The organism is Nocardia sp. NPDC004582, from assembly GCF_053602115.1.
The window spans coordinates 1-50,600 of the sequence record NZ_JBSGCY010000035.1; the positions used below are offsets into that span (position 1 = coordinate 1).

The 50,600-nt window shown below is 68.0% G+C and carries 57 protein-coding genes; 29 read left to right on the forward strand and 28 right to left on the reverse strand.

Annotated features, from left to right (window positions below; genetic code table 11):
* The first annotated feature begins 269 nt into the window (after positions 1-269).
* From ACWELJ_RS12920 to ACWELJ_RS12935, 4 genes are read left to right on the forward strand one after another with little or no spacing between them, the layout of a single operon-like run.
* Positions 270-479: a hypothetical protein gene (locus tag ACWELJ_RS12920; RefSeq protein ID WP_452366346.1), complete on the forward strand. Its 210-nt coding sequence runs from the start codon at positions 270-272 to the stop codon at positions 477-479.
* The gene (locus ACWELJ_RS12925; protein ID WP_040857697.1) at positions 457-882 is read left to right on the forward strand and encodes a roadblock/LC7 domain-containing protein; all 426 of its coding nucleotides are present in this window, start codon (positions 457-459) and stop codon (positions 880-882) included. Before ACWELJ_RS12920 ends, ACWELJ_RS12925 begins: the two co-directional genes overlap by 23 nt.
* Positions 879-1,256 carry a DUF742 domain-containing protein gene (locus ACWELJ_RS12930; RefSeq protein WP_357081734.1) on the forward strand — a complete coding sequence of 126 codons (378 nt, stop codon included), beginning with the start codon at positions 879-881 and terminating at the stop codon, positions 1,254-1,256. Before ACWELJ_RS12925 ends, ACWELJ_RS12930 begins: the two co-directional genes overlap by 4 nt.
* Entirely contained in the window at positions 1,237-1,827 is a 591-nt protein-coding gene (locus ACWELJ_RS12935) for a GTP-binding protein (protein WP_357081736.1), read from the forward strand. The genes ACWELJ_RS12930 and ACWELJ_RS12935 overlap by 20 nt, the downstream gene beginning before the upstream one ends.
* Before the next feature lie 87 nt (positions 1,828-1,914).
* Here the strand turns inward: ACWELJ_RS12935 and mtnC are convergent, their stop codons facing one another.
* From mtnC to mtnA, 3 genes are read right to left on the reverse strand one after another with little or no spacing between them, the layout of a single operon-like run.
* The gene (gene mtnC / locus ACWELJ_RS12940) at positions 1,915-2,598 is read right to left on the reverse strand and encodes an acireductone synthase (RefSeq protein ID WP_452366347.1); all 684 of its coding nucleotides are present in this window, start codon (positions 2,596-2,598) and stop codon (positions 1,915-1,917) included.
* Positions 2,595-3,173: a 1,2-dihydroxy-3-keto-5-methylthiopentene dioxygenase gene (locus tag ACWELJ_RS12945; protein WP_452366348.1), complete on the reverse strand. Its 579-nt coding sequence runs from the start codon at positions 3,171-3,173 to the stop codon at positions 2,595-2,597. Before ACWELJ_RS12945 ends, mtnC begins: the two co-directional genes overlap by 4 nt.
* A gap of 33 nt (positions 3,174-3,206) precedes the next feature.
* On the reverse strand, positions 3,207-4,874 hold the full coding sequence (mtnA, locus tag ACWELJ_RS12950) for an S-methyl-5-thioribose-1-phosphate isomerase (protein WP_452366349.1): 1,668 nt from the start codon (positions 4,872-4,874) through the stop codon (positions 3,207-3,209).
* A gap of 212 nt (positions 4,875-5,086) precedes the next feature.
* Between mtnA and ACWELJ_RS12955 the strand changes: the two genes are divergently transcribed.
* Both ACWELJ_RS12955 and ACWELJ_RS12960 read left to right on the forward strand, forming a co-directional pair.
* Positions 5,087-5,371 (forward strand): ribbon-helix-helix domain-containing protein, encoded by a 285-nt coding sequence (locus tag ACWELJ_RS12955; RefSeq protein ID WP_357276426.1) that lies wholly within the window; start codon positions 5,087-5,089, stop codon positions 5,369-5,371.
* Entirely contained in the window at positions 5,368-5,781 is a 414-nt protein-coding gene (locus ACWELJ_RS12960) for a hypothetical protein (protein ID WP_357081746.1), read from the forward strand. The genes ACWELJ_RS12955 and ACWELJ_RS12960 overlap by 4 nt, the downstream gene beginning before the upstream one ends.
* Positions 5,782-5,817: 36 nt before the next feature.
* On the opposite strand, the gene ACWELJ_RS12965 is transcribed toward ACWELJ_RS12960, so the two are convergent.
* Positions 5,818-7,062, reverse strand: a complete 1,245-nt coding sequence (locus ACWELJ_RS12965) for a KasA/KasB family beta-ketoacyl-ACP synthase (protein WP_452366350.1) — start codon at positions 7,060-7,062, stop codon at positions 5,818-5,820.
* 39 nt (positions 7,063-7,101) lie between these two features.
* On the opposite strand from ACWELJ_RS12965, the gene ACWELJ_RS12970 reads away from it, so the two are divergent.
* The 3 genes from ACWELJ_RS12970 to ACWELJ_RS12980 all read left to right on the forward strand — a co-directional run bounded on the left by ACWELJ_RS12970 (position 7,102) and on the right by ACWELJ_RS12980 (position 9,398).
* The gene (locus tag ACWELJ_RS12970) at positions 7,102-7,671 is read left to right on the forward strand and encodes a TetR/AcrR family transcriptional regulator (RefSeq protein WP_452366351.1); all 570 of its coding nucleotides are present in this window, start codon (positions 7,102-7,104) and stop codon (positions 7,669-7,671) included.
* Positions 7,672-7,936: 265 nt separating this feature from the next.
* On the forward strand, positions 7,937-8,176 hold the full coding sequence (locus tag ACWELJ_RS12975; protein ID WP_452366352.1) for a hypothetical protein: 240 nt from the start codon (positions 7,937-7,939) through the stop codon (positions 8,174-8,176).
* Positions 8,177-8,180: 4 nt separating this feature from the next.
* Positions 8,181-9,398, forward strand: a complete 1,218-nt coding sequence (locus tag ACWELJ_RS12980; RefSeq protein ID WP_452366353.1) for an RNA-guided endonuclease InsQ/TnpB family protein — start codon at positions 8,181-8,183, stop codon at positions 9,396-9,398.
* A gap of 128 nt (positions 9,399-9,526) precedes the next feature.
* On the opposite strand, the gene ACWELJ_RS12985 is transcribed toward ACWELJ_RS12980, so the two are convergent.
* Positions 9,527-10,066 (reverse strand): NUDIX hydrolase, encoded by a 540-nt coding sequence (locus tag ACWELJ_RS12985; protein ID WP_452366354.1) that lies wholly within the window; start codon positions 10,064-10,066, stop codon positions 9,527-9,529.
* Positions 10,063-11,190 carry a DUF418 domain-containing protein gene (locus ACWELJ_RS12990; RefSeq protein ID WP_452366355.1) on the reverse strand — a complete coding sequence of 376 codons (1,128 nt, stop codon included), beginning with the start codon at positions 11,188-11,190 and terminating at the stop codon, positions 10,063-10,065. The genes ACWELJ_RS12985 and ACWELJ_RS12990 overlap by 4 nt, the downstream gene beginning before the upstream one ends.
* A gap of 118 nt (positions 11,191-11,308) precedes the next feature.
* On the opposite strand from ACWELJ_RS12990, the gene ACWELJ_RS12995 reads away from it, so the two are divergent.
* Complete coding sequence (locus ACWELJ_RS12995) at positions 11,309-11,758, forward strand: SRPBCC family protein (protein ID WP_452366356.1); 450 nt, start codon at positions 11,309-11,311, stop codon at positions 11,756-11,758.
* Between the two features lie 3 nt (positions 11,759-11,761).
* On the opposite strand, the gene ACWELJ_RS13000 is transcribed toward ACWELJ_RS12995, so the two are convergent.
* The 4 genes from ACWELJ_RS13000 to ACWELJ_RS13015 form a co-directional block, all read right to left on the reverse strand.
* The gene (locus ACWELJ_RS13000) at positions 11,762-11,986 is read right to left on the reverse strand and encodes a hypothetical protein (RefSeq protein WP_452366357.1); all 225 of its coding nucleotides are present in this window, start codon (positions 11,984-11,986) and stop codon (positions 11,762-11,764) included.
* A 35-nt stretch (positions 11,987-12,021) separates the two neighbouring features.
* Complete coding sequence (locus ACWELJ_RS13005) at positions 12,022-12,846, reverse strand: HNH endonuclease family protein (RefSeq protein ID WP_452366358.1); 825 nt, start codon at positions 12,844-12,846, stop codon at positions 12,022-12,024.
* Positions 12,847-13,090: 244 nt separating this feature from the next.
* Positions 13,091-14,212, reverse strand: a complete 1,122-nt coding sequence (locus ACWELJ_RS13010; RefSeq protein ID WP_357081768.1) for an NAD(P)H-dependent flavin oxidoreductase — start codon at positions 14,210-14,212, stop codon at positions 13,091-13,093.
* Positions 14,213-14,351: 139 nt separating this feature from the next.
* Entirely contained in the window at positions 14,352-14,762 is a 411-nt protein-coding gene (locus ACWELJ_RS13015) for an NUDIX hydrolase (RefSeq protein WP_452366359.1), read from the reverse strand.
* 67 nt (positions 14,763-14,829) lie between these two features.
* Here ACWELJ_RS13015 and ACWELJ_RS13020 point away from each other — a divergent pair, with 67 nt between their 5' ends.
* Both ACWELJ_RS13020 and ACWELJ_RS13025 read left to right on the forward strand, forming a co-directional pair.
* The gene (locus ACWELJ_RS13020) at positions 14,830-15,444 is read left to right on the forward strand and encodes a Uma2 family endonuclease (protein WP_452366360.1); all 615 of its coding nucleotides are present in this window, start codon (positions 14,830-14,832) and stop codon (positions 15,442-15,444) included.
* Positions 15,445-15,769: 325 nt separating this feature from the next.
* Positions 15,770-17,023: an MFS transporter gene (locus ACWELJ_RS13025; protein WP_452366361.1), complete on the forward strand. Its 1,254-nt coding sequence runs from the start codon at positions 15,770-15,772 to the stop codon at positions 17,021-17,023.
* On the opposite strand, the gene ACWELJ_RS13030 is transcribed toward ACWELJ_RS13025, so the two are convergent.
* Positions 17,020-18,423 carry an MFS transporter gene (locus tag ACWELJ_RS13030; RefSeq protein WP_452366362.1) on the reverse strand — a complete coding sequence of 468 codons (1,404 nt, stop codon included), beginning with the start codon at positions 18,421-18,423 and terminating at the stop codon, positions 17,020-17,022. The genes ACWELJ_RS13025 and ACWELJ_RS13030 overlap by 4 nt on opposite strands.
* A 101-nt stretch (positions 18,424-18,524) precedes the next feature.
* Between ACWELJ_RS13030 and ACWELJ_RS13035 the strand changes: the two genes are divergently transcribed.
* Together ACWELJ_RS13035 and ACWELJ_RS13040 are read left to right on the forward strand one after the other, a co-directional pair.
* On the forward strand, positions 18,525-19,001 hold the full coding sequence (locus ACWELJ_RS13035; protein WP_452366363.1) for a winged helix-turn-helix transcriptional regulator: 477 nt from the start codon (positions 18,525-18,527) through the stop codon (positions 18,999-19,001).
* A 92-nt stretch (positions 19,002-19,093) separates the two neighbouring features.
* Complete coding sequence (locus ACWELJ_RS13040) at positions 19,094-19,513, forward strand: hypothetical protein (RefSeq protein WP_452366364.1); 420 nt, start codon at positions 19,094-19,096, stop codon at positions 19,511-19,513.
* 18 nt (positions 19,514-19,531) lie between these two features.
* Here the strand turns inward: ACWELJ_RS13040 and ACWELJ_RS13045 are convergent, their stop codons facing one another.
* Both ACWELJ_RS13045 and ACWELJ_RS13050 read right to left on the reverse strand, forming a co-directional pair.
* Positions 19,532-20,641, reverse strand: coding sequence for a DNA glycosylase AlkZ-like family protein (locus ACWELJ_RS13045; protein ID WP_452366365.1), 1,110 nt, complete (start codon positions 20,639-20,641; stop codon positions 19,532-19,534).
* A 70-nt stretch (positions 20,642-20,711) separates the two neighbouring features.
* Positions 20,712-21,878, reverse strand: a complete 1,167-nt coding sequence (locus ACWELJ_RS13050) for a thiolase family protein (protein WP_452366366.1) — start codon at positions 21,876-21,878, stop codon at positions 20,712-20,714.
* A 187-nt stretch (positions 21,879-22,065) separates the two neighbouring features.
* Here ACWELJ_RS13050 and ACWELJ_RS13055 point away from each other — a divergent pair, with 187 nt between their 5' ends.
* Both ACWELJ_RS13055 and ACWELJ_RS13060 read left to right on the forward strand, forming a co-directional pair.
* Positions 22,066-22,737, forward strand: a complete 672-nt coding sequence (locus ACWELJ_RS13055) for a YoaK family protein (protein ID WP_452366395.1) — start codon at positions 22,066-22,068, stop codon at positions 22,735-22,737.
* A 95-nt stretch (positions 22,738-22,832) separates the two neighbouring features.
* Positions 22,833-23,420, forward strand: coding sequence for an HdeD family acid-resistance protein (locus ACWELJ_RS13060; RefSeq protein WP_452366367.1), 588 nt, complete (start codon positions 22,833-22,835; stop codon positions 23,418-23,420).
* Positions 23,421-23,492: 72 nt separating this feature from the next.
* Here the strand turns inward: ACWELJ_RS13060 and ACWELJ_RS13065 are convergent, their stop codons facing one another.
* From ACWELJ_RS13065 to ACWELJ_RS13085, 5 genes are read right to left on the reverse strand one after another with little or no spacing between them, the layout of a single operon-like run.
* Positions 23,493-24,371, reverse strand: a complete 879-nt coding sequence (locus tag ACWELJ_RS13065) for a phosphoribulokinase (protein ID WP_452366368.1) — start codon at positions 24,369-24,371, stop codon at positions 23,493-23,495.
* Positions 24,372-24,417: 46 nt separating this feature from the next.
* Positions 24,418-25,494, reverse strand: coding sequence for a class 1 fructose-bisphosphatase (locus ACWELJ_RS13070; RefSeq protein WP_452366369.1), 1,077 nt, complete (start codon positions 25,492-25,494; stop codon positions 24,418-24,420).
* A 16-nt stretch (positions 25,495-25,510) separates the two neighbouring features.
* Complete coding sequence (locus tag ACWELJ_RS13075) at positions 25,511-26,584, reverse strand: AAA family ATPase (RefSeq protein WP_452366370.1); 1,074 nt, start codon at positions 26,582-26,584, stop codon at positions 25,511-25,513.
* Positions 26,585-26,609: 25 nt separating this feature from the next.
* On the reverse strand, positions 26,610-27,032 hold the full coding sequence (locus tag ACWELJ_RS13080) for a ribulose bisphosphate carboxylase small subunit (protein ID WP_452366371.1): 423 nt from the start codon (positions 27,030-27,032) through the stop codon (positions 26,610-26,612).
* 13 nt (positions 27,033-27,045) lie between these two features.
* Positions 27,046-28,494, reverse strand: a complete 1,449-nt coding sequence (locus ACWELJ_RS13085; RefSeq protein WP_452366372.1) for a form I ribulose bisphosphate carboxylase large subunit — start codon at positions 28,492-28,494, stop codon at positions 27,046-27,048.
* A 123-nt stretch (positions 28,495-28,617) separates the two neighbouring features.
* Between ACWELJ_RS13085 and ACWELJ_RS13090 the strand changes: the two genes are divergently transcribed.
* Entirely contained in the window at positions 28,618-29,493 is an 876-nt protein-coding gene (locus ACWELJ_RS13090) for a LysR family transcriptional regulator (RefSeq protein ID WP_452366373.1), read from the forward strand.
* An 11-nt stretch (positions 29,494-29,504) separates the two neighbouring features.
* Here the strand turns inward: ACWELJ_RS13090 and ACWELJ_RS13095 are convergent, their stop codons facing one another.
* Positions 29,505-30,230 carry an MspA family porin gene (locus tag ACWELJ_RS13095; protein WP_452366374.1) on the reverse strand — a complete coding sequence of 242 codons (726 nt, stop codon included), beginning with the start codon at positions 30,228-30,230 and terminating at the stop codon, positions 29,505-29,507.
* 320 nt (positions 30,231-30,550) lie between these two features.
* Here ACWELJ_RS13095 and ACWELJ_RS13100 point away from each other — a divergent pair, with 320 nt between their 5' ends.
* On the forward strand, positions 30,551-31,372 hold the full coding sequence (locus ACWELJ_RS13100; protein ID WP_452366375.1) for a hypothetical protein: 822 nt from the start codon (positions 30,551-30,553) through the stop codon (positions 31,370-31,372).
* 43 nt (positions 31,373-31,415) lie between these two features.
* On the opposite strand, the gene ACWELJ_RS13105 is transcribed toward ACWELJ_RS13100, so the two are convergent.
* Complete coding sequence (locus tag ACWELJ_RS13105; RefSeq protein WP_452366376.1) at positions 31,416-32,036, reverse strand: hypothetical protein; 621 nt, start codon at positions 32,034-32,036, stop codon at positions 31,416-31,418.
* 211 nt (positions 32,037-32,247) lie between these two features.
* Here ACWELJ_RS13105 and ACWELJ_RS13110 point away from each other — a divergent pair, with 211 nt between their 5' ends.
* Positions 32,248-34,014 carry an MFS transporter gene (locus ACWELJ_RS13110; protein WP_452366377.1) on the forward strand — a complete coding sequence of 589 codons (1,767 nt, stop codon included), beginning with the start codon at positions 32,248-32,250 and terminating at the stop codon, positions 34,012-34,014.
* A 98-nt stretch (positions 34,015-34,112) separates the two neighbouring features.
* Entirely contained in the window at positions 34,113-34,475 is a 363-nt protein-coding gene (locus tag ACWELJ_RS13115; protein WP_452366378.1) for a MarR family winged helix-turn-helix transcriptional regulator, read from the forward strand.
* Between the two features lie 28 nt (positions 34,476-34,503).
* On the opposite strand, the gene ACWELJ_RS13120 is transcribed toward ACWELJ_RS13115, so the two are convergent.
* The 3 genes from ACWELJ_RS13120 to ACWELJ_RS13130 all read right to left on the reverse strand — a co-directional run bounded on the left by ACWELJ_RS13120 (position 34,504) and on the right by ACWELJ_RS13130 (position 37,798).
* The gene (locus ACWELJ_RS13120; RefSeq protein WP_452366379.1) at positions 34,504-36,009 is read right to left on the reverse strand and encodes an FAD-binding oxidoreductase; all 1,506 of its coding nucleotides are present in this window, start codon (positions 36,007-36,009) and stop codon (positions 34,504-34,506) included.
* A 168-nt stretch (positions 36,010-36,177) separates the two neighbouring features.
* The gene (locus tag ACWELJ_RS13125) at positions 36,178-36,399 is read right to left on the reverse strand and encodes a hypothetical protein (RefSeq protein WP_452366380.1); all 222 of its coding nucleotides are present in this window, start codon (positions 36,397-36,399) and stop codon (positions 36,178-36,180) included.
* 238 nt (positions 36,400-36,637) lie between these two features.
* On the reverse strand, positions 36,638-37,798 hold the full coding sequence (locus ACWELJ_RS13130; RefSeq protein ID WP_452366381.1) for a helix-turn-helix domain-containing protein: 1,161 nt from the start codon (positions 37,796-37,798) through the stop codon (positions 36,638-36,640).
* Between the two features lie 183 nt (positions 37,799-37,981).
* On the opposite strand from ACWELJ_RS13130, the gene ACWELJ_RS13135 reads away from it, so the two are divergent.
* Positions 37,982-38,230, forward strand: coding sequence for a hypothetical protein (locus ACWELJ_RS13135; protein ID WP_452366382.1), 249 nt, complete (start codon positions 37,982-37,984; stop codon positions 38,228-38,230).
* Between the two features lie 131 nt (positions 38,231-38,361).
* Here the strand turns inward: ACWELJ_RS13135 and ACWELJ_RS13140 are convergent, their stop codons facing one another.
* From ACWELJ_RS13140 to ACWELJ_RS13160, 5 genes are all read right to left on the reverse strand, one after another.
* Complete coding sequence (locus ACWELJ_RS13140) at positions 38,362-39,273, reverse strand: LLM class flavin-dependent oxidoreductase (RefSeq protein ID WP_452366383.1); 912 nt, start codon at positions 39,271-39,273, stop codon at positions 38,362-38,364.
* A 99-nt stretch (positions 39,274-39,372) separates the two neighbouring features.
* Positions 39,373-39,801: a CBS domain-containing protein gene (locus ACWELJ_RS13145; RefSeq protein ID WP_452366384.1), complete on the reverse strand. Its 429-nt coding sequence runs from the start codon at positions 39,799-39,801 to the stop codon at positions 39,373-39,375.
* 222 nt (positions 39,802-40,023) lie between these two features.
* On the reverse strand, positions 40,024-41,133 hold the full coding sequence (locus tag ACWELJ_RS13150; RefSeq protein WP_452366385.1) for an FHA domain-containing protein: 1,110 nt from the start codon (positions 41,131-41,133) through the stop codon (positions 40,024-40,026).
* Positions 41,130-41,573, reverse strand: coding sequence for a hypothetical protein (locus ACWELJ_RS13155; RefSeq protein ID WP_452366386.1), 444 nt, complete (start codon positions 41,571-41,573; stop codon positions 41,130-41,132). The genes ACWELJ_RS13150 and ACWELJ_RS13155 overlap by 4 nt, the downstream gene beginning before the upstream one ends.
* Positions 41,570-43,117, reverse strand: a complete 1,548-nt coding sequence (locus ACWELJ_RS13160; protein WP_452366387.1) for a hypothetical protein — start codon at positions 43,115-43,117, stop codon at positions 41,570-41,572. Before ACWELJ_RS13160 ends, ACWELJ_RS13155 begins: the two co-directional genes overlap by 4 nt.
* 127 nt (positions 43,118-43,244) lie before the next feature.
* On the opposite strand from ACWELJ_RS13160, the gene ACWELJ_RS13165 reads away from it, so the two are divergent.
* The 8 genes from ACWELJ_RS13165 to ACWELJ_RS13200 all read left to right on the forward strand — a co-directional run.
* Positions 43,245-43,664, forward strand: coding sequence for an Rv3143 family two-component system response regulator (locus ACWELJ_RS13165; protein WP_452366388.1), 420 nt, complete (start codon positions 43,245-43,247; stop codon positions 43,662-43,664).
* 261 nt (positions 43,665-43,925) lie between these two features.
* Positions 43,926-44,306: an NADH-quinone oxidoreductase subunit A gene (locus tag ACWELJ_RS13170; RefSeq protein ID WP_033090134.1), complete on the forward strand. Its 381-nt coding sequence runs from the start codon at positions 43,926-43,928 to the stop codon at positions 44,304-44,306.
* Positions 44,307-44,380: 74 nt separating this feature from the next.
* On the forward strand, positions 44,381-44,935 hold the full coding sequence (locus tag ACWELJ_RS13175; RefSeq protein WP_452366389.1) for a NuoB/complex I 20 kDa subunit family protein: 555 nt from the start codon (positions 44,381-44,383) through the stop codon (positions 44,933-44,935).
* Entirely contained in the window at positions 44,932-45,711 is a 780-nt protein-coding gene (locus ACWELJ_RS13180) for an NADH-quinone oxidoreductase subunit C (RefSeq protein ID WP_452366390.1), read from the forward strand. The genes ACWELJ_RS13175 and ACWELJ_RS13180 overlap by 4 nt, the downstream gene beginning before the upstream one ends.
* Entirely contained in the window at positions 45,711-47,042 is a 1,332-nt protein-coding gene (nuoD, locus tag ACWELJ_RS13185; protein WP_452366391.1) for an NADH dehydrogenase (quinone) subunit D, read from the forward strand. The genes ACWELJ_RS13180 and nuoD overlap by 1 nt, the downstream gene beginning before the upstream one ends.
* Positions 47,039-47,734, forward strand: coding sequence for an NADH-quinone oxidoreductase subunit NuoE (gene nuoE, locus ACWELJ_RS13190; RefSeq protein WP_452366392.1), 696 nt, complete (start codon positions 47,039-47,041; stop codon positions 47,732-47,734). Before nuoD ends, nuoE begins: the two co-directional genes overlap by 4 nt.
* Positions 47,731-49,053, forward strand: a complete 1,323-nt coding sequence (gene nuoF, locus ACWELJ_RS13195; RefSeq protein WP_452366393.1) for an NADH-quinone oxidoreductase subunit NuoF — start codon at positions 47,731-47,733, stop codon at positions 49,051-49,053. Before nuoE ends, nuoF begins: the two co-directional genes overlap by 4 nt.
* The coding region (locus tag ACWELJ_RS13200; RefSeq protein ID WP_452366394.1) for an NADH-quinone oxidoreductase subunit G at positions 49,050-50,600 on the forward strand (1,551 nt) is incomplete at its 3' end. The genes nuoF and ACWELJ_RS13200, both read left to right, overlap by 4 nt.

The window sequence follows — 50,600 nt, forward strand, 5'->3', positions numbered from 1 at the left end:
GTTCGCGAACGAGCAGAACTGGAAGGACCGCATCGAGGCGGTGGGCGGCCCCAACGCCCGCATCGAGAGCCTCGCCATCAATCGACCCGCCCACCTCGCCGCCGCGGCCCGAACCGCCGCAGCAGCCGCGACTGGACTTGCCGAACGGCGCGGTCCCGCCGGTGGAAAACGGCTTCCGTGCTCGCGAACACGATCGGTCCCATTACACTGGCTCCGACACCCGGCCCGCGCTTCCGCGACGGCACCGGCAGGCAAGTCTCGCACCGGAATTGGCGAAGGAGCAGTCGACCCCCGAGTCGGCGGTCCAGGCCACCCGCACGGCCGAGCAGGCCCGAGACCTTTTCTCCGCCATCGAAAACGGAACCAGGCAGGGCCGGCAGGCCGACCCCGGTTCGTTCGGGCCTGAGTCCCAGGCCTTCTTCGAAGGCACCCAGCAGGAACGACAGGAAGGCGACGGTGACCACCTCAAACGCTGGTGATCTCAACTGGCTACTCGATGATCTGGTCGACCGGCTAGCGGGCGTCCGTCACGCGGTGGTGCACTCCACCGACGGACTGCTGCTGGGCCGCTCATCCGCCATGAGCCGCGAGGACGCGGAGCACTTCGGTGCCATGTCCTCCACCCTCTACGGGCTGGCGCGCAGCGCCGGTGGCCGATTCGACGGCGGCGGCGTCCGCCAGGCGGTCATCGAGCTCGAGCGCGCGGTGCTGTTCGTGACCGCCGCCGGCAGCCACGCCTGCCTCGCGCTGCAGGCCACCGAACAGGCCAACCTGGGCATGGTCGCCTACGAGATGAACCTGACCGTGCAGCGGGTCGGCAACTACCTGTCCACCACACCGCGCCACAACCTGGCCGGACAAGGCAATCCGCGGCTGTCATGAGCGCGGGGCCGGGGGAACAGTGGTTCGATGACGCGGCCGGTCCGCTCGTGCGTCCCTACGCACGGACCGGTGGCCGAACCATGGGTGCTGGGCACGATCTGGACATGCTGACAGTGGTCGTGGTGCCGAACGCGGCCCCGCCACTGCGGCGTGCCGAGCCGGAATACACCGAAATCGTGCGGTTGTGCCGGCTTCCGCTGACCGTGGCCGAGGTCTCGGCCGCCCTGCGGTTGCCACTGGCGGTGACGAAAATCCTGGTGGGGGACCTGATTTCCGACAACATCCTCAAGTTCCGGGCCCCGGCCTCCCCCGAAGCCGCGCCCGGTGACCTCAACATTCTGCGAGCGGTACTCGATGGCATCCGAAAACTTTGATTCCGCCGCGCCCATGGCCGCCTCGGTGAAGATTCTCATCGCGGGCGGTTTCGGCGTGGGCAAGACGACCATGGTGGGGGCGATCAGTGAGATCACTCCGCTGCGCACCGAAGAACTCATCACCGAGTTGTCCGCCGGCGTAGACGATCTGCGCGGGGTGGAAGGCAAGACCACCACCACGGTGGCGCTGGACTTCGGCCGTATCACCATCGACCAGAACCTGGTCCTCTACCTGTTCGGCACCCCCGGACAGGATCGCTTCTGGTTCCTCTGGGACGAGCTGGCCCGCGGCGCGCTGGGCGCGGTCGTGCTGGCCGACACCCGCCGGCTCGAGGGCTCGTTCGCGGCGATCGACTTCTTCGAGCGTCGCGGCGTCGCCTTCACGGTGGCCGTGAACTGCTTCGAGGGCGCACCGCTCTACACCCCGGCCGAGGTGCGCGACGCCCTCGACCTGGACGAGCGAATCCCGGTGCTGCTCTGCGACGCTCGTGATCGCGGCTCGGCCAAGAACGTGCTGATGACGCTGGTCGAGTACCTCATCGAGCGGGCCGCCACCGCCGGGGTGCGCTGAGCGGTAGTCCCGAAGACGAATCGAGCCCATCCGGCGGATGCCGGGCGGGCTCGATGTCTGTTCTGGCCGGTGCCGTTGCGGCGCCGGTCAGTTGGGGACGACGTCCGCGAAATCGCTGACCCAGCGGTGCGGGCCGCGCGGGCTGTTCGGCTCGCCCGGACGGGTCACGCCGATGGCCTGCCAGCCGGCGGCCGTCGCGGCGTCCACCTCGTCCGGGTGATCGGACAGGAACAGGATCTGTTCGGCCGGAACGCCGATGGTGCTCGCGATCTTCTCGTAGGACGCGGCCTCGCGCTTGGGGCCCGCGGTCGACAGGTCGAAGTGTCCGCTGATCAGCGGGGACAGATCGCCGCCGCGGGCGAATTCGAACCAATCCTTCTGGTTGCGAACCGAACCCGACGAGTAGATGTAGAGCTCGAGCCCCCCGTCGCGCCACGCCCGCAGGACCGGGGCGACATCGGGGAAGAACTCGCCGTGCAGCGCGCCGTTGCGGAACCCCTCGGCGCAGATGATGCCCTGGGCGGCCTTGAGCGGCTCGGACTTCACATCGGTGTTGAGCCACTCGATGAGAATCCGGGCCACCTCCGCCGCGTCGGCGTCCGGGCGGTCCGCCTGGACGCGGGTGGCCTCGATGATGGGATCGGCGTCGCCGCCGGTGTTCTCGGCCAGCCAGCCCGGAAGCCGTTCCCGGGTGTAGCCGTAGAGCTCCTCCCGCACCGAACTGGTCGGGCTGGTGGTCCCCTCGATATCGAGCACGACCACCGTGATCATGCCGGGGCCAGCAATTCGTCCAGGGTCGGGAAGCCCGCGGAGATCTTGTCGCCGCTGAAATCGCCGATCCAGCCGTCCTCTTCCTCGAAGAAGCGCACGGCCACGAACTCCGGGCGGGTGCCCATGTCGAACCAGTGCAGCGTGCCCGCGGGCACCGACACCAGATCGCCCGCGGTGCACACCGTCGCCAGCACCTCATGGCCCAGGTGCAGGTAGAAGCAGCCCGCGCCGGCCGCGAAGAAGCGGACCTCGTCCTCGGCGTGGCGGTGCTCGTCGAGGAACTTGGTGCGCGCGGCGACCGCCTTGGCCGGCCATTCCGGGTCGGCGTCATCGGGGTGGATGCGGGCCACGTCGATGAACTTGTAGCGGCCGTCGGCGTTCAATTCGTCGATGCGGCTCTGGTATTCGGCCAGCAGTTCCTCGGTCGTGGTGGCGGCGCTGAAGCCCTCCAGCAGCGGCCAGCGCTCGAAGGTGATGCCGCGCTTGCCCAGCTCGGCGGCGATCACCGCGTCGTCGTCGGTGCGCAGCACGACGTCACCGGCATCGGCGTCGGACATGATCTGCAACAGGGTCATCGGAGGTTCCCTTCTCGGAACGCGGTATTCGTTTCACACATGGTCGCGCACCGGGAGTTCCTGGTGCCCGGTCAAAGTGGTCAGTTCGCACATGGCCTCGAGGCATTCGGCGCGATCGCGGGCCTGCGCCAGCGACGCGCCCCAGGTGGTGATGCCGTGCCCGGCGATGAACAGCACCGGCGGGGCCTCCGGGTGCTCGGTCAGATACTTCTCGATGTCCGCGCCGATCCGCGGGACCTCGGCGTGGTTCGGGAACACCGGGATGTCGATGAGATCCGGGCGGGCCGAGCCCAGACCCTTGATCAGCTCGTATCCGGTGAAACGGGCGGTGGTGACACCGTTTCCGGCGGTCCGGACGGACACCGCCGTGGCGTGCGGCGGGTGCACGTGCACGACCGCGTCCGCACCGCGGGTGCGGTAGACGGCGGTGTGGATGGTGGTCTCCGCCGACGGTTTGCGGCCGGAGTCGTCCACGGGCTTCGAATCGACCACGGCGACGGTCACCATGTCCGAGGCGGTGAGCTCGCCCTTGGACAGCCCGCTCGCGGTGATGACGGCCGTATCGCCCTGGCGCACGGAGATATTGCCCGCGGTGCCCGGCATCCAGCCGCTCGCGTAGAGGCCGCGCGCGATGTCCGCGATCTCGGCGCCCGCGGCGGTGGCCGATCCGGGTGCGGTCGCCGTACCGGCGGCGGTGCGGGCCGCGGACGCGTCCTCGAGCACACCGAACTCGGTGACCACGGCGGTGACCAGCTCGGCCGGGGTGACGTCGAACGCCGGATTGAAGGTGGCCGTGCCCTCGGGAGCCGTTGCGACGCCGCCGAATCCGGTCACCTCGGCGGCCGCGCGCTGCTCCACCACGATGTCGGAGCCGCGCGCGGTGGAGATGTCGCGCGTCGATTCCGGGGCGACCACGATGAACGGAATCCCGTGGTGCGCGGCCGCGATGGCCAGCATGTAGGTGCCGATCTTGTTGGCCACAGCCCCGTCGGCGGTGATCCGGTCCGCGCCCACGACCACCGCGTCCACGCCTTCGGTGGCCATGGCCCAGGCCGCCGCCGAATCGATGGTCAGCCGGTGCGGGATCCCGGCCTCGGCCATCTCCCACGCGGTCAGGCGCGCGCCCTGCAACAGCGGGCGGGTCTCGTCGACGATCACCTCGGCCAGCGCGCCACGCTGATGCAGCACCCGCAGCGCGCCGATCGCGGTCCCCCACGCGGTGGTGGCCAGGCGACCGGTATTGCAGTGGGTGAGCAGCCGCAGCGGGCGGTCCCCGCACAGTCGCTGGATCAGGTCGGCGGCCTCGGTGGCGGCGGCCAGGTTCACCCGGCCGTCCTCGGCCAGCAGTTCCAGCGCCTCGGCCTCGAGCGCCTCGATACCTCCGGCCAGCTTGGTCAGCGTCCGCTGCACCCCCCAGGCCAGGTTCACCGCGGTCGGGCGGGCGGCCGCGACGCGGGCCGCCTCGGCCTCGACGCGCGCGATGTCGAGCACACCGTCGGTGGTGGCGGCCCGCGCCGCGATCACCACGCCGAACGCCCCACACACGCCGATGGCCGGCGCCCCGCGCACGGCGAGGGTCTTGATGGCGTCGATGACCTCGTCGACCGTGGTGATCCGCAGCTCCCGCACCTCATGCGGCAGCGCCCGCTGGTCGATGGTGACAATCGCACCGTCGGCCCACACGATCGAACTCTGATCCATCGAGTTATGTCCTCTTGACTGGAGATTTGCGGTGCTGCCCACGGCGGTGGGCACACTCCACCGTATCGAACCCGGCCCCGGGCCTGACCGGCAGGTTTCCGATCAGGCCGATCCGAATAGCCCGATTTCGTGCGGGATTGCGCCCCCGCGGTTCCGGCGCTCGGCGTGGTGTCAGCTTTTGTCCGCCGCGCATACCGCTTTACTATCGCGGTATGGCGAGACCGCGTCGCACCCGCAAGATCACCGTGACGATGCCCGAGGACATCGCCGCCACTCTCGACGATTGGCGCAGCTCCGGGCGCATCGCTTCGATTTCCGCGTTCGTTGCCGAATCCGTCAAGGCGCGGGTGGACCGCGCCGACTCGCTGGCTCGGCTGGAGAACGCGCTCGGCGGCCGACCGCCGCTGGATCTGATCAATCGCGCCCGGGCGGTGCAGGGCCTGCCACCTTTATCCGATGACGAGGAGGCTCCCGGCGATCACGCCGGCGCGGCATGAGCCCCGCCGCCCCGACCCTGGGCGGCGTCGTCTTCGACACCGCCGCGCTGACCGCCTGGGCCCATCGCGTGGCCTACGTGCAATCGGTGGTGTGGGCGACCGCGGACGCCGGGCACACCATCATCGTCCCGGCCACCGCGCTTGCCGCGGCCCGCGCCCTCATCCCACCCGGGCGCTGGGACATCCTCACGGTGCTGCTGGACCTGCCCAACACCGTCATCCAGCCGCTGGACCGCCCCGCCAGTGATCAGCTGGGCGACACCCTCGCCGATCGGCCCGACGCCGACGCCCTGATTCCCGCCGGGCACGCCACTCTCGAAGCGGTGAGCCGGGATTGGCCGTGCCTGACCGACCGGCCCGACACGCTGCGCAAGCTCGACCCGCGCGTCCAGACCGACAAACTGCCCTGACCTGACTGAATCGCCTTGTACTGAGCGGCTTTCGGCTCAGGCGGGCGCGAGTGCCAGCGTGACGTTGTGGCCGCCGAAGCCGAACGAATTGCTCAGGGCGTACCCCAGCCGCTGATCGCGCGGCTTGTCGGCGACCACATCGAGCTCGATTCCCTGGTCCGGATTCTCGAAATTCAGTGTGGGCGGCACGATCTGCTCGGCGAGCGTGCGCAGCGTCAGGATCGCCTCCAGTGCCCCGACCGCACCGATCGAATGGCCCAGCGCCGATTTGGGCGCGTACACCGAGGCGTGCGGCGTCACGGCCGTGATGGCCTTCGCCTCCGAGGCGTCACCGATCGGCGTGCCGGTGGCGTGCGCGTTGACGTGGTCGACGTCCGTGCCGGTCAACCCGGCCGTCGCGAGCGCCTTGCGCATGGCGCGGGCCGCGCCGTCGCCGTCGGGCGCCGTGCCGGTGATGTGGTAGCCGTCCGAGGTGATGCCCGCGCCCAGCACCCGGCCGAGCACCCGCGCGCCCCGCGCTCGCGCGTGCTCGGCCGACTCCAGCACCAGCAGCGCCCCCGCCTCGCCGAAGACGAAGCCGTCGCGGTCCCGGTCGAAAGGCCGTGAGGCGCGCTCGGGTTCGTCATTGCGGGTGCTCATGGCGCGCATCATGGCGAAACTCGCGATCGGCACCGCGTCGATATGACCCTCCACACCGCCCGCGACCACCACATCCGCCTCCCCGGTGGCGATCAACCGCCACGCGTGCGCGATGGCCTCCGCGCCCGACGCGCAGGCCGAAACGGGCGCGTACACGCCACCTTTCGCGCCGATCTCCAGGCCGACCGTGGCGGCCGGACCATTCGGCATGACCATCGGCACCGTCATGGGCGGCACCTTCCGGTAGCCCCCGGTCTTCATCAGATCCACGGCGCCGATGAGAGCCTCCCCGCCGCCGAGCCCGGTGCCCACGGCGACCGCCAGCCGTTCCGCCTCGACCGCGGGCGCCCCGGCGTCCTGCCACACCTGCCGTCCCAGCACCAGCGCCAGCTGCTGCACGAACGACATCCGCCGCTGCTCGATCCGCGTCAGCCGCTCCCCCGGCTGGGTCACCAGTCGCCCGCCGATCCGCACCGGCAGCTCGTAGGCCGTGACGAAATCGTCGGTGAGCGCGCCGATTCCGCTGTCCCCCGCCAGCAGTCGTGACCAGGTCGCCTCGAGGTCCGCGCCGAGGCAGGTGGTCGCGGCCATCGCCGTCACCACGACATCCCGGCGCGTTTCTGTACCAATCGCTACACTCATGCCGACATGAATACCTGTAGCACCCGCTACAGTCAACCCGTGCCCCGCCCACTCGACCATGCCCGCCGCGCCCAGCTGCTCGAGGGCGTCATCGCCTACATCGCCGACCACGGCCTCGCCGAACTCTCCCTGCGCCCCCTGGCCGACTACCTGGGCACCAGCTCCCGCATGCTCATCCACTACTTCGGCACCAAAGAGGCAATGCTGGTCGCCGCCTTGGAAACCCAGCGCCCCGACATCGCCGCCCTCTTCTTGGGTGTCGAGTCCGTCGAGGTCCTTCACGAGCGTCTCGCAGCTTCCTTTGCGATCAATACGGCCGGCCGGTTCGCGAACAGCCTCCCCGTCCTATTGCAGGTCCTCGGGGCCGCTAGCGTTCCCAGCAGTCCCTTCAAGCCCTACGCGATCGATGCGATCCAGGTCCTCATCACGGCAATGACGGAGTCCCTCAGCCGAATCGATCCGACTCTCCCCGACCCCGAGGCCTCCGCCACCCTTCTCATCTCCGGCATGCGTGGCCTGATCCAAGACTGGTGGGTCACAGGTGACACCCCCCGAGTCCATCGGGCGGTGGAACTCCTCATAGCCCAGGCCATACCGGCCCAGACGTGAAGCGTCCGGATCGTCCCGTGCTATTTCGGGATGTGACCAACGGCCTGACGCCCCCTGTCAAGTGCGGCTGCCAGCGATCGAAGCGATTGCTTGTGTGGGCGGGGCGATCCGCTCGGCGAGGATGCGCAGCGTGCGGCTTGGCCTCCAAGCCTGCGAGATACGGGCCGCTCAGCGAGGAAGAAGAGGGGCTCAAAAATTCTGAAAAGATAAGCGAGATAGGACAATTCGGGTTCCTTGGATGATCATGCAACGGTAGAATTAGCACATGGATTCGAATGGGGTGAAACTCGATCAGTGCGGCATCGCGGATCTAGTGGCCGCGGTGGCGACCCTGTCGGATTCGATTCGGAGCGGGCGGATGGCTCGGTTCTCCGACAGCGACGTGCTGGCGTTGATGCGGCAGCTGGAAACCTGCAAGCGGCAACTGTCGGCACTGGATACACGGTTGATCATCGAGGCTGGGGAACGCTCGGTAACGGTCGTCGAGCAGCAGAGGACGCGGTAGCGGCGTGTTGACCGGACGGAAGTATCGCCTCGAACTCACTGTGGAGCAGGCCGAGTTCGCCGAGACTATCGGCGGGGTGTGTCGGTCGGTGTGGAACACCGGGTTGGAGCAGCGGCGCGAGTTTCGCCGACGGGGCGGATGGATCAACTACGTACAGCAGGCCGCTCAGCTCGCCGAAGCGAAAACCGACCACGAATGGCTGAAGGTGGCCCCATCCGACGTTCTTCAGCAGGCGCTCATGGATCTCGACCGGGCGTGCCGCGCGCACGGCACGTGGAAGGTGCGATGGCGGTCGGGTCGGCGGTGGTCGCCGTCGTTCCGGTTCCCCGCCGGCAAGTCAATCAAGGTCGAGCGGCTCGGGAAGAAATGGGGTCGCGCCAAGCTGCCGAAATTCGGGTGGGTGCGGTTCCGGTGGTCACGGGTCCTCGGCGGTACGGTGCGCTCGGCTACCGTCCGCCGTGACGGAAAGCATTGGTATATCTCATTTCTAGTCGACGATGGCCGGACCACGCCCGACGCTCATGCCAGTACTTCCGCGGTCGGGGTGGATCGTGGCGTGACGGTCGCGCTCGCCTGCTCCGACGCGACAATGTGGAACCGTCAATTCCACAACCCCCGGGAGGCCACCCGGTATCTGGTGCTGCAGAAGAAACTTGCCCGGCAAAATAAGAGCTCGGTGAACCGGCGCAAGACCATTACGGCGATGCGTCTGGTCCGCCGCCGCGAACGCGATCGCCGTAAAGACTTCGTGTCCTGGACCGCGAATCGGCTCGCCACCCGGCACGGTCTCGTCGCGATCGAGAACCTCAAAACCCGCAACATGACGGCTTCGGCGAAGGGAACTACGGAGCAGCCGGGCCGTAATGTCAGACGGAAGGCCCGGTTGAATCGGTCGATCCTTGACAAAGGCTGGCACATGTTCGAGCTGGCCCTGATTAACGTGGCCCGATACACCGGTGCCACGATCGTGAAAGTCTCTGCCGCGTACACCTCGCAACGCTGCTCGGCGTGCCGTGCTGTGGACCCGCAATCCCGTGAGAGCCAAGCGGTATTCCGGTGCACCACCTGTGGACACACCGAGAACGCGGATGTGAACGCGGCGAAGAATATACTGGCCGACGGGCTGTCGGTGTCTGCCTGTGGAGACCTCGGGGTCACCCGGTCCGGGAAACAGGAACCAGCAGGGAAACCGCGAGGGACAACCTGCCCGACCGCCGCCTAAGTGCGGTTGGAATCCCCCGGCTTCGGCCGTGGGAGGACGTCAACATGGACTGGTGGATCACACACACACCACCCCGTCCGTCGCGAGCGCGCCGTCGGTCTCCGGGCGAAACAGGCTGTGCCGGCTCGTTAATCGGTGCCCTGCGGCCGGTGCAGTTCCACAGCCAGCCGCAGCAGTTCGGGTACGTGCGGACCGTCCGTGGCGGCGTGGAGCATCGCCTCGGGCATCCTGAACGTTCGGACCTCCAGAATGCGTTCGGCGTTATCGGGATTGGTGGGTTCGCCTGCGAGCGTCACCTCGGCGGTGCACCATAGCCACGCCTTGTGCGGATGGGGTTGCCACGGGCGGTACGGCGCAGGGCGGTCCGTCGTCGCATAATGGGCCCCGATTTGCCGGATGGGACCGGAGAGTTCGGCACCCGCCTCTTCGGCGAGTTCGCGGATGACGCAGGACTCGATGGATTCCGCGGCCTCGCGGGTGCCGCCAGGCAGGATCCAGACGTCGCGGTCATCGCGGCACAGGACGATGCGGTCCCCGACGAAACACACGACATGGATATTGGTGACCAGGTCATCGGGTGGCAGCTCGGTCGAGAACTGGACGTCGAGCCCACCCCACTCCCAGCGGGCGGGGGCGTGCAGCAGTGGATAACGCTCGGCGGAGGTCATGACTCGACGGTACGGGGGCTGGTGCGTAAGCGGGTGGGGCCGTAGGTGATTGCGCGGAGCAGGTATTCGATCGGGCCGTAGCGGTGATGCCGGGTCCAGGGGGAGGCGAGGGCCAATTGCGCGGCGTAGAGAACGACCGCTAGAGACAGCACCGTCCAGTCCGACAAGCGGCCCGCCAGGGCGAAACCGTAGCCGGTGAAGATCAGCGACGTGATCAGCGATTGGCCGATGTAGACGGTGGCGGCGATCCGGCCGGCGGGTGCGAAGACATCGGTCACCCGGGGATGGTCGTGGATGATCCGCAAGAGCGTCGCCCCGTAGGCCGCGGCCACCAGCGGACCAGCGATCACCGAGAGACCCGCCAGTGGCAGCCAGTGCGTCATTGCAGCGAGTGCGGAAATCGGCAGTCCGATACCGAAACCGATCCACTGCGCACGGGGCAGCCACGGCAGATACCGCGCCGGCGATTCGAGCAGCCGCGCCTTGCCCGCGGCGAGGCCGACGAGGAACAGCGGCAGGACATTGAACAGACCGAACAGCAGGAAGGTCGGCAGCCGATCCGTAAACAACTCCCACCGCCACACGGCAGCGGTCCGCCAGCCTGCCCGCGCGATATCGAGCAGTCGTTCGCGTTCCGTGGCGGAGACACCGACGTCCTGCCCGGCGACCGCCATCACCGCGATGATCAGCGTGCCGATCCCGTACAGGGCTGCCGCGACCTGGAGCGCGCCCCGCGGCCGCAGCCGGCCCAGCGCGAGCAACACCAGCCCGATCGCCCCATAGCCGAACAACACATCACCGGTGAAGAAGAACACCGCGTGCGCCACCCCGATGGCCATCAGTGCGATGCACCGTCGCACGGTGCGCCCGCGCCCGCTCGCCCCCGCCCGTACGGCCGATCGGAACTGCATCGTCAGCGAATAGCCGAACAGAAACGAGAACAACACATAGAACTTGTTGTGGAACAACGCCTCCGACACCGTCATCGCGGCGCCGGGCACGAATCCGCTCGGGTCCGACATGATCTCGATATTGACCAGCAGGATTCCGCCGAGGGCGAATCCGCGCAGTGCGTCGAGTTCCCGCAGCCTCGGTACCTTCGGTATGGCCCGCTCGTCCGTCATGCCCGGACCGTACGATCGCCGCGCGGTCGCCGGGATCCCCCGCTGGGGTGAGACCGCGCTCCCGCCACGGAGTGAGACCCACCCCACCTTCTAGAACTGGTTTCAGTATTGTTCCCCCATGGCCTTCGTCATCGACAAAAGCGTGGAGATCGACGCACCCGCCGAGCTGGTATGGCAGGTGCTCACCGATGTGGACAAGTACGGGGAATGGAATCCCTTCGTCCTGGAGTGCAAGACCACCCTGGAACCCGGCTCGCCGATCGACATGCGGGTGCAGCTGGTCGGCCCGCCCAAGCAGCAGCGTGAATTCATCCGCTCCTGCACCCCGGGGCGCGAGTTCAGCTACAACATGAAGCCGGCGCCGCTCGGTGTGCTCAGCAGCGAACGTTCGCACCTGATCACCGATCTCGGCGACGGCCGCACCCGCTACGACTCGCACTTCCAGCTCAACGGCCCGCTGTCGGTGGTGGTCGGCGGCCTGCTCGGCGGGGCGCTGCGCAAGGGCTTCACCGGCATGACCGACGCCGTCAAGACGCGCGCCGAGGGCCTGAAAGCCGTGCGCGACTAGCGTTCACGCCTCGAACGGCACCACATTGCCGGCGGCGTCGCGGCCACCGCTCTCGCTCGCGATAGCGGTGGCCAGGTCCTGCACGCTGTCCCAGCTGCGCGGCTCCTCGTCCTCCAGATTTCCGATGGTGTACCAGGTGGCGGTGCCGCGATAACGCACCAGCCCGTGCCCCGAGTAGTCCAGCGTCACATCGAGATCCCCGGAGACCGTTCCCTCTTCCCGGGTCATGACGGCTGCCTCGCTCTGGATTTCGACGATGGCGACTATGTGAACTCTCCCTTGCTGATGCAGTCCTTCACCGCTGCCTGCAATGCGGACTGTTCCTTGGTGTCGACGTTCAATCCGTACTTTAGTTTCACCTGGATGTAGTGCCCGATATAGGCGCACCGGAAGTTTCCGGGCGGCAGGTAGCTGGACGGATCCTGGTCGCCCTTGGAACGGTTCGCGGTGGGATCGGAAATCACCAGGTTCAGCGCGTCATTGGCGATATGGCGGCGGGTATCGTCGTCGAGTTTCGCCGCGCCCGACCGCCACGCCTCGGCCAGCGCCACGATGTGGTCGATGTCCAGGCCCGACGAATCGGTGGTCCACTTGTAGGGTTTGAGGGCATTGGTCTTCTTGTCCATGACCCCGTACTGGTCGCGCCAGCCCGCGGTGGCGCCGAGGCCGCTGAATTTGCAGCTGCTCGGATCCAGTTTCACCGGTCCGGTAGCGTCGCGTATCAGCACCACTTCGCGGGTGGTGCAACGGCTGTATTGCGCGAAGCTGTCACCGAATCCGTGCTCGGGTTTCTCGGTGTCCCAGTGCGGGAAGCGCTCACGCGAGTACCCGGTCATCGGTAGTTCGTCGGCCACTTTGAGTTTGCCCAGCAGCGCGTTGATCTCCTTGGCCGATCCGGCCGGCTGCGCGCCGCGATCGGGAATCGGCGGGCCGCTCGATTCCGGTTTGTCTGTGCCGCCGCGCTTTTCGAGGATGGTGATGGCGACCGCCAGCGCGACCACGATCAATAGCGACACGACCGCTTGCAGCAGTCGGCGCTGGGCCGGGGATAGGCGATCCGACAGGCGTAATGGATTTGTGCGCAACATATCCCGCAAACCTTCGCAATCGGCGACCCGAATCGGCAAGTCGCACGTGAGGTTCGGAGACCTGTGTCACACCCACCGCACTCTCCATGGTCGGTCCCGCGAAGATCGAAAACAATGGCGGCGCAGCCCTTCCCGCGCCGCCACCTGCGGAAATGCGACGGCGCGCCGGGTAATAGCTACCCGGCGCGCCGAATTGTCCTGAGAATCAGGCCCTGTGTTCGTCCTGAGGATCAGGCGGTGTGGATCAGGCGTTGTTCAGCTTGTTCAGGCGCTCGCACGCCTCGAGGTACTCGCTGATGAGGCGCTGCACCACATCCGCGGAGCGCTCCATCTTGTTCATCATGCCGACCACCTGGCCGACCGGGTTGAAGTTCACGTCCTTGGCCTGCTCGGGGTAGCGGTGGCCGCGCTTGACACCGTCGAGGGCGACCATCATCTGCAGCGGCATGCCGAGCGGGTTCGGGGTGTCCTCGGCCTCCCAGGCCTCGGTCCAGTCGTTCTTGAGCATGCGGCACGGCTTGCCGGTCCACGAGCGCGAACGCACGGTGTCGGAGCTGGTGGCGTCGATGTAGGTCTGCATCTGCGCGGGCGGCACATTGGCCTCCTCGACGGTCAGCCACAGCGAGCCGGTCCACGCGCCCGCCGCACCCATGGCCAGGGCCGCCGCGACCTGACGGCCGTCGCCGATGCCACCGGCCGCGAGCGCCGGCATGTCGCCGATCGCGTCGATGACCTGCGGCCACAGCACCACCGAGGAGATCTCGCCGCAGTGGCCGCCGCCCTCGGTGCCCTGCATGACCACGAAGTCCAGCCCGGCGTTCTTGTGGTTCATGGCGTGCTTGACCGAACCGCACAGCGCGCCGATCAGGCGGCCGGAGTCCTGGATCTGCTTGATCACGTCGTCGGGCGGGGTGCCCAGCGCGTTGGCGACCAGCTTGGCCTTGGGGTGGTTGAGGATGACCTCGATCTGCGGGGCGACCGTGGTGGCGGTCCAGCCCAGCAGCTGGTTGTGCTTCTCCTCCGGCGGCAGGTGCGGCACGCCGTGGTCGTTGAGGATCTTCTCGGCGAAGTCGCGGTGGCCCTGCGGGACCAGCTTGGCCAGCTGGGCTTCCAGCTCCTCGGGGCTCAGGCCCTCGACGCCCTTGCCCTCGTACTTCGACGGGATGACCAGGTCGACGCCGTAGACGCCCTGCACGTGCTCGTCGAGCCACTGCAGCTCGACCTCGAGCTGCTCGGCGGTGAACCCGACCGCGCCGAGCACACCGAGACCGCCCGCGTTGCTGACCGCGGCGGCCACGTCGCGGCAGTGGGTGAAGGCGAAGATGGGCACGTCGATGCCGAGGCGATCACAGATCTCGGTACGCATGGTGTGGTGGGCTCCTCTGAACTTTCCGGCACTGGAAATGTTGTGCCCACCACACTAGAACATGTTCTACATTCGGACCAGTCTTCCGATGCCTACCTCTTGGGCACCGTCAACAACATGTTCTAGTTGCCGGGACGGCTCAGTCGTGCGCGAGCAGTCCGTCGGCGTGTAGATCGTCGAAAAGGAGCTGGTCCACGGGCGGTACGTGCGGCCGATCGGCGAAGCTGAACCAGGCGATCTCCTCGATCTCGCTGCTGACCGTGATGTCGCCCGAATACTCGGCGGTATAGCAGGCCATGCGCACGACGGCGTCGGGGATCACCGCCTCGTAGTTGCCTACATGGGCGACCGTCTCCGGCGCGATCTCGACGGTCAGCTCCTCGCGGATCTCACGCACCAGCGTCTGCAGATCCGTCTCCGCCCCTTCACGTTTGCCGCCCGGGATGTAGAAGACGTCCTTGCCGCTGGGCCGCGCGCACAAGATCCTCCCGTCCTCGATCCGCACCCACGCCACCGTGTCGATCAGCCGCTGCTCCCGTTCCGTCCGCATTCGCGCACGATAGCGCGCGCCGTGCCGACGCTCCGGTTTGCGGCGTCGGCGGGGGTACGCTGTCGGCATGTCAAAGCCCGGCCAGGAGCCGCCTCGACTCGTGACGGTCGAGGAGTTTCTTGCTGGGCCTGCCGATGCTTTCGGCGAGATTCACGACGGTGTGATGCTCGAATGTATGGCACAGAGCCCGGTACACGATCGGGTCGTGCACCGGCTCAGGTCCGCACTCGAGTACGCGATCGACCCGGACGGGCCTTGCCGGGAGGTGCACAGTGATACACCGATGCGACTGGCCGACAACGATCACGGTGACCCGCGACGGCGATTGCGGGCACGCTATCCGGACCTGATCCTGCGGGATTGCTCCGACGGCCCTTACGAGGTGGGGCATGTCGCCGACCAGACGCTGCTGGTTGTCGAGGTGACATCGGATAGCACGATCGATGACGATATCGGCATCAAACGCGAATTGTATGCTCGCGCAGGCATTCCGGTGTATCTGATCATCCATTTCGACAAGGACTGGCAGCAGATCAGCGTGATCGAGGAGCTGCGGCTGGATTGGTCGGGCCGGCGGTACGTCGGCTGGAACAAGCACACCGAAGCACTGGTGCTGACCGAGCCGGTCAAGGTCGCGGTGATGTTCGAGGATCTCCAGAGCCAGCTTCCGCGCCGCTGGTAGGGGTACTTACTGTGAGCGCGGTGGGAACGGCTGCCCACTGATGATGAGTTCGGTCCAATAGGGCGTCCAGGTGAACGATTTTGTATTTCTCCGGTGCCGCAATACCTTTGGGGACTTTGCCGATCGGTCGAAAACCTTGGCTGCCACCTGACACGAGCCCGCGTCCGCGGCTGTGACGAAGACATGCATACTGGCCGGATCCACCGGCATCCCTGTACTTCCGCGGCATTCGGGCGTGGCTTGCCGGCAGATTCGTTGTTTGATCTCGCATCCACAGCTTGGATGACCTCTGTCGATGGTGAGACGTTCGGAGGGACGGAGTGTGATGGCCAGACGAGCGCTGGGACGCGAGTTCGGTTGGCTGTGGGCGTCCTACGCGGTCAGCGCGTACGGGTCGGGCCTGGGCTTCGGCGCGCTGCCGCTGATCGCCGTCACCGTCCTGCATGCCGGCCCCGTTCAGGTCTCCACGCTGGCGGCCGTCGGGCCTGCGGTCGGCGCGCTGATCGCCCTGCCGCTCGGTCCCTGGGTGGAGTTCCAGCCCAAGCGCCCGGTGATGATCGCGATGGACCTGGCGCGATTCGCGATCATGCTGAGCATTCCGATCGCCTACGCCCTCGGCCGTCTCGGGTTCGCCCAGTTGCTGGTCGTCGCGGTGGTCGTCGCCGCGGCCAAGATCGCCTTCGGCGCGGCGAGCGGCGCGTACCTGAAGTCCCTCGTCCGCCCGGACGACCTGCTCGTCGCCAACGCGCGCTTCGAATCGACCAATTGGAGTTCCATCGCCATCGGACCTCCGCTGGGTGGCGCGGCGATCGGCGTGTTCGGTCCGGTCGTCACCGTGCTCGCCGACGCGGTCAGCTATCTGCTGTCGGCCCTGGCCGTCACCTCGATCCGCGGCAACGAACAACGCCCCCACCGCGACAGCGCGAGCGGTCTCCGAACCGCCGACCTCCTCGAAGGCTGGCGGCACCTGCTGAGCCATCCCGGGCTGCGGTCGCTCTATCTGAACCAGCTGCTCGTCAGCGGCTTGATCATGGCCACCGAGCCATTGCTCGCCGTCCTGCTGCTCCGCGAACTCGGGTTCAGCCCTTGGCAATACGGCCTGGCCTTCGCCGCCCCCTGCCTCGGCGGCCTCATCGGCTCCCGCCTGGCGAGCCGGGTGGTGGCCCGCTACGGCCAGTTTCGGGTGTTGCGCAGGGTCGGCGCCCTGCGCGCCATCTGGCTGATCGGCCTGGTCTTCGTCCAGCCCGGCGTCCTCGGTCTCGTGACGGTGATCGTGGTCGAGCTCGCGATCATCATCAATATGAGCCTCTACACGCCGGTGCTGGCCACCTATCGGCTCGAGCACACGCCGAAAGACCTTGTCGCCCGCACCCTCTCGGCGTGGTCGATCGGCAGCGGCCTCGCCATCGCCGGGCTCAGCGCGCTCGGCGGGCTTCTCGCGGGCGTGACCAGCCCACGCACGGCCATCGCGGTCGCGGGCCTGCTGATCCTGGCGAGCCCGCTGCTCCTCCCCCGCGCGCAGGGCCCGGGCGGCGTCAGCGGCCCGGGCCTCCCCGCAACAGCGCGGTCACGGGCCTAGCCAGAGGTGGCGGCAGGCTTGGGCATTCGCACGACCAAGCCCAGCGCTCCCGCGGCGACGGACACGGCCGCGATGACGTACCAGGCGTGCTGGAACGCATGCAGCGTCGCCGGTCCGCCGTGGGGTGAGCCCAGCACCGCCACCAGAACCGCTACGCCGATGGCCATTCCGAGCTGGCGGGCCATGGTCAGCACGGCCGACCCGGTCGCGAACTGCTGGGGCGGCAGGCCCGAGGTGCCGGCGGCGGTGCCGGTCGGCAGGGTCAGGCCGACGCCCAGTCCGGTCAGCAGCATGCCGGCGAGGAATCCGCTCGCGTAATTGGCATGCGGTGCGACGGCCTGGGCCCACCAGATGATTCCGGCCGCGAAGGCCACGCCGCCGAGAGCGAGGACCCGGCCGACGCCCACCCGGGCGATGAAGGGTCCCGCCGCGATCGCGACGACCGGCACGACCAGGGGGCCGGGCGCGATGCCGAGGCCGGTCTTCAGCGCGGACCAGCCCCAGACGTTCTGCATCCAGAGCACCGCCGAGAGCAGCATGCCCGCGAAGGCGAAGTTGAACAGCAGGGAATTGCCGAGTACGACAGTGAAATTCGGGACGCGCAGCAGCCCCGGGTCGACGACGGGGCTGTGATGACGGCGTGAGGAGAACACGAAGACCACGGCGAAGACGATGGTCGCCGCGACCGCGCCGAGCACGCCGGCGGATCCCCAGCCCCAGTCCTGCCCCTTCACCACGGCCAGGATGAGCGAGCCCACCGAAGCGATCAGCGAGAGTGCGCCGACCCCGTCGGGCAGCGGGCCGCCGGTGCCTGCGGGCCGCGGCAGCAGCCGGACACCGACCAGCAGGGCGATGAGCCCCAGCGGCACGTTCACCAGAAACACCCAGCGCCAATGCAGTTCGACCAGCAGCCCGCCGAGCACCGGGCCCAGCGCCGCGCCCAGGCCGCCGAAGGCCACCCACAGCCGCACCGCCGTCGCCCGCCGCTCGGCCGGTGTCGCGGCCAGCAGCAGGCCGAGTGAGGACGGCGTGAGCAGCGCCGCGCCGGCGGCTTGGACCACCCGGAACGCGACCAGCGCTGCGGTGCCCGGGGCCACCGCGCACAATGCCGACCCGAGCACGAAGACCCCGAGACCGGTCAGGAAGGTCGTCTTGTGCCCGTTGCGGTCGCCCAGACGTCCCGCCGGCACCAGCAGTGCCGCGTAGACGATCGCGTACGCGTTGAGCACCCACGAGAGCCCCGAGATCCGCGCGCCCGAGAAGTCCTCGGCTATCCGCGGCAGCGCCACATTGACGATGAACAGATCCAGGCTGGACAGCAGCACGGCCACCGCGACGATGCCGAGCACCACCCGCGAATCGACCGCCCGTCGCTCCTCCTGCGTGATAACAGCATTCATCGCTCTCCCCCAGGTGCCGGGGCCTCGAGCCCAGTGAGTTGCATCATGCGACTGACCATAAGGTAGTGAGTCGCTTCAAGCAACCGACTATGCTGTGGGGCATGCGGCGAACCAGCTTCGAGGACATGAACTGCTCCATCGCCCAATGCCTGGAGGTGGTCGGCGAGTGGTGGACGCTGCTGATCGTGCGGGATGCCCTGTTCGGGGTGACCCGCTTCGACGACTTCCGCTCCCGCCTCGGCATCGCCCGCAATGTGCTCACCCAGCGCCTGGAACACCTTGTCGAGCAAGGAGTCCTGGAGAAGACCCCCTACCAGGACAATCCGGTCCGCTACGACTACCGCCTCACCGGCAAGGGCCGCGCCCTGTGGACGATCCTCGCCGCCATGCGGCAATGGGGTGACGAATGGGCCGCCCCCGACGGCCCGCCGATCGAAGCCGTCCACACCGGCTGCGGCCACACCATGACCGTCCAGCCCGCGTGCTCGGAATGCGGTGCGCCCGTCGCCTCGAAAGACCTGCGCCTGCGATTGGGTCCGGGCGCCCATGACCCGGACCTGCTGCCCGCTCGCCGCTGAGGCCTGAACCCCGCCGGTCCCGGGGTATCTTTGCATCGCGGTGTTCTGGTTCCTGAGCTGGTTCCCGCGGCAGCGGAAGAAAGGTGGTGGCGGTGCGTCCCGCAGAACCGAGTGATTCCACCCGGCCGAGCCCGGAGACCGTGCTGGCGGTCGGCGGCTGGCATCCGCGGCATTCGCGCGTGCTGGCCCTGGCCGGCAACGGTGAGTTCGCGTTCGCGCTGGTCGACACCAATGGCGACGGCTCGGAGATCGACCTCGACGAGCTGATCCTCGACGCCGGCGAATGGCGGGCCGGGATGAGCGTCGGCGCGGGCGAATTCATCGCGGTGGGCAGTCGAGGCTCGGTCTACGTGCTCGGCTACGGCTCGAATACGAGCGGCGTGCGGTGGGCCTACGGCCGCGCCGATCGCCCGGGCGCGGCCGAGGTCGAGGTGGAGGGGCGCGAGATCACCGTCACCGTCGCCGACAGCGGGTGGTGGGTGTGGGTCGATCCGGTCGTCGAATCGAACTGAACCGCACCGCCATCGGAGTCAGGCGGCCCGCACGCCCGTGATCCGCTGCCCGACGGCCTCGGCGAGTCTCGGCAGCTGAGCGGTGATCTCGGCGGTCGGCGTCGGCGCGTCGTCGAACATGGACACGACGAGGACGCCGTCCTCGACCTCCCAGGTTCCCGCGATCCGGCCGCCGATCAGCACCAGCGGCGAGATCCAGCCGGCGGTGCGGCTGACCTTGGCGCGGTGGTCGCCCGGCAGCAGGACGGCGTCGCCGGTGCCGGGGCCCAGCACGTACTGGTCGAACTGGCCGAGCAGATGCACCGCGGCGGTCGGCTTCGTCTGCGCCAGCTCGTCGAGGTGCTCGGTCGGGAAGTAGCCGCGGCGGCCCTCGACCTCGATCTCGGTCAATTCGTTCCCGAGCGCCGAGAACCAGCGGCGCACAGTCGTTTTGCCGAGAAACCCCCGGGTCAGCCAGGTGTTGAAGATCTCCGGCGAGGCCGGGCCGTACGCGCCGAGATACGCGCGGATCACCGTGGGCGCGGCGTCGTCGGGCTCCGGGATCCCGGCCCACCCGGGTATCACGTGCGCGGGATTGGTGAAGGTGACCGAGGTGCCGCGCGCCGGGCCGTAGCAGAGCGCACCTTGCCAGGCCAGCGGCTTGAGCATCGACCCCCAGCCCGAGCGCAGGTGCTGCTCCAGCGGCTGGAAGCGGGGTTCGGCGATCAACGCCGACACCAGCTCGTCCCGGGTGAGCACCTGACCGTCGAGAATCGCGCCGACCGCTTTCACCAGCGCGGCCACGTCGGCGGGCGTCGCCCCGGAGGCCTTGGTCCACGCCAGCTTCTCCCAGGTCCGCGCCGAGGCCATGAGCGAGAGCGCCGCCGCGCCCTGCTCCGGCGTCATCGCGTGCAGCGTGCCGCGCATGGCCCAGGTCTTGAGCAGGGTCCCCGCCCCCAGCGCCGCGACCACCGCGCCGGGCTGTCCCGCTGAACGCCGCAGCGCCACAGCCGTTTCCGCGGCCGAGGTCACCTGTGCCTGTACCCCGCACAGCCGTTCGGCCACGGCCACCGCGTCCGCCTTCGTCGGCCGATCCACGAACTGCCGCCGCACCCGCCAGGCGAACACCTGCTCCCACGAAACCCGCACCGCGCCTCCAACACCCGCTCGATCGCAATCGGCCACAGCATACGACCGGGGACCGACGCGATCGGTGATCTCAGAGGCGCTCGATGATGGTGGCGTTGGCCAGGCCGCCCGCCTCGCACATGGTCATCAGGCCGTAGCGGCCGCCGGTCTGCTCGAGGTGGTTGAGCATGGTGGCCAGGATGCGACCGCCGGACGCGCCGAGCGGGTGGCCCAGGGCGATCGCGCCGCCGCGCGGGTTGAGCTTGGCCGGGTCCGCGCCGAGTTCCCGCGCCCACACCAGCGGCACCGGCGCGAAGGCCTCGTTCACCTCGTAGACGTCGATGTCGTCGATGGACAGTCCGGCGCGCGCCAGTACCTTGCGGGTGGCCGGGATGACGGCGGTGAGCATGAGCAGCGGGTCGTCGCCGGTGACGGCGAAGGAGTGGAAGCGGGCGCGCGGCTTCAGCCCGAGCCGCGCGGCCTTCTCCTCGCTCATGATGAGCGCGGCGGAGGCGCCATCGGTCAGCGGCGAGGAGTTGCCCGGGGTGATCGACCATTCGATCTCCGGGAAACGGGCCTCGAATTCGGCATCGGTGAAGGCGGGCTTCAGCCCGGCCAGGCCCTCGACGGTCGTGGTGGCGCGAATGGTCTCGTCAGCGGTGATCGTGCCCGCGGGCACCAGTTCGTTGTCGAAGCCCCCGGCCGCGGCGGTGGCGGCGGCCGACCGGTGCGAGCGCGCCGCGAACTCGTCGAGGGCGGTCCGGTCCAGCTTCCAGCGCGCGGCCAGCACCTCGGCCGAGATGCCCTGCTGCACAAGGCCGTCCGGGTAGCGGTGCGCGATCGGGCCGCGGTTGGCGTCCTGGCCCTGGGCATTGGAGAACATGGGCACCCGCGACATGGACTCCACGCCGCACGCGATGGCGATGTCGTAGGCCCCGGCCATGACACCCTGCGCGGCGAAATGGGCGGCCTGCTGTGAGGATCCGCACTGCCGGTCCACCGTCGTGGCGGGCACCGCTTCCGGGAAGCCGGCCGCGAGCACCGCGGTGCGGGAGATATTGAACGCCTGCTCACCACTCTGGGTGACGCAACCGCCGATCACATCGTCGACGAGCGCGGGATCGATTCCGGTGCGCTCGACCAGGCTGCCCAGCACGCCGGCGAGCAGTGTGGCCGGATGGACTTCCGACAGGCCGCCACCGGCTTTCCCCTTTCCGGACGGGGTGCGGATGGCGTCGACGATGACGGCGGAAGTCATGACTTCTCCCTGTTCCCAATGGACGATCCGGATGCGAATTCCGGTTAACATATGCACTGTACCGCACGACCGGCCGTGTCGTCAGTAGCCGGATTTTCAGCCTCCGGGCCACCCCGAATTCGATTGCTAACCTGTTGCTGTGACCACGACCGGCAATCGAACCCACACCCCGTTCTGGGACCTCGAGATGCGGCTGTCCGCCGTGCTGTCGGTGCTGGCCGGATTCATCGGGGCGGCCGCCTACGCCCATTCCGAGGGCTACTTCGTCACCTTCATGACCGGCAATACCGAGCGCGCCATCCTCGGCAATTTCGCCGGTGACTACACCCTGGCGCTGGGTGCGGCCTCGATCATCGTCTGCTTCCTGGCGGGTGTGTTCATCGCCTCGATCTGTCGCCGCTACTGGTGGACCAATCACCCGCACGGCGCGACCATGCTCACCACCGCCGCGTTGGCGGGCGCGGCCATCGTCGACAACATCCTCGACGATCGCGGCATCGGCCTGGCGCCCATCCTCTTCGTCGCGTTCGGCATGGGCGCGCTGAACACCTCGTTCGTGAAGAACGGCGAGGTGTCGATCCCGGTCAGTTACGTCACCGGCACCCTGGTGAAATTCGCGCAGGGCATCGAACGGCACGCTTTCGGCGGCGGCAGCGTCCGCGACTGGCTGGGCTATGCGACGCAATACCTTTCGTTCGGTATGGGCGCGCTCATCGGCGGGCTGGTGGCGGTGGTGGTGGACGGCGCCTACATGCTCAACGCCGCGTTCCTGGGGTCACTGCTGGTGGCCTCCTATACCTGGCGAGCCGACATCCGCTGGGTGCGCCGCACCGTTCGCCGGGCCATCGACGAGGGCTGAACCGCGCCGACGCCGCGCGACACGGGCAGGTCACAGCCACGCAACACATGGATAATTGACCGCAAATGCGGCGAACTGGTCATATTCTGCAAAACATGACAACCAGCAAAGAGGGAGTTTTCGAGGGGCCGGTTCAAACACTGGCCCGCAGCGCGTGGCAGTCGATCCTGGTCACCGGCATTCTCTCGGTGGTGCTGGGCATCCTGATCCTGGTCTGGCCCGGACCGACCCTGGTGGTCGCCGGTGTCCTGTTCGGTATCTACCTGCTCGTGTCCGGCGTCTTCCAGCTGATCGCGGCGTTCGGTCTGCATGTCAGCGCCTGGATGCGGGTGCTGTCGTTCATCACCGCCATCCTGTCGTTCATCCTGGGCTTCTTCTGCTTCCGCAACGAGTTCCAGGCGATCGGCCTGCTGGCGCTGTGGATCGGCATCACCTGGATCTTCCGCGGCACCGCGGTGCTGGTGGCCGCGATGTCGGACAGCGCGGTCCCGGGCCGGGGCTGGCAGATCCTGTTCGGCATCCTGCTCATCGTCGGTGGCGGTCTGCTGATCGTGGAGCCGTTCCGCTCCATCACCACCCTCGTGGTCGTGGTCGGCTGCTGGCTGATCGTGATCGGCATCTTCGAGGTCATCTCGGCATTCCAGGTCAAGAGCACGGCCAAGCACGTCGCGGCGAACCTATAACCCTTCCACGGCGTGAATGGCGGTCGCCCCGGAATCGGGGTGGCCGCCATTCACGTTGTCGGGCGGATCTTCTCAGCGCAGCCGCTTGGGCCGCTTGTCCATCAGCCGCAGGATCAGCGGCGTGAAGATGAGCTGCATGGCCAGATCCATCTTCCCGCCCGGCACCACGATGCTGTTGGGCCGCGACATGAACGAATCGTGCAGCATCGACAGCAGATACGGGAAGTCGATCACCTTCGGGTCGGCGAAGCGGATCACCACGAAACTCTCGTCCGCGGTCGGAATGGTCCGGGCGGTGAAGGGATTCGAGGTGTCGACCGTCGGGACCCGCTGGAAGTTCACATAGGTCCGCGAGAACTGCGGGCAGATGTGTTTCACGTAGTCGGGCATGCGCCGCAGAATGGTGTCGATGATGGCCTCGCTGGAGTAGCCGCGTTCGGTCTTGTCGCGGTGCACCTTCTGAATCCACTCCAGATTGATGATCGGCACCACGCCCACCAGCAGGTCGGTGTATCGCCCGACATCGACGTCCTCGCCCACCGCGGCCCCGTGCAGGCCCTCGTAGAACAGCAGGTCGCTGCCCGGCGGCAGTTCCACCCACGGCGTGAAGGTGCCCGCGGGCTGCCCGTAGGGTTTGGCCTCCTCGTCGTCGTGCAGGTAGCGGCGCACCGCCCCGACGCCGGTTTCCCCGTAATCGCGGAACAGCGTCTCGAGTTCGGGGAGCAGATTCGCCTCCGGCCCGAAATGCGAGAACGTCAGATTGCGCTGCTGTTCGGCCTCGGCCATGGCCATCTTCATCTCGTTGCGGTCGAAGCGATGGAACGAATCCCCTTCCACGATGGCCGCGTTGATTCCCTCGCGGCGGAATATCTCCTGGAAGGTTCGCGTGACGCTGGTCGTCCCCGCACCGGACGACCCGGTGATCGCGACCACGGGATGTTTGACCGACATGGCACCTCCTCGATTGCCGGACAGCGGGTTTCGCGCGCCCGGCCGTTCAATGACGGGCCGCGCGGAACAGGGAGCGGGAACCGAAGAGCGAGGCGTCGAAGCTGGGACCTTCCTCCGGTTCGCGGTGATAGCGCTCGATCCGCTCGACCTCGTTGCGGGAGCCGAAGATGAACGGCACCCGCTGATGCAGTTCCTCGGGCCGCACGTCCAGCACGCGTTCGTGCCCCGTGGAGGCCGCGCCTCCGGCCTGCTCTACCACGAAGGCGATCGGATTGGCCCCGTAGAGCAGCGAGACCCGGCCCGGCCGTTCGGGATTGCGGGTGTCGCGCGGATACATGTAGAGCCCGCCGCGGGTGAGGATGTGGAAGGTGTCGGCCACCAGCGAGGCGACCCAGCGCATATTGAAATCGCGCCCGCGCGGCCCGTCGAGCCCCTCCAGGCATTCGTGAACATACCGGCGCACCGGCCGCTCCCAGAACCGCTCGTTGGCGGCGTTGATCGCGAAACCGGAGGTGTCGTCGGGGATGCGCATGCGCGGATGGGTGAGCACGAACGCGCCCACCTCGCGGTCGAGGGTGAATCCGTCCACGCCGTTGCCGGTGGTCAGCACCAGCATGGTCGCGGGACCGTAGAGGGTGAAGCCCGCGCACACCTGCTGCACCCCCGGCTGCAGGAAGTCCGCGGACGTGGGCTCGCGGCCGTGCTCGGGGGCGCGCAGCACGCTGAAGATCGTTCCCACCGGCAGATTCACATCGATATTGCTCGAACCGTCCAGCGGATCGAAGACCAGCAGATACTTGCCGCGCCGGTATTCGCTGGGCACTGGGTGCGGGTCGCGCATCTGCTCGGAGGCCAGCGCCGCCAGCGGCCCGGTCCACTGACTCTCGGCCACCATGATGTCGTTGGCGATGGCATCCATCTTGCGGTGCACGGTGACCGGCAGATTGGTGGCATCGGCGGCACCCAGCGAGCCGACGATGGCTCCCCGGGTGACCTGGTTCGCGATGATCTTGGTGGCGGTGGCGAGCACATTGAGCAGCGCCGAGAACTCTCCGGACGCGCCGGGCTGCCGATGCTCGGACTCGATGGTGTAGCGGGTCAGGGTCTTCAATCCTTCGGGCACAATCCCTCTCATTCCCTCATGGAGACGCCCCCTCGTCGGCGAGGGCGTCCGTGAACACACTGCTGCCGAGGACGTCGCTGTCCGTCAGGGTGATCAGATCCGTGCGGCCGACCGGCCGCCGCAGTTCGACCAGGCGTTTGGCCTGGCGCAGCCGGCAGCGGTCGAGGGCATTGCGCACGCTGCGGGCATTGGCGAAGCGGGGGCGGGCCATGCGCAGCTCCAGATAGCGCGAGAAGGCTTGCGCGGCTTCGGGATCGAAGCGGAAGTTCTCCTGGCGCACCATGAGCTCGGCGATGGCCAGCAGCTCGTCGTGGGTGTAGTCGGGGAACTCGATGTGGTGGGCCACCCGGGAGGACAGGCCGGGATTGGCGGAGAAGAAGGTGTCCATGCGGTCCGGGTAGCCGGCGAAGATGACCACCAGGCTGGTGCGCTCGTTCTCCATCTCCTGCAGCAGGATCTCGATGACCTCCTGCCCGTAGTCGCGCTCGTTCTCGGGGCGGAACAGGTAGTAGGCCTCGTCGATGAACAGCACTCCCCCGGCGGCCTTGGCCAGCGCCTCCTTGGTCTTGGGCGCGGTGTGGCCGATGAACTGGCCGACCAGGTCGTCGCGGGTGACGGTGTGCACCTTGGGTTTACGGATGTACCCCAGCGAGTGCAGCATCTCGGCCATGCGCAGCGCCACGGTGGTCTTGCCGGTGCCGGGGCCGCCGGTGAAGCTCATGTGCATGGTCGGGCGGGTGGCCTGCAGCCCGAAGCGCCGGCGGGCGCGATCGATGAGCAGCAGTGCCGCGATCTCGCGCACCCGGCGTTTGACGTTGGCCAGTCCCACCAGTTCGGCGTCCAGGCGGGTGAGGGTGTCCTCGACGTCCTTGCCCGCGACGTCGGTCGACAGGTCCAGGACGGCGTCGTCGGCCAGCGGTTCCAGGAGGTGGCCGGCCGCCGAATCCTCCGATCGGACAGGCGTGTCGGCGGCCGTACCGCGCAGCGGGCCGGGGCTCGTGGCCCCGGGCCGATGCATCTGGAACCCGCCCGCCGGGCGCCCGGCTGCAGGCTGCCGGCCGTCCGTTGCCGCGGGATGTTCCGCGCTCACGATATCCTCCTGTTCCGAAAGGTGTTCAGCCGCCGTACCTTTGGCCGGTTCGCTGGTCCGACGAGTAGGCGTGGAAGCCGTAGCGCTGGCTGCGGTCCGCGCCCTCGGTGCGGTCGAGGCGGAAGCCGGGTTCGTCGGCCGGGCGCTGCACGATGAAGCTCAGCGCCGTGGTCTGGCGGCCGTAGGAGGCGTCGTAGGCGTTGACGCGAATGTAGTGACGCGGGAACGTGGCCCGGCAGGCGTCGATCTCGGCGAGCACGCCGTCGGGCTCGTCCAGATCGAACAGGGGCAGACCCCACATCTCCCAGTAGTTGTTGCGCGGATGCGGATCGTCGGTGTATTCGATCGACACCGGCCAGTTGTTGAGCAGGGCGTAGCGGACCTGGGCGGCGATCTCGGTGTCGTCGAGGTCCGGCAGGTGCGAGAAGGTGCCTTGGCGCAGATGCATGGTGGCTCGGCTTTCAGCGGGAGGCCGTGGGGACGGCGTCGGGGGCGTCGGTGGAGGTGTAGTCGAAGGTGACATCACCCCAGGTCTGCAAGGCGACCTCGAGCGGGCGGCTGATCTCGGCGGCGCGGCGCAACACGTCCGGGCCCTCCTTGAGCAGATCGCGACCCTCGTTGCGCGCCTTGACCACCGCTTCGAGCGCGACCCGGTTGGCCTCCGCGCCCGCGGCGATGCCCATCGGGTGGCCGATGGTGCCGCCGCCGAACTGCAGGATGGCGTCGTCGCCGAACAGGTCCAGCAGCTGGTGCATCTGGCCGGCGTGGATACCGCCGGAGGCGACCGGCATGACGCCGGGCAGGCTGGCCCAGTCCTGGTCGAAGAAGATGCCGTTGACCGGGTTGGCGGGGATGTGGTTGTCGCGCAGGGTGTCGTAGAAGCCGCGCACGGTGTGCGGGTCGCCCTCGAGCTTGCCGATGACCGTGCCCGCGTGCAGGTGGTCGACGCCGATCAACCGGCACCATTTCGCCAGCACCCGGAAGCTGACGCCGTGGGTCTTCTGCCGGGTGAAGGTGGAGTGCCCGGCCCGGTGCAGGTGCAGCAGCATGCCGTTGGTGCGCGCCCACTTCGAGATGGACTGCATGGCGGTGTAGCCGACCGTGAGGTCGATCATGATGATGCAGCTGCCGAGCGATTTCGCGAACTCCGCGCGCTCGTACATGTCCTCCATCGTGGCGGCGGTGACATTGAGGTAATGGCCCTTCAATTCACCGGTTTCGGCGATGGCGCGGTTGACGCCCTCCATCGCGAACAGGTAGCGGTCGCGCCAGCGCATGAACGGCTGCGAGTTGATGTTCTCGTCGTCCTTGGTGAAATCGAGTCCGCCCTTGCAGGCCTCGTACACCACACGGCCGTAGTTGCGCGCGGAGAGCCCGAGTTTCGGTTTCACCGTCGCGCCCAGCAGGGGGCGGCCGTATTTGTTGAGATACTCGCGCTCCATAACGATTCCGTGCGGCGGACCCTGGAAGGTCTTGACATAGGCCACGGGAATGCGCATATCCTCCAGCCGCAATGCCTTGAGCGGTTTGAAACCGAATACATTGCCGATGACCGAGGAGGTGAGGTTCGTGATGGAGCCTTCCTCGAACAGGTCCAGATCGTAGGCGACGTAGGCGAAGTACTCGCCCAGGCGGCCCGGCACCTCCTCGACGCGGTAGCACTTGGCCTGGTACCGGCTGTGCGCGGTCAGGCGGTCGGTCCAGACGACTGTCCAAGTGGCGGTGGAGGATTCGCCGGCGACGGCCGCCGACGCCTCGATCGGGTCGACGCCGTCCTGGGGCGTCACCCGGAACACCGCCAGCACGTCGGTGTCCTTCGGCTGATAGTCCGGGTTGTAGTATCCCATCGACGCATACGACTGCACGCCCGGATCCCACCGGCTGCGCTGATCATCGTCAGATCCGGCCATCTTTCCTCCTGCGAACCGGGTTGGGTCACTTGCGATTCCCAGGATGACGGGCCCGTTAACGACAAACAATTCGATTGTTTCTGTTCTCGCTCAACCTTTTAGTCGGGTTTGCTACCGTTGAGTATGGGTACGGTGAGCGCGGTGCGCATGGAAACCTTTCTCGCCGTTGCCAAGCACTCCAGCATTCGCCGCGCCGCCGCCCAGTTGCACATCACCGAGGCCGCGGCCTCCGCGGCTGTAGCACACATCGAGAAACAACTCGGCGCGAAACTCGTGACCAAATCCGGCCGCGGCATCGCGCTGACCGAGGCCGGGCGGGTGTACGCCGATTACTGCCGCAGCATCCTGGGTCTGATGAAGGAGGCGGCCGCCGCGGTCCGGGAGGCCGAGACCGGCCGGCTGCGCATCGGCGTCGTCGCCACCGCCGGCGAATACGTCCTGCTCCGCCTGCTGGCCTCGTTCCGGAGCCGGTATCCCGACATCGAATTGGGCCTGTCGATCCAGCCCCGCGACGTCCTCTTCCTCGAACTCACCCACCACGAAACCGACCTGGTGGTCGCCGGTCGTCCGCCCCGCGACACCGGCCTCGTCACCCGCGCCCGCCGCCCGTGTCAACTCGTCGTCGTCGGCGCCCCGTCGCGCTGGCCCGACCCCTGCGAGGCCACCTGGCTGCTGCGTGGCAAAGGTTCGGGCACCCGCGACACCACCCTCGCCCTGTTCGACCGGCTCCAAATCCGGCCGCCCACACTGACTCTCGGCACCCACGGGGCGGCGCTGGCCGCGGCGCGCGAGGGCCTCGGCATCACTCTCATCCATTCCGACGCCGTCGCGGCCGATCTCGCCACCGGCCGCCTGGAAATCCTCCCCGTCGAGGGCACTCCCCTCACCCGCCCCTGGCATGCGGTCACCACCCGCACCCCCACGCCGGCCTCGCGCCTGTTCCTTTCCCACATCACCGACCCGGATCGGGTCGGCGACAAGGCATTTCGCGGCGTCTGAGCCGGCCGGGTTCAGAAGGTGAACTGGTCGCCGTAGGCGGTGGTCTGCACCACCCCTTGCGCGGTCGACACCGTGGCGGTGACGAACGGGACCGCCGACACCGGCGAAGCGCATTGCGCGACGTTCAACGCGGCGTTGTTGAAGGTGATCTGATAGGGGAACACGGTGGCGCTGTCCAGGGCGGCGGTCGCCGTGGTCGTGGTGGTGACCTGGCCGGGCCCCATGGTGGCCGTCAAGACTTCGGTCAAGCCCAGCGCCCCACCCACGCTGGGTCCGAGACTGATATCGGGCGGGGTGACCGAAGCGCTGGGCGGCACCGTCCCACTGGGCGGGCTGACCGATACGGTCCCAGGGGTCACCGACGGGGCGAGCGCGGCGGCCAAACCCTGGTTGGGCTCGATCCCGACGGTGACGCCGCCCGCCACACTGACCCCACAGCCGAGAATGAACCCCGCGACGGCCTGACCGGACGTGATCGGGCCACCTTCCACGGTGACCGAATAACTCCCCGACATCTGCGCGGCGTGCGAGAACGTCATCAGGAAGTTCGGCGTCCGGTTACCGGGCGGATTCACCCCGACCTGGTCGACCGACGTGACGATATGCACTCCCGCGCCGGACACGTCCCCGCCGGGCGGCTGAGCCCCGACCGACTCGATACCCCAAGCCCACAGGCTCGCCAGGGTCACACCGGCCGCGGTTGTACCAGCCGCGGCGGCCATGAGCGCATGTCGCATAACCGGATCCTGTTCTCGTTCTCGAAGAGGTGTACGAGCTCGATACCGCAGGCGCAGGTCTCGAATAGCAGCGTAACTGCAAAATCTCGCCGGGCAGGTGCGCTGCGGCAGGCGTGTCGATCAGCCCGGATCGTGGTGCCGGACCGAGCGTTTGGACGGGAATCCTTGCCGCGCAGGAGAAGTCGTCCCGTCTCGGATTCCGTTCGCCGTACGCCGGCCGCACCCGGATCCGCTGCGGGAACAGTGCGGAACCGGTAATCTCCCGGCAGGCCGAAACGCGGTACCTACCATGCGTTTCGGTCCAGCCGGGGAGGTGAATCATGGCCGGCGTCCTTGCTGGTGCCCCCATCCATTCGACCGTGGTCGCCGCATTGCGAACGGCGGCGGCCAAGCGCGTGCCCGACCCCGTCGACACCCACTCCTTGCTGGCGGCATTGATGCGGGCCGACGCGTCGGGCGACTGGTCACGGATCTGTTTGAACGCCGGTGACGTCGACGCGGTGGAGAACAAACTGGTGGTCGACCGTGCCGGCGGCGGCCCGTGGCATTGGGAGAACATCAGACTCACCGTCCAGTGCGCGATCGCCCTGGACGTGGCGGGGCGCTTGGCGACGCGGTACCGGCTGTGGCCGATTCCGGTCGGGCTGGTCGTCCTCGGGTTGATCGCCGATCACTCGTCGGGGGCCGCGCAGGCGCTCCGGGACGGCATGCATCGCCGCGAGCTGCTCGCGCTCGTGCAGTCGGATGTGCTGGGTGTGACGCTGAGCGGAATCGACTACACACTCCCGACCGTGCTGAACGAGGCGACCGCGGTCCACCGCAACCCGCCCTCGGCCTACCATCAGCCGCCCCCGGCCGCTCGGCCCTACCTGCCCGCCCCTGGCCGCCGGCCGGTCTCGAACCTGCGATCGGCGAAGCCGCCTCGGATGCCGGAGCGCGGCGGCGCCTTCACACCGACCGCGGTGCTGTTGGCGCTGCTGGCCGTGGTCTTCGTCTTCGTCTTCGCCGTGACGATGCATGATCAGCCGGTGGACGAGGGTCCTCAGCTACCTCCGGCCACGTTCATTCCGAGGCTCACGGTGCCCACCATCGCCACCATTCCCCCACTCACGCTGCGTCTCCCGGTTCCGCCTTCCCGCTGACCCGCTACCTCCCGCCACATCGCGTTCGTTCGCGGGCTCGGGGTCAGACCATTTCCGGGACCCGCAAATGCGCCAGCGCGACCTCGAATTCGCGGACGTCGACCGCCTCGATCCCGGCCTGCCGTGCGGCGTCCACGCGCAGGGTCGCGGCCGCGATGCGGTTGCGGTCCAGCGCCTCGGCGCTGTAGTAGACACTGCTCGACACCGCGCGTCCGGAGGTCCGGTTCACGAGCAGGCTGGCACTGCAGAATCCGTGGAGTTGTTCCAGGCCGATCAGCGTCTGATTCCGGTAGACGTCGATGGCGCTGTCCAAACGGCTCGGATCGGTCTTGACCCAGGTGACCCGCGCGCACGCGCCCGGGGTGGTCTCTCGCACCCGGTGCATCGCGGTGACCTCCCATTCCTCCACGACCGGGCTGCCGCCGAAGATCTCGGCCGCACGGGCTCGGATCGGCTGGACCTGCGCGGCGCTGGCCCGCAAGGTTTCCTGTGAGTCCCATGAGGTCGTCAGGATGCATCGGCCGGTGAGCCGATCGACGAGCAGCGACAGCCCGACGCACCCGCTGATGTCGTTCAACCCCGGCATGACCCGGTCACGCACATGTGCGATCCCGGCATCCAGCGCGGAGAGTTGCGCCTGAATCGTGGTAGACCGTGCGAACACGACCCACCTCCCTTCTGCACGGGGCAGCGCCGGCGGCGCCACCGGTGCCCCTCACGCTCCTCCTTCCCGCTCGGCGCGGCAATAGTGACCCGCTATCAAATACTCGACCGAACGGTTTGGGCGTCCAGCGAGCGGGACACGGTCGATTTCATTAGTTAGCAACATGCAACTATATTGAGAAAGTTCGTTCGCAGACTCGCGGGAGGCTCTGATGGCTGCGGCCCCTACCACCGGATTGGATGCCGGTGACGTCCAGACCATTCGGAGACGACTCCGGATCGAGCATGATCACCCCAGGTACAAGTGGGTGGCCCTGTCGAATACGACGCTGGGCATGCTCATGGTCACCATCAACTCCTCGATCGTGACCATCTCGCTGCCCGACATCTTCCGCGGCATCGGGCTCAACCCGCTGGAACCGGCCAATGTCAGCTACCTGCTGTGGCTGATGATGGGCTTCCTGCTGTCCTCGGCCGTGCTGGTGGTCATGTTCGGGCGGCTCGGCGACATCGTCGGCCGGGTGAAGATCTACAACTACGGGTTCGTGGTGTTCAGCCTCGCGGCCGTGGCGCTGTCGTTCGATCCGTTCACGCACGGCGGCGGCGCGGTGTGGCTGATCGCCTGGCGCGTGATCCAGGGCGTCGGCGGCGCGATGTTGATGGCCAATGCCAGCGCGATCCTCACCGACGCCTTCCCGGCCGACGAGCGCGGGTTCGCGCTCGGCATCAACCAGGTCGCGGCGGTCGCCGGATCGTTCCTGGGTCTGCTCATGGGTGGTGTGCTGGCGCAGTGGGATTGGAAGGCCATCTTCTGGGTGAGTGTGCCCTTCGGCATCATCGGCACCATCTGGTCGTACCGCTCGCTGCACGACAACGGCCAGCGCAATCCGGGATCGCTGGATCTGCCGGGCACCATCACCTTCGCGCTGGGTCTGACGGCGCTGCTGACCGGCATCACCTACGGCATTCAGCCGCATGGGGATTCGAAGACCGGCTGGACCAATCCGTGGGTGCTGGGCGCGGTTTTCGGCGGCATCGTCCTGCTGGTCGTGTTCTGCGTGATCGAGACCAAGGTCGCGCAGCCGATGTTCAATATGTCGCTGTTCAAGAACCGGGCGTTCGCGCTGGGCAATGTCGCCGGGCTGATGTCGTCGCTGGGCCGCGGCGGTCTGCAGTTCATGTTGATCATCTGGCTGCAGGGCATCTGGCTGCCGCTGCACGGGTTCTCCTTCGAGCAGACGCCGCTGTGGGCGGGCATCTACCTGCTGCCGTTGACCGTCGGATTCCTTGTGGCCGGACCGGTTTCGGGCAAACTGTCGGACAAGTACGGGGCGCGGCTGTTCGCCACCGTCGGCATGTTGATCACCGCGTTGACGTTCGTGCTGCTGGTGGTGCTGCCGGTCGACTTCGACTACTGGGTGTTCGCGCTGGTCATCGCCCTCAACGGCCTCGGGTCGGGCATGTTCGCGTCGCCGAACACCGCCGAGGTGATGTCGTCGGTGCCCGCCGCGCAGCGCGGTGTCGCCTCCGGTATGCGCGGCACGCTGTTCAACGGCGGTATGGCGCTGTCGATCGGCCTGTTCTTCTCGCTGATGATCATCGGCCTGGCCAATACGCTGCCGGACGCCATGAATTCCGGCCTGCAGCAGCAGGGTGTGCCCGCGCCGGCCGCCGAGGCGATCTCGGATATGCCTCCGGTGGGCAGCCTGTTCGCGGCCTTCCTGGGCTACAACCCGATCAAGGAATTGCTCGGCCCCACCGGCACTCTCGACCATCCCGGCGTGCACGGCGATGTGCTCACCGGTCAGGAGTTCTTCCCGCACTTGATCTCCGGCCCGTTCCACTCGGGTCTGGTCGTGGTCTTCCTGGGAGCCGCGATTATGATGCTGATCGGCGCGGCGGCCTCCTGGTTCGCCGGTAGCCCGACTGTCACGGACGAGGCGGCCGAATTGCGTGCGGCCGCCCGCGAGGGAATCTGACGGAGGAGATCACGCTGTCCGAGCCCACGAGCGTCGCCGACCCCGACCAGCTCACCGAGGCCGCCGACCTTTACCACAGCATCGGCCGCCTGCTGCGCTTGTTGCGCCACTCCGGCGACCTCGGGGCGCTGAGCCCCGGCGCGGCGTCCGCCCTCGCGACGGTCGCCCGCTCGGGACCCCTCCGGCTGGGCGACCTGGCCTCGATCGAACGGGTGAGCGCGCCGACCATGTCCCGCATCGTGACGGGCCTGGAAAAGGGCGGCTACCTCACCCGCGACGCCGACCCCGAGGACGGCCGGGCCCAGCTGCTGACGGCCACCGAGGCCGCCCACAATCTGGTCACCGGCCTCACCTCGGCCCGCATCCAGCGGTTCGCGGCCGCCCTGGAAACCCTCACCCCCGCCCAGCGCGAATCCGTCAGCTCCGGTCTCGACACCCTCATCCAGGCGCTGGACCAGTAGCGGGGACCCCAGCCCCGCAGGGGCGGGGTCAGGCGGTCAGGACGGAGCGGATGCGGTTGTTGGGGTCGACGAGGCTGCGGAGTTTCGCCAGGCGGGGGTAATTCGAGCCGTAGTAGCGAGACAGTGGATCGCCCGGCTCGAGGTAGTTGACGTACGCGCCGACGGAATCGGGGGCCAGGGTGGCGTGCGCGTCGGCGATCCAGGCCAGCGCCGATTCGTGCGGGATGGGTTCGTACGCACCCCATTCCACGAGGGCGGCGTGGTTGCGCCAAGGGAACGCGGTGGCGTCGGGCGCCACGTCGCGGATCGCGCCGTCGAGAGCATTGATCTGGACCCAGCCGGTGCCGCCGACACTGGAGTAGCGCGCCACCGCCTCGAGGATGCGACCGATCGTGTCGGAGGTGAGGTCCGCGACGATGTCGGAGCCGTTGGTGAAGGCGGCGCGCGGCTGATCGGCGGTGCCGCCCGCGAGGTAGAGCATCGCGTCCAGGTGGGACAGGGTGCGCGGTTCGACGATGCCGGGAGCGACGCCGATGGCGTCGACGAGTTCGGCGACGACGGTATCGGAGGTCCCCGCGGGACAGACCAGCTGCATCCAGCAGTGCATACCGCCCTCGCCGTCGGCATCGATACTGACATCGGCCCACTGCTCGCGCGGGGCCGAGCGCAGCCACTGCTGCCAGCCCGCGATGACGGTCGCCGTCTCCTCGCCCTGGAAGGTCAGGCGCACGACGTCTTTCGGTGTCGCCGGGATGGTCTCGAAGGTGAACGAGGTGACGACGCCGAAATGCGGGCCGCCACCGCGCAGGGCCCAGAACAGATCCGGGCGGGTGGTGGCGGAGACCTCGGTGATGGTGCCGTCGGGCAGGACCATGGTGGCGGCGGTGAGCCGGTCGCTGGTGAGGCCGTGGGCCCGGGCTTCGTTGCCGAGTCCGCCGCCGAGGGCGAGACCCGCCACGCCGACGCCGGGGCACATGCCCGAGGGCAGGCTCAGCCCGCTGCGATCCAATTCGCGGTAGATGTCGTAGAGGGTGTGGCCGGGCGCGATGACCGCCTTGCCGCCCTCGGCGCGGATGCCCTGCATGCGCCGCACGTCGATGATGAGTGTGCCGCTCGCCGTGGACAATCCCGCATAGGAGTGGCCGCCGGCGCGCGCCGCCACCTGGAGATCGTTGTCGGCCGCGAACTCGAAGCTCGCGGCGACATCCTTGACGTCCGCGACCTGCACGATCGCCTCGGGCATCTCGGTGTCGAAGCGCGTGTTGAAGACCTGCTTGACCCCCGGATATCCGTAATCTCCCGGCAGGACGACCCGGCCGCGCAGCTTCCCCTTCAGCTCACGCCATTTCGGTTCGGCGCTCCCGCTGCCGGACCCGGAGGCGCTGCCCAGGTCGCCGGCGTTCGCGCCGGAGGACCCGGTATCGGGCGTCGCGTCCGACTTCGGCAGCCGCGTGGCCCCGGCGAAACCCACTCCGGCGACCGCGATTCCGAGCGCTCCGCGCAGAAACACGCTGCGCGAGAAATGGGGTCTCACATCAGGCTCCCGGGTCTGTTCGAGATCCGCTGCGCCGTCGAGTTATTCGCTTTCGACATCAAAGTTCGCGACCCACCTGATTCCATCGGACGACACGGCACCAATTGATCATGGTTCACCCACCGTTCATTCGTCGAAACGGGTGCTGGTGTGTCCATCGCAGGCCGCCTACCGCGACCCCATATCGGCCGCCGCATCAGGCGGAATCAGCCACCGCGCGAACGTCTCCTCCGGGCTGACGGTGATCACATCCGCCCGTCGCACCAACTCCCCCGGCACCTCCCCACCCTCGAAATGCTCCAGACTCGGCACGATCACCGCATCCACCCCCAAATTCGCGACCAGCACCCGCAACCGGTACACCGGCCGATCAGTATGCGGCCCGAACACCGCGATCCTCCGAAGGTCATACCCCAACCGCTCCGCCAACGCCCGAATTCGCCGCTCATCCCACCGCCTTCGTGAACCGGACACGTCGTCGCGGAGATATCCCAGAGCCCCGGGGTTCATTGCTCGCCCTCTCGATCGTCGAGGTTGCTTCCAGCGGATTCCGAATCAGGATCGGGCACCGGAAATCCGGCGGCAATGGCACTTTCCCGAGTACGAGGGCGGAAGTGCCACGGAGCGATCAGTATTCGAGGCGGATGAGGTCGGCGAGGTCGCGCATATCCGGGGTGAGGGTTCGGCGTCTGCCGATCAGCCTGGCCAGGAGATCCTTGGCCAGGCGCTGTTCGATCAGCCACGGGCGGGCCTCGCCGGAGAGCCGAAGCAGGATGTCGAGGGCCGGATCCGGCCGGGCGAGGTCCAGGTGGGCTTGGGCGACATCGAGGAGGTGCCGATTGCGATTATCCGACGTCGGCCGCAAGCCGGGCGGCACGTCGTGGGCCAACCGCAGCGCCAGGTCGGGACGGTCGTCGATGACCGCGTTCTCGACGCGCTTCATGGCCACGGTCGCGGGGCCGAAGACCGTCCAATAGTCCTGGTAGCCGCGCGGTTCGCGTTTGACGGCCACCGCGGCGGCCTGTGCGAACCGCATCATGTCGTCGGCGTCGTCGGGCCGGTTGTCGCGGATCGCCGCGGCCGACCCCCGCAACAGCAGCCAGCCCCATGTGGAGAGTTCGCGTTCGGTCGCGGTCGAGATCCGTGGCTCGATCCGGTCGGCCCAGTCGACAGCCAGTTCATCGACCTGCTGAAACCGCCTCTCCACCAGGAGCAGCCAGCACAACGTGACGACAACCGAAGCGCCATCCAGAGGATCATCGCTCAACTCCGCGGCCGCCAGTGCGCGATCGAGAACTTTGCGGGCCGTTCCCAATTGGCGCGTTTGCACCATGACCGAACCGGTCAGTTGCAGAACTCGCGCCCGCAGTAGGGGCGAGACACTCTCGGCCGCATCCACCAGATCGGGCAGATCGCGCGCCAGCAGCTCATACCGGTTGTGGTGGTAGAGCCGTACGGCCGCCGCAAGCGAATCGGCCACAGCGTGTTCCGTGTGCGGCTCGCCCGCGACGTCCGGTCGCGGCGCATCGATCGCCCGCCTGGTGTCGGCCCACAACTCGCCATCCCTGCTCTCCGGCGCGGGCGGCGCGGCACCGATGAGCGCGGTCAGTGGGCACCCCAGCGCCACCGCCAACCGCCGGAGCGTCTCGATCCGGGTGTCGTCGCACTCCCCCTGCTCGATCTTCCGGATCAGCGACACCGAGACAGCCGAATTCGCGGCGAGCTCCCTTTGCGTGAGCCCCCGCCGCTTCCGAACCGATCGCAGCCGCTGACCAAGGTCGCCGCTCATCGCTCCAGACTAGGTCGGCCACACCGGCATGCGCAGCCGGTAGCGGAACGTCCTGAGCGCCAAGCGGTCCCGTGGAAGCCGGATTTGTCGGACCCCCGTGCTGAAGTATCGTGTGGCAGCCCGGCCAGTCGGTCTCACCTGAGACCGTCGACCGGGCTCTTTCGTGAAAAGGAAGCAATGCGCATGAAGAAGCTCGCAACGACCGCCCTGGTCACCCTCGGCCTGATCGCCGCGATGGGCACCGCCCACGCCGGCAAGGACACCGAGTGGCAGGTGGACGGCAACTACCCCACCGAGGCCGCCTGCGACGCCGACGGCGAGACCGGCACCTTCACCCGCCCCGACGGCACCCAGCTCGTCCCCGGCGACGACATCTACGAATGCACCCTCGGCGCCGACGGCCTCTGGTACCTCTCCATCTGGACCGACTGACCACTTCCGGCGACAGCCCGAGCACCCGGCCCGGGCTGGACCCACCCGCCGAGCAATCCCCGCCGAAAGCCCTTGACCCCGTGGGTGGCCCGCCAGATCGGGACCCGGCGGGTAGGCGCCTTGATCCCAGGTCAGCGGAGTGTGGACTGAACCTGCGCCAGCAACTCGCATTGCCGCCGCCAGTCGCCTCCGGCGATACCGATGACCAGGTGGCGGGCGCCGGCGTCCCGGTAGGCGGCAATTTGTTCGGCGGCTCGCTCGGGGGAACCGGTGATCGGAATCGGCAAACTTGCCTCGATCGATGTGCCGTAGGTATGGCTGATCCGAGCGGCGATCTCGGCGCGGGTGGGCAGGTCCGTGCCGGTGCCGAGCACTCCGGTCGCGCCGATGGTGACCGTGGGCACCGGTCGCTGGTGCTGGGCGGCGAGTTCGATGATTTCGGCGAGTCCCGCCACCACCCGCGCCGGCGGGATCAGCGACGGAAACCAGCCATCACCCAGCTCCGCGGCGCGTCGGCGGGCGGGAGCCGAATGGTTTCCGACCAAGACCGGCGGAACCGGGACCGGTGGAGCCAGTTCGATATCGGTGGGGTCGGGCAGATCGGGGAGAGCGACCGGCTTGCCCGCCAGCAGCGCGGGCAACACACGCAGCGCGGTGTCGGTGCGAAGACCGCGCTGTCCGTACGGGATCCCCGCCGCCGCCCACTGCGCCGGACCGCCACCGGATCCGACGCCGAGGAGCAGGCGACCACCACTGACGTGCTGCAAGGTCGCTATCTGCTTGGCCGCCCAGGCGAGCGGGCGAAGGGCTGGAACGTAGACACTGGTGCCGATGCGGATCCGCTCGGTCGCGGCGGCCGCGACAGCGAGCGCGATCGCGCAATCCAGAACCGGGACACCGGTGGACAGATGATCCCCGTGCCAGACGCCGGACAGACCGACCTGCTCGGCGTGGACGGCCGCGGTGGCTATATCGAGGTTCTGGGCCCGCTGTGTCGCCACCGAGGGCAGGATGACCCCGATGGTCGAAGGGATTGTCTGCACAGTCCCCAACCTTGCAACCTCGACCCGACTCGAGGTCAATGCGTTCCGGGCGTTTCCACTCTGCACATGCTGAGCTCGTGTGCCCGCGATGGGTGCCGGTCAGCTGCGGAGGTAGCGGACGAGGGAGTCGCGTTCGGTTTCGAGTTCGGAGATTTGGCTTTTGACCACGTCGCCGATGCTGACGATGCCGATCATGTGGCCGTCCTCGAGGACGGGGAGGTGGCGGATTCGGTGTTCGGTCATGGTCGCGTTGAGGGTTTCGACGTTGTCGTCCGGGGAGCAGGTGTGGAGGGCCGCGGTCATGATGGTGGAGACCGGGGCGTCCAGCAGGGGTGCGCCGTCGCGGTAGAGGCGGCGGACGATGTCTCGTTCGGAGACGATGCCGGCCATGGCGGTGCCGTCCGGGGACACGATGGCCGCGCCGACGTTGTTTTCCGCCAGGATTCTGAGCAGTTCGCGCACGGTCGCATCGGGTGCGATCGTGACGACTTCGCCGCCCTTCCGGCGCAGGATTTCCGAGATTCGCATGTGCCCACCGCCCAACCAGCTAGGACTATCGATGGTTACCAGAATGCCGCTGATGATCGGCCGTGAACAGCAACGATTGCGATTCGATGCCTAACCGGACGCGAGGGCATCGAGGGCGGATTCGATGACACGATGGAGGGTCGGGATCTTCTCGGCGAAGACTCGCACCCGCCGGCGCCCCGCATCGGATGTTCACCGGCATTGACCGGGCGGGATCCCGGGTCAGCGTCCGTATGGTGAGTCGAAGGTGAACACCCGGCCGCCGAGCAGCAGTTGGCTGCCGGGCGCGAGGACGGTGGGGCGCCCGGGTGCGGCGCGGATCCAGTCGGGGCGGCCGGGCGGGCGGATGTGGGTGCCGTTGGCGGAGCCGCGATCCATGACCAGGACGTCCCAGTCCACGAGGCGGATCTCGGCGTGGACGCGGGACATGCCGCCGGAGGCGTCGGGGATGCGGATCGCTTGGGCGCCACGCCGTACCTGCGGTGAGCGGGCGGGTTCGCGGCCGATCACGAGATCGCTGTCGAGGACGAAGGAGGTGCCGTCGTCGAGCAGCAGCACACCCAGCGGCGGGCGGATGCCGGGTGCGAGCACACAGGTCAGCTGTTCCATCCGAATGCCGCACACGACGCAGAAGGACACGCGGGGGTCGTTGAGATGTCCGCGAGCGCAGGTGAATCCGTGCACCACGACACCTGAGGGAGCGGTCTCGATCCCGGCGGGAATGGCAGTGGGTGCAATAGTGCGTGCACTGCCGGAATCGGGGGATCCCGCGTCCCGGCCTCCGGACACGATCTCAGGGCCGGGTGTATTCGCCTTCTCCCCCAACCACATCACCGCGCCCGAACCCGGCACCCGCCCGTCGCGCAGCGACCACACACTCTCCTGGGGCAGGCTCGCCCGTGGCTCGCCGTCGTCGACGAAGACCGCCGCCGCCCGCCCCGGCGCGGGACTCACCACCCGGTCGACGCTGAACCCGGCATCGCGGCCGTGCAGCACCTCCCGATCGTCGGTCCCCTCGAGCACCGCCGTGACCCGTCCGTGCAGAAAGACTGCCAGCCCGCGCTTTCCCGGTGTGAGCACCCCGAATTCGACCCGCTCCTCATCCTCGCGGCCCATCAGCCAGGTACTCGCCAGCCGTGCGAAAGTGCGCCCGGTGCGGCGAGTCTCGCGCGACGCCGCCTCCCCGACCAGCTCGAGCACCTTGTCCAGTACGGCGATGGCCTCGGACGCCGCGGTGATCACACTCGAATCCCGATGCGCGACAACCACGACCACCCCGTCGACGCAGGCCACCAGGTGGCGGCCCGGCACCACCTCGACCCGCGCGGTCATAGCACCCGGCCCCCGGAATATCGCCGGCGCGGCAGCACCACCCGGATCGGGCCGTTGACGAATCCCCAATACGCCAGCCACGTCACCGTGAAATCGACACCGAACGCCGGCGCCGACGGCCGCAGTTCACGCGGCACGACCGCTGTCGTGTAGCGCACCAGCAGCCACAGCAGCAGCCCCTCGTTCACGATGGTCACCAGACCGAACAACGTCGGCCAGTCCTTGTCCCATCGGAATTGCTGCAGACCGTGATAGACGAGCTCCCATCCGATTCCGAGCAGGACGACCGCCGGCAACAGGGTCAGCGTGACCCGATACCCCTGTCCCAGCGACAGTCGACCCATCGGCAGCATCGGCGTGACGAGCAGTGCGATCACCAACCCGATGGCCCCGAGCACGATCACGCGAGTCTGGATGCGTCCGAACAAGGTCGGTGTCATCCCGGAATCTTCCGATCGGTGACCCACAGCCACCACTGCCGCATCGACCGCATCGCGTCGAGCCGGCGGCAGAACCCGTTCGCGGCCAGGTCATCGGCGATCTCCAGGGCCGCGTACTGCAATCCGGCGAACGAATCCACGGGTGCGAAATACCCGCCCAGCGTGGCGCTACCCGAGGCGTACACGCGCCCGGCTCCGCTGCGGGTCCCGAACAGCTCGAAGGTCCGGTCCACATCCAGTCGCCCGAGCGGATTGCGCCGCGCCCCGGTGTGATCCAGCAGATCGGCCAGCAGCCGGTGCTCGCGGATGTCGGCTTCGGGCCCGGTGCAGTCGATGACGTAATCGGCATGCACGTCAACCGGCCCGTCGGACGCGGCGAACCGGCCCGCCCCGTCCTGTTCCGGCGCCACCGTCGTCACCACCCCGGGGCGGGTGCGATCGGGTCGCAGATTGCGCGCCGACCCCACCAGGATCTGATACCAGCCCTGGGCCCGCCCCCGCGCCAGCTGTTCCTCCCAGCGCTTGCGCCGCGGCGTCGTGGTCCCGCCCAGCGTCTTCAGCAACTCCCCGCGTTCCCGCCCTTCGAGCTTCCGCAGCCGCTGTTTGATCTGTCCGCCGAAGCTCGCCTTGGGGAAGTCGAAGGCTTGATACGCCCAACCGTTCCCGCCCGCCCGCCGCCCGAACACGCTCGCCCCTTGCGGTCCCGCCACGTAGGTCCGGAACAGGTGCAGGATCTGGGTATTGAGCCGCAGCCGATCCCGGTCGTCGATCAGCCGTTGCAGCACACGACTGGCAACCATCCCGCTGCCGCGCACCATGACCGTTCCGGGCCGCCGCCGCAACGCCTCGTACACATGCTCGTGCGGCTCGTAGGCGTTCACCACCCGCGTCGGATCCCGATACCGCTCGCGATACTCCCGCAGATCCGGCAGCAGCCGCAGTCCGGGATATCCGATGGCGATGTGAACATGATTGCTGCGAAACGCGATTCGCTTGGTCGCCGAGGCGCCTTCCGGTGGTGTGAGGATCGTGAAGTACCCGCCGCCGTTCCGTTTGCGCACCATGCGAACCTGCCCTTTGCGCAAGGATCGCGCGTATTCGACGCGCTGGAATTCCCGCTCCAGCGCCGCGTAGACCTGCCCGGCCCGAGGCGTGTGGTACTCGGCGAGAACGGGCTCAACCAGCACATTCAACACAGCCGATAGCGACTTTTCAGCTATTGCCTCGCGAACGGCATAGGACGGAAATCCCCAGATATTGTCCGGCATCCCGCTCGAATCGCTGCGCAGGCGTTCCCCGTGCGGAATCTGCGACGCCCGAGCCAGATACTCGTACGACTCCCACGGCACGTCCTGCGGTCCGAGTACCGCCATCGCCGCCCCGGGCACCCCGTAGATCCGCAAGGTGTCGAACAGCGTGAACGATCCCAGCCCGCTGCCGACGCTCACCAGTGGTACATCGAAGACCGGAATCCCGGCTCGGCCCACCAACTCGTCGGTCCACATGTCGGTTTCGATGAGGCGTTGCGTGACGTCTCCCCTCATTCGCGGGATCGTACCGGTCGCGGATTACGAACGACCGGCCATCGACACATTGCGCGACAGGCGATTCCGCGACGCGCACGCCGACTTCTCGCGAAGCTGCCCCGCACCGCCCCATCTGCGACGTAGCATGCGGAACGTGGCCGATGCCAAACGTCCCGCCGCCGTGCGGGTCCTCGTTTACAGCAGTGATGCCGATACCCGGAGCCAGATCATGCTGGCGCTGGGCAGACGGCCGCACCCCGATATGCCGCCCATCGACTATGTCGAGGTGGCCACGGGCCCGGTGGTCCTCGAGCGGATGGATGCCGGCGAACTGGATCTGCTGATCCTCGACGGCGAGTCGGCCCCGGAGGGCGGTCTCGGCCTGGCCAAGCAGCTCAAGGACGAAATCGCCGACTGCCCACCGATTGTCGTGCTCACCGGCCGGCCCGACGATGCCTGGCTGGCGAAGTGGTCGCGCGCGGAAGCGGCGGTGCCGCACCCCATCGACCCCATCCGGTTGACCGACGCTGTCCTGGGTGTGCTCGGTAATAGCTTCGCGGCCTGATCTTCATCTGCCCTCGTGATCAGGGCAAACCCGTGTCACGTGACAAACGGGATTGCGTTCAATCGGTCATAAAAGACCGTTCCGAATTCGATCAAACGCGATCGCGAATCGTCATGTATCTTCTCGTCCGAGTTGTAATCTGTGCCGTAGCTCACAGGAGCGCGGGGAGATGCATGACTGCCATGCGCCACTGACATCATCCCTCCGCGCCCGCTGCCGTCCGTAGTGCGTCGTCCAGCTCGCAGGAGGGGTAGTGCTGAAGTGAATATCGAGGTACCGACCCTGGTTCTCGGCGCGGTCGCCGCCGCGTTCGGGGTGTTCTCCATCTTCCTGGCGGCCCTGATCGGCCCCAAACGCTACAACCGGGCCAAGCTCGAGGCCTACGAATGCGGTATCGAGCCCACCCCGCACGCGGTCGCGGGCGGTCCGGGAAACGCCGCGGGCCAACGCTTTCCGGTGAAGTACTACCTCACCGCCATGTTGTTCATCATCTTCGACATCGAGATCGTCTTCCTCTACCCGTGGGCCGTGCACTTCGACGCACTCGGAGTGTTCGGTCTGGCCGCCATGGCGTTGTTCATCTTCAACGTCTCGGTCGCCTACGCCTACGAGTGGCGGCGCGGCGGTCTCAGCTGGGATTGATCGGCGCACAGGGGATTTCCATTCACACACCCCGTGCGAGGCGGGGTGTCCCGATCCGGGAGAAGTAGTCCGACATGGGTCTCGAGGAGAAACTGCCCAGCGGGTTCCTGCTGAGCACGGTGGAAGATTTGGCCGGCTATCTGCGCAAGAGTTCGCTCTGGCCGGCGACGTTCGGCTTGGCGTGCTGCGCGATCGAGATGATGGCCACCGGCGGCGGGCGATTCGATATCGCCCGCTTCGGCATGGAGGCGTTCCGCGCCTCCCCGCGCCAGGCCGATCTGATGATCGTGGCGGGCCGGGTGAGCCAGAAGATGGCCCCGGTGCTGCGCCAGGTCTATGACCAGATGACCGAACCGAAATGGGTGCTGGCCATGGGTGTCTGCGCATCCTCGGGCGGCATGTTCAACAACTACGCCATCGTGCAGGGCGTCGACCACGTCGTCCCGGTCGACATCTACCTGCCCGGCTGCCCGCCGCGACCGGAGATGTTGTTGAACGCGATCCTGAAGCTGCACGAGAAGATTCAGGAGATGCCGCTCGGCGTCAATCGCGAAGAGGCCGTGCGCGCGGCCGAAGCCGCCGCGCTCGCCAGCACCCCGACCATTCAGCTGAAGGGGCTGCTGCGATGAGCTTCGATGCACCTGTCGGCACGGAGAGCCCCCCGGAGGCGGCCGTGGAACCCACTGAGAAGACGCCGGACACAACGGAATCCGCCGCCGCCGAATCCCCGGCCGCCCAGCCCGTGCCGCCCGCCGACGATGTGATCGGCAAGCGGCAGGGCATGTTCGGCGTCTCGGGCACCGGCGACACCTCCGGCTACGGCCGCCTGGTGCGGACCGTCTCCATGCCCGGCGGCACTCCCGCCCCCTACGGTCCGGTGTTCGACGAGGTCATCGCGCACCTGCGCCTGGCGCTGGCGAAGACCTTCGACGAGGCCGTCGAGAAGATCGTCGTGTTCCGCGACGAACTCACCCTGCACATCCGCCGCGATCACCTGGTGCTGGTCGCGAAGACGTTGCGCGACAACGAGGCGCTGCGTTTCGAACTGTGCCTGGGCGCGAGCGGCGCGCACTACCCGGAGGACACCGAGCGCGAGCTCCACGTGCTCTACCACCTGAACTCGATCACCCACAACCGCCGCCTGCGGCTGGAAGTCTCGGTGCCGGACAGTGATCCGCACCTGCCGTCCCTGTATTCGGTCTACCCGACGGTGGACTGGCACGAGCGGGAGACCTACGACTTCTTCGGCGTCCTCTTCGACGGTCACCCGTCGCTGACCCGCATCGCCATGCCCGACGACTGGCGTGGCCACCCGCAGCGCAAGGACTATCCGCTCGGCGGAATCCCGGTCGAATACAAGGGCGCGCGCATCCCGCCGCCCGACGAGCGGAGGACTTACTCCTAATGAACGACATCGACACCAAGTCCCGTCGTGACACCCAGGATCGGCCCGAACGCTCGGTCACCGTGGTGGGAAACGATTGGGACGAGATCTCCGCGAGCCTGGACGGCATCGCCGAGGAACGCATCGTCGTGAACATGGGCCCGCAGCACCCTTCCACGCACGGGGTGCTGCGGCTCATTCTCGAAATCGAGGGTGAGACCGTCACCGAGGCCCGCTGCGGCATCGGCTATCTGCACACCGGCATCGAGAAGAACCTCGAGTACCGCAGCTGGGTGCAGGGCACCACCTTCGTCACCCGCATGGACTACCTGTCGCCGTTCTTCAACGAGACGGCGTACTGCCTGGCGGTGGAGAAGCTGCTCGACATCACCGATCAGATCCCCGAGCGCGTCAATGTCATCCGCGTGCTGCTCATGGAACTGAACCGCATCTCCTCGCACCTGGTGGCGCTGGCCACCGGCGGCATGGAACTGGGCGCGCTGACCCCGATGCTGTTCGGCTTCCGCGAACGCGAACTCATCCTCGACGTGTTCGAGACCATCACCGGTCTGCGCATGAACCACGCCTACATCCGCCCGGGCGGCCTGGCCCAGGACCTCCCCGACGACGGTGTGCAGAAGGTGCGCGAACTGCTGGACCTGCTGCCGACCCGTCTGCGGGACATGGAGCTGCTGCTCAACGAGAACCCCATCTGGAAGGCCCGCACCCGCAATGTCGGCTACCTGGACCTGACCGGCTGCATGGCGCTGGGCATCACCGGCCCGGTGCTGCGGGCCACGGGTCTGCCGCACGACCTGCGCAAGTCCCAGCCCTATTGCGGCTACGAGAACTACGAGTTCGAGGTGCAGACCGACACCGGCTGCGACTGCTACGGCCGCTACCTGATTCGCGTCAACGAGATGAAGGAATCGCTCAAGATCGTCGAGCAGTGCCTCGACAAACTGCGGCCGGGCCCGGTCATGGTGGAGGACAAGAAGATCGCCTGGCCCGCCGATCTGCAGCTCGGGCCGGACGGTCTGGGCAACTCCCCCAAGCACATCGGCAAGATCATGGGCTCCTCCATGGAAGCGCTCATCCACCACTTCAAGCTGGTGACCGAGGGCCTGCGCGTCCCGCCCGGCCAGGTGTACACGGCGGTGGAGTCCCCGCGCGGTGAGCTGGGCGTGCACATGGTCAGCGACGGCGGCACCCGCCCCTACCGGGTCCACTACCGCGACCCCTCGTTCACGAATCTGCAAGCGGTGGCGGCGATGTGCGAGGGCGGCCTGGTCGCCGACGTGATCGCCTCCGTCGCCTCCATCGACCCGGTCATGGGAGGTGTGGACCGATGACAGAGATCCTGCTGAACCTGACCGCGCGGCCGATCCCGTTCCCGCCGGAGGTGCACGACCGGCTGCAGGTGGAAGCGCGCGAGATCATCGCCCGTTATCCGCACCCGCGGTCGGCGCTGCTCCCCTTGCTGCACTTGATGCAATCGGTGGAGGGCTATGTGTCCGGCACCGGCATCGAATTCTGCGCCGAGCAGCTGGGGTTGACCGATGCCGAGGTCACCGCGGTGGCCACCTTCTACTCCATGTATCGGCGCACGCCGACCGGCGACTATCACGTCGGTGTCTGCACGAACACGCTGTGCGCGGTCATGGGCGGCGACGAGATCCTCGCGGACCTGAAGCGGTACTTGGGAATCGGGAACGGCGAGACGACCCCGGACGGCATGGTCACCCTCGAGCACATCGAGTGCAACGCCGCCTGCGACTACGCGCCGGTGATCATGGTCAACTGGGAGTTCTTCGACAACCAGACCCCGGAATCGGCCAAGGCCCTGGTGGATTCGCTGCGCCGCGACCAGCCGCCGACCGCCCCGCGCAGCGGCATCCCGCCGTGCAAATTCCGTGATACCGCCCGCATCCTCGCGGGCTACCCGGATCAGCGCCCGGGCGCGACGGACGGCGTGGCGGGGCCGGCCTCGCTGGCCGGTCTGCGTGCCGCGGAACAGGACCCGACCGACGGAGGCCTGCGGTGACGACTGCTCTGACGCCCGTCTTCACCAAGCACTGGGGCGATCCGGACAGCTGGACCTTGGCGTCCTACCGCCGCCAGGGCGGCTACCGGGCGCTGCCCCAGGCCCTGCGCATGCAGCCGGACGAGGTCATCGCCACCATCAAGGACTCCGGCCTGCGCGGCCGCGGCGGCGCCGGCTTCCCGACCGGCATGAAATGGGGTTTCATCCCGCAGGGTCCCGGACCCGGCGGCGTCGCCAAGCCGCACTACCTGGTGGTCAATGCCGACGAGTCGGAACCCGGCACCTGCAAGGACATTCCGCTCATGCTGGCCACCCCGCACACCCTGATCGAGGGCGTGATCATCGCGGCCTACGCCATCCGCGCCTCGCACGCCTTCATCTATGTGCGCGGCGAGGTGGTGCCGGTGCTGCGACGGTTGCAGGCCGCGGTCCGGCAGGCGTACGAGGCGGGCTATGTCGGCCGCAATATCCAGGGCTCGGGTTTCGACCTCGAGATCGTGGTGCACGCCGGCGCGGGCGCCTACATCTGCGGTGAGGAGACCGCGCTGCTGGATTCGCTCGAGGGCCGCCGCGGCCAGCCGCGACTGCGTCCCCCGTTCCCGGCGGTGGCGGGCCTCTACGCCTGCCCGACCGTGGTCAACAATGTGGAATCCATCGCGTCCGTGCCGCTCATCCTCGCCAATGGCGTGGAGTGGTTCCGATCGTTCGGCACCGAGAAGTCGGCGGGGTTCACCCTCTACTCGCTCTCCGGTCACGTGACGCGACCGGGCCAGTACGAGGCGGCCCTCGGAATCACGTTGCGCGACTTGCTGACCTACGCCGGAGGCATCCGCGACGGGCACACCCTGAAGTTCTGGACCCCGGGCGGTTCGTCGACCCCGCTGTTCACCGCCGAGCACATCGACGTCCCCCTCGACTACGAGGGCGTGACGGCCGCGGGCTCCATGCTCGGCACCAAGGCGCTGCAGATCTTCGACGACACCACCTGCGTGGTGCGGGCGGTGCTGCGCTGGACCGAGTTCTACGCCCACGAATCCTGCGGCAAGTGCACCCCCTGCCGCGAGGGCACCTACTGGCTGGTGCAGCTGCTGCAACGCTTGGAGAACGGACAGGGCCACCAGACCGACCTGAACAAACTGGCCGACATCGCCGACAACATCAACGGCAAGTCCTTCTGCGCCCTCGGCGACGGCGCGGCCAGCCCGATCTTCTCCTCCCTGAAGTACTTCCGCGACGAGTACGCCGAGCACATCCGCCTCGGCGCCTGCCCGTTCGACCCGGCCCGCACCACGGCCTGGGCCACCCAAGGAGCACGATGACCTCGACAGTGAGCTCCACAACCGGTGGCGGGGTGACCCCCACCGACATGGTGACCGTGACCATCGACGGCACACCGGTTTCGGTACCCGCCGGAACCCTGGTGATCCGGGCCGCCGAACTCATCGGCGTCCAGATCCCACGCTTCTGCGATCATCCGCTGCTCGACCCGGTCGGCGCGTGCCGGCAGTGCCTGGTGGAGGTCGAGGGGCAGCGCAAGCCCGTCGCCTCCTGCACCCAGACCGTGGCCGAGGGCATGGTGATCAGCACCCAGGTCTCCTCCCCCGTCGCCGCCAAGGCCCAGGAGGGCGTGATGGAGCTGCTGCTCATCAATCACCCCCTCGACTGCCCGGTATGCGACAAGGGCGGCGAGTGCCCGCTGCAGAACCAGGCCATGTCGGCCGGGCGCGCCGAATCCCGGTTCGACGGCGAGAAGCGCACCTACCCCAAGCCGATTCCGCTGTCCTCGGCGATCCTGCTGGACCGGGAGCGCTGCGTACTGTGCGCGCGCTGCACCCGGTTCTCGCAGCAGGTGGCCGGCGATCCGTTCATCGAACTGATGGAACGCGGTGCGCTGCAACAGGTCGGCACGGCCGCCGGGGAACCGCTGGACTCCTACTTCTCCGGCAACACCGTGCAGATCTGCCCGGTCGGCGCGCTCACCGGCAGCACCTACCGCTTCCGGGCGCGGCCCTTCGACCTGGTGTCCAGCCCCGCGGTGTGCGAGCACTGCGCGAGCGGGTGCGCCCAGCGCACCGACCACCGGCGCGGCAAGGTGATGCGCCGCCTGGCCGGTGACGACCCGCAGGTCAACGAGGAATGGAACTGCGACAAGGGCCGTTTCGCCTTCACCTACCTCACCGAGTCCGACCGGCTCACCACGCCGCTGGTGCGCAGCTGGGACGGCAGCCTGCAGCCCGCGTCGTGGTCGGAGGCCATCGGTGCGGCCGCCCGCGGGCTGGCCGCGGCGCGCGGAAACGCGGGCGTCCTGGTCGGCGGCCGGGTGACCCTGGAGGACGCCTACGCGTACTCCAAGTTCGCGCGAGTCGCGTTGAACACCAATGACATCGACTTCCGGGCTCGCGAGCACTCCGCCGAGGAGGCCGACTTCCTGGCCGCCAGGGTGGCCGGGCAGGGCATCACCGTCGACTACGCCGCCCTCGAACGCGCGCCGTTCGTGCTGCTGGTGGGGTTCGAGGCGGAAGAGGAGTCGCCGATCGTGTACCTGCGGCTGCGCAAAGCCGCACGCCGCAACGGCACGCCGATCTACTCGCTGGCGCCGTATGTGACCCGCGGCCTGCAAAAACTCTCCGGCACCCTGCTGCTGGCGGCGCCCGGCGCCGAACCGCATGTGCTGGAAGCGATCCGGACCGGCGAAACCGATGAGCTGACCGCCGGATACACCCGCCTGCGCGAGGTCGCGGACCTGCTGCGCGAGCCCGGCGCCCTCATCCTCGCCGGTGAACGCCTCGGCGGCATTCCGGGCGGGCTGTCCGCGGTGGCGCGGCTGGCCGACGACACCGGCGCGACGCTGGCCTGGATCCCCCGC

Coding starts and splice junctions, on each gene's coding strand:
- ACWELJ_RS13080 (WP_452366371.1), bottom strand. CDS start 27,032: ATGCATCTGCGCCAAGGCACCTTCTCGCACCTGCCGGACCTCGACGAC.
- ACWELJ_RS13060 (WP_452366367.1), top strand. CDS start 22,833: ATGACAACCAGCAAAGAGGGAGTTTTCGAGGGGCCGGTTCAAACACTG.
- ACWELJ_RS12975 (WP_452366352.1), top strand. CDS start 7,937: ATGGATTCGAATGGGGTGAAACTCGATCAGTGCGGCATCGCGGATCTA.
- ACWELJ_RS13030 (WP_452366362.1), bottom strand. CDS start 18,423: ATGAATGCTGTTATCACGCAGGAGGAGCGACGGGCGGTCGATTCGCGG.
- nuoE (WP_452366392.1), top strand. CDS start 47,039: ATGACAGAGATCCTGCTGAACCTGACCGCGCGGCCGATCCCGTTCCCG.
- ACWELJ_RS13015 (WP_452366359.1), bottom strand. CDS start 14,762: ATGCGGACGGAACGGGAGCAGCGGCTGATCGACACGGTGGCGTGGGTG.
- ACWELJ_RS12945 (WP_452366348.1), bottom strand. CDS start 3,173: ATGACCCTGTTGCAGATCATGTCCGACGCCGATGCCGGTGACGTCGTG.
- ACWELJ_RS13090 (WP_452366373.1), top strand. CDS start 28,618: ATGGGTACGGTGAGCGCGGTGCGCATGGAAACCTTTCTCGCCGTTGCC.
- ACWELJ_RS13110 (WP_452366377.1), top strand. CDS start 32,248: ATGGCTGCGGCCCCTACCACCGGATTGGATGCCGGTGACGTCCAGACC.
- ACWELJ_RS12990 (WP_452366355.1), bottom strand. CDS start 11,190: ATGACGGACGAGCGGGCCATACCGAAGGTACCGAGGCTGCGGGAACTC.
- ACWELJ_RS12935 (WP_357081736.1), top strand. CDS start 1,237: ATGGCATCCGAAAACTTTGATTCCGCCGCGCCCATGGCCGCCTCGGTG.
- ACWELJ_RS12955 (WP_357276426.1), top strand. CDS start 5,087: ATGGCGAGACCGCGTCGCACCCGCAAGATCACCGTGACGATGCCCGAG.
- ACWELJ_RS12985 (WP_452366354.1), bottom strand. CDS start 10,066: ATGACCTCCGCCGAGCGTTATCCACTGCTGCACGCCCCCGCCCGCTGG.
- ACWELJ_RS12930 (WP_357081734.1), top strand. CDS start 879: ATGAGCGCGGGGCCGGGGGAACAGTGGTTCGATGACGCGGCCGGTCCG.
- ACWELJ_RS13035 (WP_452366363.1), top strand. CDS start 18,525: ATGCGGCGAACCAGCTTCGAGGACATGAACTGCTCCATCGCCCAATGC.
- ACWELJ_RS13160 (WP_452366387.1), bottom strand. CDS start 43,117: ATGAGGGGAGACGTCACGCAACGCCTCATCGAAACCGACATGTGGACC.
- ACWELJ_RS13150 (WP_452366385.1), bottom strand. CDS start 41,133: ATGACCGCGCGGGTCGAGGTGGTGCCGGGCCGCCACCTGGTGGCCTGC.
- ACWELJ_RS13135 (WP_452366382.1), top strand. CDS start 37,982: ATGAAGAAGCTCGCAACGACCGCCCTGGTCACCCTCGGCCTGATCGCC.
- ACWELJ_RS12995 (WP_452366356.1), top strand. CDS start 11,309: ATGGCCTTCGTCATCGACAAAAGCGTGGAGATCGACGCACCCGCCGAG.
- ACWELJ_RS13005 (WP_452366358.1), bottom strand. CDS start 12,846: ATGTTGCGCACAAATCCATTACGCCTGTCGGATCGCCTATCCCCGGCC.
- ACWELJ_RS13175 (WP_452366389.1), top strand. CDS start 44,381: ATGGGTCTCGAGGAGAAACTGCCCAGCGGGTTCCTGCTGAGCACGGTG.
- nuoD (WP_452366391.1), top strand. CDS start 45,711: ATGAACGACATCGACACCAAGTCCCGTCGTGACACCCAGGATCGGCCC.
- ACWELJ_RS13000 (WP_452366357.1), bottom strand. CDS start 11,986: ATGACCCGGGAAGAGGGAACGGTCTCCGGGGATCTCGATGTGACGCTG.
- ACWELJ_RS13180 (WP_452366390.1), top strand. CDS start 44,932: ATGAGCTTCGATGCACCTGTCGGCACGGAGAGCCCCCCGGAGGCGGCC.
- ACWELJ_RS13130 (WP_452366381.1), bottom strand. CDS start 37,798: ATGAGCGGCGACCTTGGTCAGCGGCTGCGATCGGTTCGGAAGCGGCGG.
- mtnC (WP_452366347.1), bottom strand. CDS start 2,598: ATGATCACGGTGGTCGTGCTCGATATCGAGGGGACCACCAGCCCGACC.
- ACWELJ_RS13165 (WP_452366388.1), top strand. CDS start 43,245: ATGCGGAACGTGGCCGATGCCAAACGTCCCGCCGCCGTGCGGGTCCTC.
- ACWELJ_RS13085 (WP_452366372.1), bottom strand. CDS start 28,494: ATGGCCGGATCTGACGATGATCAGCGCAGCCGGTGGGATCCGGGCGTG.
- ACWELJ_RS13050 (WP_452366366.1), bottom strand. CDS start 21,878: ATGACTTCCGCCGTCATCGTCGACGCCATCCGCACCCCGTCCGGAAAG.
- ACWELJ_RS13095 (WP_452366374.1), bottom strand. CDS start 30,230: ATGCGACATGCGCTCATGGCCGCCGCGGCTGGTACAACCGCGGCCGGT.
- ACWELJ_RS12960 (WP_357081746.1), top strand. CDS start 5,368: ATGAGCCCCGCCGCCCCGACCCTGGGCGGCGTCGTCTTCGACACCGCC.
- ACWELJ_RS13010 (WP_357081768.1), bottom strand. CDS start 14,212: ATGCGTACCGAGATCTGTGATCGCCTCGGCATCGACGTGCCCATCTTC.
- ACWELJ_RS13155 (WP_452366386.1), bottom strand. CDS start 41,573: ATGACACCGACCTTGTTCGGACGCATCCAGACTCGCGTGATCGTGCTC.
- mtnA (WP_452366349.1), bottom strand. CDS start 4,874: ATGGATCAGAGTTCGATCGTGTGGGCCGACGGTGCGATTGTCACCATC.
- ACWELJ_RS13020 (WP_452366360.1), top strand. CDS start 14,830: ATGTCAAAGCCCGGCCAGGAGCCGCCTCGACTCGTGACGGTCGAGGAG.
- ACWELJ_RS13055 (WP_452366395.1), top strand. CDS start 22,066: ATGCGGCTGTCCGCCGTGCTGTCGGTGCTGGCCGGATTCATCGGGGCG.
- ACWELJ_RS12965 (WP_452366350.1), bottom strand. CDS start 7,062: ATGAGTGTAGCGATTGGTACAGAAACGCGCCGGGATGTCGTGGTGACG.
- ACWELJ_RS13145 (WP_452366384.1), bottom strand. CDS start 39,801: ATGCGAATCTCGGAAATCCTGCGCCGGAAGGGCGGCGAAGTCGTCACG.
- ACWELJ_RS13100 (WP_452366375.1), top strand. CDS start 30,551: ATGGCCGGCGTCCTTGCTGGTGCCCCCATCCATTCGACCGTGGTCGCC.
- ACWELJ_RS13065 (WP_452366368.1), bottom strand. CDS start 24,371: ATGTCGGTCAAACATCCCGTGGTCGCGATCACCGGGTCGTCCGGTGCG.
- ACWELJ_RS13025 (WP_452366361.1), top strand. CDS start 15,770: ATGGCCAGACGAGCGCTGGGACGCGAGTTCGGTTGGCTGTGGGCGTCC.